Source organism: Kitasatospora sp. NPDC023120 (assembly GCF_055560835.1).
Genome location: NZ_JBVHHY010000002.1, coordinates 337,857 through 392,834, shown reverse-complemented (window position 1 = coordinate 392,834; position 54,978 = coordinate 337,857). Strand labels below are relative to the sequence as shown.

Annotated in this window: 53 protein-coding genes (1 of these 53 cut by a window edge); 23 read left to right on the top strand and 30 right to left on the bottom strand. The window is 73.3% G+C overall.

The window, feature by feature from the left end; all coding sequences use genetic code 11:
* The 3 genes from ACZ3TI_RS04360 to ACZ3TI_RS04350 all read right to left on the bottom strand — a co-directional run.
* On the bottom strand, positions 1 to 756 hold the 5' portion of the coding sequence (locus ACZ3TI_RS04360) for a cytochrome P450 family protein (RefSeq protein WP_465723120.1). Its footprint begins 564 nt before the window's first position; only the first 756 of its 1,320 coding nucleotides appear in the window; its start codon is at positions 754 to 756; its stop codon lies beyond the left edge, outside the window.
* 32 nt (positions 757 to 788) lie between these two features.
* Positions 789 to 2,159 carry an MFS transporter gene (locus ACZ3TI_RS04355; protein ID WP_465723118.1) on the bottom strand — a complete coding sequence of 457 codons (1,371 nt, stop codon included), beginning with the start codon at positions 2,157 to 2,159 and terminating at the stop codon, positions 789 to 791.
* Between the two features lie 243 nt (positions 2,160 to 2,402).
* A complete protein-coding gene (locus ACZ3TI_RS04350; protein WP_465723116.1) occupies positions 2,403 to 2,966 on the bottom strand; it encodes a sigma-70 family RNA polymerase sigma factor in 564 nt (187 codons plus the stop codon).
* A 70-nt stretch (positions 2,967 to 3,036) separates the two neighbouring features.
* Here ACZ3TI_RS04350 and ACZ3TI_RS04345 point away from each other — a divergent pair, with 70 nt between their 5' ends.
* Positions 3,037 to 3,303, top strand: coding sequence for a zf-HC2 domain-containing protein (locus tag ACZ3TI_RS04345; protein ID WP_465723114.1), 267 nt, complete (start codon positions 3,037 to 3,039; stop codon positions 3,301 to 3,303).
* A 278-nt stretch (positions 3,304 to 3,581) separates the two neighbouring features.
* Here ACZ3TI_RS04345 and ACZ3TI_RS04340 read toward each other — a convergent pair whose 3' ends face one another.
* Positions 3,582 to 4,523, bottom strand: coding sequence for a hypothetical protein (locus ACZ3TI_RS04340; protein ID WP_465723112.1), 942 nt, complete (start codon positions 4,521 to 4,523; stop codon positions 3,582 to 3,584).
* A gap of 431 nt (positions 4,524 to 4,954) precedes the next feature.
* On the opposite strand from ACZ3TI_RS04340, the gene ACZ3TI_RS04335 reads away from it, so the two are divergent.
* Positions 4,955 to 6,142: a cytochrome P450 gene (locus ACZ3TI_RS04335; protein WP_465723356.1), complete on the top strand. Its 1,188-nt coding sequence runs from the start codon at positions 4,955 to 4,957 to the stop codon at positions 6,140 to 6,142.
* 91 nt (positions 6,143 to 6,233) lie between these two features.
* Here the strand turns inward: ACZ3TI_RS04335 and ACZ3TI_RS04330 are convergent, their stop codons facing one another.
* Positions 6,234 to 6,920 (bottom strand): N-acyl homoserine lactonase family protein, encoded by a 687-nt coding sequence (locus ACZ3TI_RS04330; protein WP_465723354.1) that lies wholly within the window; start codon positions 6,918 to 6,920, stop codon positions 6,234 to 6,236.
* Between the two features lie 172 nt (positions 6,921 to 7,092).
* Here ACZ3TI_RS04330 and ACZ3TI_RS04325 point away from each other — a divergent pair, with 172 nt between their 5' ends.
* Together ACZ3TI_RS04325 and ACZ3TI_RS04320 are read left to right on the top strand one after the other, a co-directional pair.
* Positions 7,093 to 8,643, top strand: a complete 1,551-nt coding sequence (locus ACZ3TI_RS04325) for a CoA transferase (protein WP_465723110.1) — start codon at positions 7,093 to 7,095, stop codon at positions 8,641 to 8,643.
* A 111-nt stretch (positions 8,644 to 8,754) separates the two neighbouring features.
* On the top strand, positions 8,755 to 9,393 hold the full coding sequence (locus ACZ3TI_RS04320; RefSeq protein WP_465723108.1) for a DUF6461 domain-containing protein: 639 nt from the start codon (positions 8,755 to 8,757) through the stop codon (positions 9,391 to 9,393).
* 101 nt (positions 9,394 to 9,494) lie between these two features.
* On the opposite strand, the gene ACZ3TI_RS04315 is transcribed toward ACZ3TI_RS04320, so the two are convergent.
* From ACZ3TI_RS04315 to ACZ3TI_RS04275, 9 genes are all read right to left on the bottom strand, one after another.
* Positions 9,495 to 10,094, bottom strand: a complete 600-nt coding sequence (locus ACZ3TI_RS04315) for an HdeD family acid-resistance protein (protein WP_465723106.1) — start codon at positions 10,092 to 10,094, stop codon at positions 9,495 to 9,497.
* Between the two features lie 244 nt (positions 10,095 to 10,338).
* Entirely contained in the window at positions 10,339 to 11,124 is a 786-nt protein-coding gene (locus ACZ3TI_RS04310) for an enoyl-CoA hydratase (RefSeq protein ID WP_189913881.1), read from the bottom strand.
* A gap of 172 nt (positions 11,125 to 11,296) precedes the next feature.
* Positions 11,297 to 12,379 (bottom strand): enoyl-CoA hydratase/isomerase family protein, encoded by a 1,083-nt coding sequence (locus ACZ3TI_RS04305; RefSeq protein WP_465723104.1) that lies wholly within the window; start codon positions 12,377 to 12,379, stop codon positions 11,297 to 11,299.
* 121 nt (positions 12,380 to 12,500) lie between these two features.
* A complete protein-coding gene (locus ACZ3TI_RS04300; RefSeq protein WP_465723352.1) occupies positions 12,501 to 12,821 on the bottom strand; it encodes a TetR family transcriptional regulator C-terminal domain-containing protein in 321 nt (106 codons plus the stop codon).
* Between the two features lie 140 nt (positions 12,822 to 12,961).
* Positions 12,962 to 14,182: a fumarylacetoacetase gene (gene fahA / locus ACZ3TI_RS04295; RefSeq protein WP_465723102.1), complete on the bottom strand. Its 1,221-nt coding sequence runs from the start codon at positions 14,180 to 14,182 to the stop codon at positions 12,962 to 12,964.
* Entirely contained in the window at positions 14,179 to 15,102 is a 924-nt protein-coding gene (locus ACZ3TI_RS04290; protein ID WP_465723100.1) for a hypothetical protein, read from the bottom strand. The genes fahA and ACZ3TI_RS04290 overlap by 4 nt, the downstream gene beginning before the upstream one ends.
* On the bottom strand, positions 15,099 to 16,301 hold the full coding sequence (locus tag ACZ3TI_RS04285) for a cupin domain-containing protein (RefSeq protein ID WP_465723098.1): 1,203 nt from the start codon (positions 16,299 to 16,301) through the stop codon (positions 15,099 to 15,101). The genes ACZ3TI_RS04290 and ACZ3TI_RS04285 overlap by 4 nt, the downstream gene beginning before the upstream one ends.
* Positions 16,302 to 16,343: 42 nt before the next feature.
* Positions 16,344 to 17,558, bottom strand: a complete 1,215-nt coding sequence (gene hppD / locus ACZ3TI_RS04280) for a 4-hydroxyphenylpyruvate dioxygenase (protein WP_465723096.1) — start codon at positions 17,556 to 17,558, stop codon at positions 16,344 to 16,346.
* A 241-nt stretch (positions 17,559 to 17,799) separates the two neighbouring features.
* A complete protein-coding gene (locus ACZ3TI_RS04275; RefSeq protein WP_465723094.1) occupies positions 17,800 to 19,191 on the bottom strand; it encodes a phosphoribosyltransferase family protein in 1,392 nt (463 codons plus the stop codon).
* A 332-nt stretch (positions 19,192 to 19,523) separates the two neighbouring features.
* Between ACZ3TI_RS04275 and ACZ3TI_RS04270 the strand changes: the two genes are divergently transcribed.
* Genes ACZ3TI_RS04270 through ACZ3TI_RS04255 form a run of 4 tightly spaced genes read left to right on the top strand, consistent with a single transcriptional unit; the run spans position 19,524 to position 21,304 of the window.
* The gene (locus tag ACZ3TI_RS04270) at positions 19,524 to 19,940 is read left to right on the top strand and encodes a hypothetical protein (protein ID WP_465723092.1); all 417 of its coding nucleotides are present in this window, start codon (positions 19,524 to 19,526) and stop codon (positions 19,938 to 19,940) included.
* Positions 19,937 to 20,347, top strand: coding sequence for a hypothetical protein (locus tag ACZ3TI_RS04265; protein ID WP_465723090.1), 411 nt, complete (start codon positions 19,937 to 19,939; stop codon positions 20,345 to 20,347). The genes ACZ3TI_RS04270 and ACZ3TI_RS04265 overlap by 4 nt, the downstream gene beginning before the upstream one ends.
* 31 nt (positions 20,348 to 20,378) lie before the next feature.
* A complete protein-coding gene (locus ACZ3TI_RS04260) occupies positions 20,379 to 21,044 on the top strand; it encodes a hypothetical protein (protein WP_465723088.1) in 666 nt (221 codons plus the stop codon).
* A gap of 53 nt (positions 21,045 to 21,097) precedes the next feature.
* Entirely contained in the window at positions 21,098 to 21,304 is a 207-nt protein-coding gene (locus tag ACZ3TI_RS04255) for a hypothetical protein (protein WP_465723086.1), read from the top strand.
* Between the two features lie 118 nt (positions 21,305 to 21,422).
* On the opposite strand, the gene ACZ3TI_RS04250 is transcribed toward ACZ3TI_RS04255, so the two are convergent.
* Positions 21,423 to 23,540, bottom strand: a complete 2,118-nt coding sequence (locus ACZ3TI_RS04250) for a sensor histidine kinase (RefSeq protein ID WP_465723084.1) — start codon at positions 23,538 to 23,540, stop codon at positions 21,423 to 21,425.
* A gap of 322 nt (positions 23,541 to 23,862) precedes the next feature.
* Here ACZ3TI_RS04250 and ACZ3TI_RS04245 point away from each other — a divergent pair, with 322 nt between their 5' ends.
* Complete coding sequence (locus ACZ3TI_RS04245) at positions 23,863 to 24,555, top strand: response regulator (protein WP_465723082.1); 693 nt, start codon at positions 23,863 to 23,865, stop codon at positions 24,553 to 24,555.
* Between the two features lie 212 nt (positions 24,556 to 24,767).
* On the opposite strand, the gene ACZ3TI_RS04240 is transcribed toward ACZ3TI_RS04245, so the two are convergent.
* Positions 24,768 to 26,483: an acyl-CoA dehydrogenase family protein gene (locus ACZ3TI_RS04240; RefSeq protein WP_465723080.1), complete on the bottom strand. Its 1,716-nt coding sequence runs from the start codon at positions 26,481 to 26,483 to the stop codon at positions 24,768 to 24,770.
* Between the two features lie 97 nt (positions 26,484 to 26,580).
* Positions 26,581 to 27,135 carry a PadR family transcriptional regulator gene (locus tag ACZ3TI_RS04235; protein ID WP_465723078.1) on the bottom strand — a complete coding sequence of 185 codons (555 nt, stop codon included), beginning with the start codon at positions 27,133 to 27,135 and terminating at the stop codon, positions 26,581 to 26,583.
* A 235-nt stretch (positions 27,136 to 27,370) separates the two neighbouring features.
* On the opposite strand from ACZ3TI_RS04235, the gene ACZ3TI_RS04230 reads away from it, so the two are divergent.
* On the top strand, positions 27,371 to 27,817 hold the full coding sequence (locus tag ACZ3TI_RS04230) for an SPW repeat protein (protein WP_465723076.1): 447 nt from the start codon (positions 27,371 to 27,373) through the stop codon (positions 27,815 to 27,817).
* 141 nt (positions 27,818 to 27,958) lie between these two features.
* On the opposite strand, the gene ACZ3TI_RS04225 is transcribed toward ACZ3TI_RS04230, so the two are convergent.
* Complete coding sequence (locus ACZ3TI_RS04225) at positions 27,959 to 29,365, bottom strand: class II fumarate hydratase (protein WP_465723074.1); 1,407 nt, start codon at positions 29,363 to 29,365, stop codon at positions 27,959 to 27,961.
* A 370-nt stretch (positions 29,366 to 29,735) separates the two neighbouring features.
* Here ACZ3TI_RS04225 and ACZ3TI_RS04220 point away from each other — a divergent pair, with 370 nt between their 5' ends.
* Positions 29,736 to 31,688, top strand: coding sequence for a cholesterol oxidase substrate-binding domain-containing protein (locus ACZ3TI_RS04220; RefSeq protein WP_465723072.1), 1,953 nt, complete (start codon positions 29,736 to 29,738; stop codon positions 31,686 to 31,688).
* Between the two features lie 22 nt (positions 31,689 to 31,710).
* Here the strand turns inward: ACZ3TI_RS04220 and ACZ3TI_RS04215 are convergent, their stop codons facing one another.
* On the bottom strand, positions 31,711 to 32,301 hold the full coding sequence (locus ACZ3TI_RS04215; RefSeq protein WP_465723350.1) for a helix-turn-helix domain-containing protein: 591 nt from the start codon (positions 32,299 to 32,301) through the stop codon (positions 31,711 to 31,713).
* 194 nt (positions 32,302 to 32,495) lie between these two features.
* Here ACZ3TI_RS04215 and ACZ3TI_RS04210 point away from each other — a divergent pair, with 194 nt between their 5' ends.
* Together ACZ3TI_RS04210 and ACZ3TI_RS04205 are read left to right on the top strand one after the other, a co-directional pair.
* Positions 32,496 to 33,227: an AzlC family ABC transporter permease gene (locus ACZ3TI_RS04210; protein WP_465723070.1), complete on the top strand. Its 732-nt coding sequence runs from the start codon at positions 32,496 to 32,498 to the stop codon at positions 33,225 to 33,227.
* On the top strand, positions 33,224 to 33,535 hold the full coding sequence (locus ACZ3TI_RS04205; RefSeq protein WP_465723068.1) for an AzlD domain-containing protein: 312 nt from the start codon (positions 33,224 to 33,226) through the stop codon (positions 33,533 to 33,535). The genes ACZ3TI_RS04210 and ACZ3TI_RS04205 overlap by 4 nt, the downstream gene beginning before the upstream one ends.
* A 118-nt stretch (positions 33,536 to 33,653) precedes the next feature.
* Here the strand turns inward: ACZ3TI_RS04205 and ACZ3TI_RS04200 are convergent, their stop codons facing one another.
* Positions 33,654 to 34,232: a GNAT family N-acetyltransferase gene (locus ACZ3TI_RS04200; protein WP_465723066.1), complete on the bottom strand. Its 579-nt coding sequence runs from the start codon at positions 34,230 to 34,232 to the stop codon at positions 33,654 to 33,656.
* A gap of 95 nt (positions 34,233 to 34,327) precedes the next feature.
* Between ACZ3TI_RS04200 and ACZ3TI_RS04195 the strand changes: the two genes are divergently transcribed.
* The 6 genes from ACZ3TI_RS04195 to ACZ3TI_RS04170 all read left to right on the top strand — a co-directional run bounded on the left by ACZ3TI_RS04195 (position 34,328) and on the right by ACZ3TI_RS04170 (position 39,759).
* Positions 34,328 to 35,515 carry an acyl-CoA dehydrogenase family protein gene (locus ACZ3TI_RS04195; RefSeq protein WP_465723064.1) on the top strand — a complete coding sequence of 396 codons (1,188 nt, stop codon included), beginning with the start codon at positions 34,328 to 34,330 and terminating at the stop codon, positions 35,513 to 35,515.
* A gap of 84 nt (positions 35,516 to 35,599) precedes the next feature.
* Complete coding sequence (locus ACZ3TI_RS04190; RefSeq protein ID WP_465723062.1) at positions 35,600 to 35,980, top strand: hypothetical protein; 381 nt, start codon at positions 35,600 to 35,602, stop codon at positions 35,978 to 35,980.
* Positions 35,977 to 36,285 carry a hypothetical protein gene (locus ACZ3TI_RS04185; RefSeq protein WP_465723060.1) on the top strand — a complete coding sequence of 103 codons (309 nt, stop codon included), beginning with the start codon at positions 35,977 to 35,979 and terminating at the stop codon, positions 36,283 to 36,285. The genes ACZ3TI_RS04190 and ACZ3TI_RS04185 overlap by 4 nt, the downstream gene beginning before the upstream one ends.
* 214 nt (positions 36,286 to 36,499) lie before the next feature.
* Complete coding sequence (locus tag ACZ3TI_RS04180) at positions 36,500 to 37,378, top strand: alkaline phosphatase family protein (protein WP_465723058.1); 879 nt, start codon at positions 36,500 to 36,502, stop codon at positions 37,376 to 37,378.
* A gap of 363 nt (positions 37,379 to 37,741) precedes the next feature.
* Positions 37,742 to 38,224, top strand: a complete 483-nt coding sequence (locus ACZ3TI_RS04175) for a hypothetical protein (RefSeq protein ID WP_465723056.1) — start codon at positions 37,742 to 37,744, stop codon at positions 38,222 to 38,224.
* A 239-nt stretch (positions 38,225 to 38,463) separates the two neighbouring features.
* Complete coding sequence (locus ACZ3TI_RS04170) at positions 38,464 to 39,759, top strand: multidrug effflux MFS transporter (protein ID WP_465723054.1); 1,296 nt, start codon at positions 38,464 to 38,466, stop codon at positions 39,757 to 39,759.
* Between the two features lie 156 nt (positions 39,760 to 39,915).
* On the opposite strand, the gene ACZ3TI_RS04165 is transcribed toward ACZ3TI_RS04170, so the two are convergent.
* The 9 genes from ACZ3TI_RS04165 to ACZ3TI_RS04125 form a co-directional block, all read right to left on the bottom strand.
* Positions 39,916 to 41,658 (bottom strand): glycosyl hydrolase family 18 protein, encoded by a 1,743-nt coding sequence (locus tag ACZ3TI_RS04165; protein ID WP_465723052.1) that lies wholly within the window; start codon positions 41,656 to 41,658, stop codon positions 39,916 to 39,918.
* A gap of 622 nt (positions 41,659 to 42,280) precedes the next feature.
* Complete coding sequence (locus ACZ3TI_RS04160; RefSeq protein WP_465723050.1) at positions 42,281 to 42,856, bottom strand: hypothetical protein; 576 nt, start codon at positions 42,854 to 42,856, stop codon at positions 42,281 to 42,283.
* A gap of 266 nt (positions 42,857 to 43,122) precedes the next feature.
* On the bottom strand, positions 43,123 to 44,076 hold the full coding sequence (locus tag ACZ3TI_RS04155; protein WP_465723048.1) for an ABC transporter substrate-binding protein: 954 nt from the start codon (positions 44,074 to 44,076) through the stop codon (positions 43,123 to 43,125).
* A 49-nt stretch (positions 44,077 to 44,125) separates the two neighbouring features.
* Entirely contained in the window at positions 44,126 to 44,803 is a 678-nt protein-coding gene (locus ACZ3TI_RS04150; RefSeq protein ID WP_465723046.1) for an ABC transporter permease, read from the bottom strand.
* Positions 44,800 to 45,468, bottom strand: coding sequence for an ABC transporter permease (locus tag ACZ3TI_RS04145; RefSeq protein WP_465723044.1), 669 nt, complete (start codon positions 45,466 to 45,468; stop codon positions 44,800 to 44,802). The genes ACZ3TI_RS04150 and ACZ3TI_RS04145 overlap by 4 nt, the downstream gene beginning before the upstream one ends.
* On the bottom strand, positions 45,458 to 46,708 hold the full coding sequence (locus tag ACZ3TI_RS04140) for an ABC transporter ATP-binding protein (RefSeq protein WP_465723042.1): 1,251 nt from the start codon (positions 46,706 to 46,708) through the stop codon (positions 45,458 to 45,460). Before ACZ3TI_RS04140 ends, ACZ3TI_RS04145 begins: the two co-directional genes overlap by 11 nt.
* A 210-nt stretch (positions 46,709 to 46,918) precedes the next feature.
* Positions 46,919 to 47,305, bottom strand: a complete 387-nt coding sequence (locus ACZ3TI_RS04135) for a rhodanese-like domain-containing protein (RefSeq protein WP_465723040.1) — start codon at positions 47,303 to 47,305, stop codon at positions 46,919 to 46,921.
* Positions 47,299 to 47,841 (bottom strand): cysteine dioxygenase, encoded by a 543-nt coding sequence (locus tag ACZ3TI_RS04130; RefSeq protein WP_465723038.1) that lies wholly within the window; start codon positions 47,839 to 47,841, stop codon positions 47,299 to 47,301. Before ACZ3TI_RS04130 ends, ACZ3TI_RS04135 begins: the two co-directional genes overlap by 7 nt.
* Positions 47,842 to 48,038: 197 nt before the next feature.
* Positions 48,039 to 48,116: a putative leader peptide gene (locus ACZ3TI_RS04125; RefSeq protein WP_107086570.1), complete on the bottom strand. Its 78-nt coding sequence runs from the start codon at positions 48,114 to 48,116 to the stop codon at positions 48,039 to 48,041.
* 522 nt (positions 48,117 to 48,638) lie between these two features.
* Here ACZ3TI_RS04125 and ACZ3TI_RS04120 point away from each other — a divergent pair.
* The 4 genes from ACZ3TI_RS04120 to ACZ3TI_RS04105 all read left to right on the top strand — a co-directional run bounded on the left by ACZ3TI_RS04120 (position 48,639) and on the right by ACZ3TI_RS04105 (position 53,609).
* The gene (locus ACZ3TI_RS04120) at positions 48,639 to 49,481 is read left to right on the top strand and encodes a nitrilase-related carbon-nitrogen hydrolase (RefSeq protein ID WP_465723036.1); all 843 of its coding nucleotides are present in this window, start codon (positions 48,639 to 48,641) and stop codon (positions 49,479 to 49,481) included.
* An 11-nt stretch (positions 49,482 to 49,492) separates the two neighbouring features.
* On the top strand, positions 49,493 to 50,923 hold the full coding sequence (hydA, locus tag ACZ3TI_RS04115) for a dihydropyrimidinase (RefSeq protein ID WP_465723034.1): 1,431 nt from the start codon (positions 49,493 to 49,495) through the stop codon (positions 50,921 to 50,923).
* An 85-nt stretch (positions 50,924 to 51,008) separates the two neighbouring features.
* Positions 51,009 to 52,022, top strand: a complete 1,014-nt coding sequence (locus ACZ3TI_RS04110; protein ID WP_465723032.1) for a TIGR03842 family LLM class F420-dependent oxidoreductase — start codon at positions 51,009 to 51,011, stop codon at positions 52,020 to 52,022.
* A 39-nt stretch (positions 52,023 to 52,061) separates the two neighbouring features.
* A complete protein-coding gene (locus ACZ3TI_RS04105; RefSeq protein WP_465723030.1) occupies positions 52,062 to 53,609 on the top strand; it encodes an NCS1 family nucleobase:cation symporter-1 in 1,548 nt (515 codons plus the stop codon).
* Positions 53,610 to 53,695: 86 nt separating this feature from the next.
* Here ACZ3TI_RS04105 and ACZ3TI_RS04100 read toward each other — a convergent pair whose 3' ends face one another.
* Positions 53,696 to 54,946 carry a glycosyltransferase gene (locus ACZ3TI_RS04100; protein WP_465723028.1) on the bottom strand — a complete coding sequence of 417 codons (1,251 nt, stop codon included), beginning with the start codon at positions 54,944 to 54,946 and terminating at the stop codon, positions 53,696 to 53,698.
* Positions 54,947 to 54,978 lie beyond the last annotated feature (32 nt).

Genomic DNA, 54,978 nt, shown 5'->3' with positions numbered 1-54,978 from the left:
GCTCAACTCGCCCGCGTCGTGGGCGGCGACCAGCCGGCCGAGCAGGTCCTCGGACTCCGCCCAGCCGGGGACCCGGCAGTCGGCGCGCTTGCGGGCGACGACCTCGGCGATGTACGTCTGCAGGCCGCGCAGCCGCGCCTCGTACGCCGGGCGGCCCGGGTCCTGCGGTCCGACGGGCTGGACCACCTTGCCCCAGTCGCGGTCGAATCGGTCCGCCAACTCGGCCGGGAGGCCGATGACTTCGGCGAGCACCCGGAAGGGGTAGTGGGCCGCGAAGCCGGCCACCAGGTCGGCGCCACCGGTCTCGGGCAGTTCGTCCACCAGCGCGTCGGCCAGCTCCCGGAGCCGGGGACGCAGCGACTCCACCCGGCGCGGGGCGAAGGCGTCCAGCACGAGGCGGCGCATCGAGGTGTGCTTGGGCGGGTCCTGGTGGAGCAGGTGGACCTGGAGCTGCGAGTGCTGGGGCTCGGGCATGATGGACGCGAGCCGGCGCCAATCGTCGTTCCCCAGCGCGTGGTTCTTGCCCAGGCGCGGGTCGTTGAGGGCCGCGTGGGCGGCCCGGTAGCCGGTGACCAGCCAGGCGTGGATGCCGCTCGGGAACTCCACCCGGTGCACCGGCCCCGCCTCGCGCATCCGCCGGTACAGCGGGTACGGGTCGCTCTTGTACGCCGGACCGTACAGCGGTACGGGGGAGGGGAGCCGGTCGTAGCCGTACGGGCAGCGCGGGGGGGACGGGTCGGGGATGGTGTCGGTCATCTGGGGCGGTCCTTCGGTGTGGTGCGGGGCGGTCAGGGCTTGGGGCGGCGGTGCAGGGCGAGCAGGGCGACGGCGGTGGCCGCGACCAGGGCGGCCAGGGCGATCCCGGTGCGGGTGCCGGTGGTGGCGCGGTCCGCGGTCGACGCGGCGGCGGTGGCGAGGGCAGGTCCGAGGGCGAAGCCGAGGCTGCGGGCGAGTTGGACGGCGGAGCCGGCGGTGGCGAGCTTCCCGGGCGGGGACGCGGTCATCACCAGGGCCTGGGTGGGGCCGCCGTTGAGGCCCATCCCGGCGCCGGCGAGGGCGAGCCGGGCGGCGATGTCGAGGGCGGACCAGCCGGTGTCCAGCGGGGCGAGCAGGGCCAGGCCGAGCGTGGTGACGGCGGCGCCGGTGAGCGCGGTCGGGCGGGCGCCCCAGCGGTCGGCGAGCCGACCGCCGAACCGGCCCGCCAGCACCATGCCGAGCGGGAACGCCAGCATGGTCAGCGCGGTGGCCGTGGCGCTCTCGCCGCGCGGGCCGCGCAGGTGCTGGGCGAGCAGGTAGTGACAGGCGGCGAACCCGGCGGCGAGTGCCAGCACCGAGGCGTTGACCCCGGCCGTCCCGGCGGCCCGCAGCACCTCGGCCACCGGCCGACCGCCGGGCCGGCGCAGCCACAGCAGCACCAGCGGCACGGCGGGCAGCGTCAGCAGCAACCACTGCGGGGCGTCGGGCGCCAGGGTGAGCCCGAGCAGCACGGCGGCCACCGCACCGCCGATCAGGGCGGCGTCGCCGAGCGAACCCCGGTCGGGCGCGCGCAACCCGCCGCGCCGCGGGGCGTGCCGTCGCACGATCAGCACGGCGGCCAGGCAGACCGGCAGCTTGACCAGGAAGATCGCCCGCCAGCTGAGGTGGTCCAGCAGCAGGCCGCCGATGACCGGGCCGGTGACGGCGCCGAGCGGGCCGAGCGTCGCGGGCACGCTCATCGCCCGTCCGCGCAGCTCGGGCCGGACGGAGGTCGCGGCGAGCACCGGCATCAGGACGAACAGGACGGCCCCGAAGGCGCCCTGCAGCAGGCGGGCGGCGATCAGCCAGCCCGCCCACGGGGACGCGGCCGCGAGCATGCTGCAGCCGGCGAAGCAGCCGACCGCGAGCAGCAGCGCGGACCGGGTGCCGACCTGGTCCAGCCACCGCCCGGCGGGCAGGAGCAGGGCGACGAGTGGGAGTTGGTAGCCGAGGACGGCCCACTGGGCGATCCCGGGGGAGACGTGCAGCCCGGCCGAGATGTCGGTGAGCGCGAGGTTGACCACGTTCATGTCGAGCATCGCGACGAAGGAGAGCAGGCCTGCGGCCACGACCAGGCTCCAGCGGTCGGGCGTGTGCTGACGATCCGTCAGTGATGCGGCGGCCGCAGGCTGTTGCACTGCCATCGGAGCCCCTCCGTTCCCGTTCTGCCGTACCGGACACCGCCTCGGCGGCGGGGTCCGGTACAGCAGTCGGGGGCGCGGGGTCTCCGGTTCCGAACACGTGGGGGATTTTTTCGGCGGCGGCGTTCGGCGGGCGGAAGGAATCGGATGACAGCTGACAGCTGACAGATTTCGAAATCTGAAGTCTGAAATCTGTCAGCTGTCATCCGTTGTCCGTTGTCCGTCAGCTGTCGGCGGCCGCCCCGCTCAGCAGGCGGTCGCGAGCTCTCCGGCCTCCGCCGCCCGCAGGCGCGCTATCAGCTCCTCCCGTGCCCGGGCGACCCGGGAGCGGACGGTGCCGACCGGGCAGCCGGCGACCTCGGCCGCCTCGGCGTAGCTCAGCCCGACCATCTGGGTCAGCACGAAGGCCTCCCGCCGCTGGGCGGGCACCCGGTCGAGCAGGTCGTCGAGCGCGATGCCGTCCTCGAACCCGGCCTCCGGTGTGCCGCTCTGCCGCTCCGCCGCCTCCTGCCAGTCCGGCAGCGCCGCGCAGCGCGGCCGGGCGGCGGCCATCCGGTACCGGTCGATGACCGTGCGCCGGGCGATGGACAGCAGCCAGGTGCGCGCCGAGGAGCGCCCGGCGAACGCGGGCAGGGCGCGAAGGGCGCGCAGGAAGGTCTCCTGGGCGAGGTCGTCGGCGGACTGCACGTCGGTCAGATGGGCGACGAAGCGCCAGACGTCCCGCTGGGTCGCGCGGACGAAGGCCTCGACGTCCGCCGCCCGGCCGGAGCGGGCGGTCAGTGCGAGCGCGGTGAGCTGTTCGTCATCCACGGCGGCCTCCGAGCGGGCCGCTCCCGACCCGGGCGGTCCCGCCACGGCGGGCGTGCGGGACGATGGTCACATGAGATGCGCGCAGTTCCGCACCGCTCTGTCCGCCCGGCTCGACGGCGAACCGAGCGGTCTGCCGGACGCCCGGCTGGACAAGCACGTCGCGCGCTGTGCCGGTTGCCGGGACTGGCTGGAGCGGGCGGAGCGGCTGAGCGGCCACGTCCGGGCGGCCGCCGCCGACGGCCCGTCGCCGCAGTGGTCGGCCCGGCTGCTCGCCGGTCTGAAGGCGCAAGCGCCGGGCGGTCGCGCTCCGGAGGGCCCGCAGGCCGCGGAGCGGTAGGACGGTGGCGCCGGCCGGAGCCGGTGCGCCGTCGTAGTCAGGCATGGAAAGGTCCCGAGGGGAAGGCTGGGAACGGCGCCGCTCAGGGCGGCACCGTCGGCGTCCGTGGGCAGCCGCGCGGCACGCCGCACCTCCCGGAGGAGCCGGGACGCGGGGTCGGGCGCGGGCCCGCGCCCTGGGGGCACGGCGGCGCTGGGCACAGCCGTACGGCAGGGCGACCTGCCCGTCGCGGGGGTTCCGGTGGCCGGGGCGGCCGGAGGAAAGCAGCGGCGGGCGCGTCAGCAGGCGGGGGCGAACGCCGGCGGACCGCGCCGGACGACGGCATGCGTGAGCAGCACCGACCGGGGTGGCCGGGCCCGGTCGTCGGCGGGCCGGGGCGGAGCCGGGGCCCGGTACCCGCAGGGGCGCGCGAACAGCGCCAGCAGCGGGAGCAGCAACGCCCCCGCGACCACGGTGGCGAGCGCGCCGAGCAGATCGAAGAGCCGGACCAGCGCCGCGTCACCGCGCCAGAGCAGCAGCGCGCAGGCCAGCGCGGCCAGCACGTGGGCGGCGGCCATCCCCGGCGACATGCCGTGGGACATGCCGTGGGACATGCCGGGCGTCATTCCGCCCGCCACGGCGTCCGACATCCCGTGCGTCACGCCGGGCGTCATGCCGTGCGTCGCTCCGTGGGACATGCCGGGCATCCCCGCCATCCCGGTCAGGCCGGTGTCCACGGCCATCCCGTCGGCGGAGGCGGAAGCGGAGGTGGCAGGAGCGCCTGCTCCGGCTGCCGCGTGGTGCATCCCCGCCATCGGGCGCAGCGCACCGGCGGCCGGCGGGGCATCCGGGTCGATGCCCGCCATCCGCGCCAGCTCGACCGGCGAGAGCCCGCCGGGCGCGTGGTCCGGATTGCAGAGCAGCAGGGCTGCCCAGTCCGTGGTGGCGAGCCGGCCGAGACCGCCGCCCCCGCGGCCGAGCGCCCCGGCCTGTTCGAACAGCTGGTGCAGCGCGGTCTGCGCCACGACCATCCAGGCGCTGATCACGCCGAGTCCGCGCCGTTGCCCGGCGAGCAGCCAGGTCAGCCCCAGGACCGCCGCGAACGCTCCGGCCAGCACCGTCGGCGAGACCCCGGATCCGGCCATGGCGACGTGCGCGGTGGCAGCCATCGCCACGCACAGCGCGGCGAAGACCGCGGCGCGCAGCAGGCGGATCCGGTCGGTCATCACGATGGCACTCATCGTCGCACCTGCCCTGCCCGGCCCGTACCGCACCCTCCGGTCATGGCCGGATCCGCACCGTGAGACCATGCCCGGCCCGCTCGACCGGAGGCGCGATCGACCGCGGACCTCCGGCGCGCCGACCCGAACAACCGCTCGTACGACCATCAGCGCGGTTTGACAAGTGGTCACCGCCTGCTCACTAAATGTGCACGAGCCGGTGCGTTGCGTACGAGCCCGTGCGGGTCCATGCGGATCGGTGCGTGCCGGAACGATGCGTCCAGAAGCAGGGAGGTCCGGCCTTGGAGACCCCGACGGAAGCCACCGAGCCCTTTGCCGAGGTTGCCGAGCCCGCCGTGCCGGTCACACTCACCGAGCCCGCCGGGTCGGTCACACTCGCCGAGCCCGCCGGGTCGGTCACGCCCGACCTCGCCGACCCCGGTTTCTGGCGACTGCCCGCCCCCGCCCGTGCCGCCGCCTTCGCCGAGCTGCGCCGCCGCCCCGGCCCGGTGTTCTTCGGCGACCGCGCCACCGGCAGGGGCTTCCACGCCCTGGTCCGCCACGCCGACGTGGTGGAGGCCAGCCGCAACCCCGCCGTGTTCCTCAGCGGCCCCGGCGTGACCACGCCCGCCCCGGCCCGCTGGGTCCGGCTGCTGTTCGGCGACTCGATGGTCAACCTGGACGACCCCCGCCACGCCCAGCTGCGCCGGATCGTCTCGCGGGCGTTCACCCCGCGCCTGCTGGGCCGGGTCGAGGAGGACGTCCGGCGGATCAGCACCGAACTGGTCGACCGGGTGGAGCGGGAGCGGCCGGAGGACTTCGTGGGCGCGGTCGCCGCCGAACTCCCGTTCCAGGTGATCTGCACCATGATGGGCATCCCCGAGCGGCCGCGCCGCGAGATCCTCGACCTGGTCAACCGCACCTCCGCGGACATCGGCGTGGCCCGCTCCCTGCGCGACCGGCTCCGCTCGCCCGGGCGCGGGCTGCGGGCTCTCGGCCGGATGCAGGGCATCGTGGCCGGGATCGGCCGGGAGCGCCGCCGTCGGCCCGCCGAGGACCTGATCTCCGCGCTGGTCACCGCCGACGTGGACGGGCGCCGGCTCACCGGCCGCGAGCTCGGCGCGTTCTTCACCCTGCTGCTGGTCGCCGGGGTCGAGACCACCCGCAACGCGCTCGCCCACGGCCTGCACCTGCTGACCGCCCACCCCGAGCAGCGCGCCCTGCTCCTCGCCGACCCGGACGGGCGGCTCGGCGGCGCGGTGGACGAGATGGTCCGCCACGCCACGCCGATCATCCAGTTCCACCGGACCGTCGCCGTCGACCACGAGCTCGGCGGACCGGGCGGACCGCTGCTGCGTGCGGGGGAGAAGGTCGCGCTGTTCTACGGCTCGGCCAACCGCGACGAGACGGTCTTCCCCGACCCGGAGGCCTTCGACATCACCCGCACGCCCAACCCTCACCTCGGCTACGGCGGCGGCGGACCGCACTACTGCCTCGGCGCGCACCTGGCCCGGCAGGAGATGACGGCGCTGTTCCGGGAGCTGTTCACCCGGCTGCCCGAGGCGCGCTCGGTCGGCGAGCCGGAGCTCGTCCCGTCCAGCTTCGACCACCGGGTCCGCTCGCTGCGCTTCACCTTCTGAACGCCCTGTTGAACGCCCTGTTGAGCGCCTTGCCGATTTCCCTGGTCATCGTCCTGCTGATCGCCGCGCCCACCGCGGTGCCGCTGCCCCGCTACTCGCCCGGCTCCCACACCGCGTGGTCGTGCGCGAACAGCACCCGGCGCGGCCCGCACTCCGCGACCCGGTCGAGCCAGGAGCGGTAGCCGGGCAGCGGCGCCGCCACGCCCTCGCGCGTCGCCCGCCGGGCGAGCACCGCCTGCCCGTACTCGGACGCGAAGTCGTACGCCTGCCCGGCCAACAGGACGGGTCCGCCGCCCGGGCGCTCGACCAGCAGCGACTGGTGGCCCTCGGTGTGGCCGGGGGTGGGCAGCACCCGGACGCCGGGCCAGACCTCCGCCTCCCCGTCGAGCTCGCGGTAGTCGGCGCCGGGGAAGTCGATCAGCGCGTCGATGGTGTAGCCGCCGCGCCGGGCGGTGGCCAGCTCGCGCGCCTGGACCAGCACGGTCGTGCCGGCCAGCAGCGGGTTCCCGCCGCAGTGGTCGAAGTGCAGGTGGCAGTTGACCACCAGGTCGATGTCGGCGACGCAGACCCCGGCCGCGGCGAGCGCCTCCGGCAGCGGGCGCCGGACCGGGCGGTAGTGCGCCTCGGTCTCCGGCTCACCGCCGCCGATCCCGGTGTCGAACAGCAGCAGCCCCTCCGGGCGCCGGACCAGGTACCCGAGCACCGGCTCCACGCGCGGCTCCGGGCCGCCTACCTCGGAAGCCGGCCGGACGAAGTACCCAAGGTCGAGGCGGCGGATCACGTGCACTTCATCCCCCGGCGTCCCGGTCGGTCTTCTGCCCCCGTACGGGTGGCCCCATCGGTCCCCCGCTTCGCACCCTACCCGCCGACCGGCAGCCCCGGTCGGCCGCTGCCGATGGCCGTGGCGGGCGTCACGGCGATCGTCCGAAAAGCGGAGCACAATACCGGGCATGACTGATCGTCCGCTGCCCGCAGCAGCCAGTGGTCCTGCCGGATCCGTCGGCGGTGAGCCCGCCGACCGTCCCGCCGCCGATCGTCCGACCGCCGATCGTCCGACCGCCGACCGTCCGACCGCCGACCGTCCCGCCACCGGTCGCCCGACCGACGATCGCCCGACCGCGCACGCCTGGGCGGCCCTCGGCGGTGCCCCCGAGCTGCTGGAGCGGGTGCGCTTCCACGGCCCGGACGACGTGCTGCCCTCCGGACTGCCGGTGCGCCGCCTCGCCCGGGCCACCGTGGCCGTCTGCTCGCTCGCCGCCGCCGAGCTCGCCGCCCTGCGCGGCGGCGGTCCGGTCCCCGCCGTCCGGGTGGACCAGGGCGCGGTGGCCACCGCCTTCGTCAGCGAGCGGCACCTGGCGGTCGACGGCCGGACACCCGTCAGCTTCGCCCCGCACTCGGGCTTCTGGCGCACCGCCGACGGCTGGGTCCGCACCCACGCCAACTACCCGCACCACCGCACCCGCCTGCTGGCCGCCCTCGGCCTCGCCGCGGACGCCGGGCCCGAACAGCTCGCCGAGATGCTCGGCAAGCTGCCCGCCGAACAGGTCCAGGAGCGTGCGTACGCGGCGGGAGCGCTCGCGGTGGCCGTCGCGCCGGTGAGTGCGACCATGCACCCCCTCATCGAGCACCCGGAGGTCGGCGCCGCCGGTGCTGGTGGTACCACCGGTACCGCTGGTGCCGCGTCCGCCCGTCCGCTCGGCGATGCCCCGGTGGACCGTCCCGCCGCCGGGGTCCGGGTCCTCGACCTCACCCGGGTGATCGCCGGACCGGTCGCCACCCGGACCCTCGCCCTGCTCGGCGCCGACGTCCTGCGCATCGACTCGCCCAGGCTGCCCGAGGCCGAGGACGCCCACACCGACACCGGCTTCGGCAAGCGCTCCACCCGCCTCGACCTCGCCGAGCCCGCCGACCGCGCCGTCTTCGGGGACCTGCTCGCCACCGCGGACGTCGTCGTCACCGGTTACCGCCCCGGCGCCCTCGACGCCCACGGCCTCGCCCCCGAGGCGCTGTTCGCCCGCCGCCCCGACCTGGTCGTCGCCCAGCTCTGCGCCTGGGGCTGGACCGGCCCGTGGGCCGGGCGGCGCGGCTTCGACAGCCTGGTCCAGGCCGGCGTCGGCATCGCCGCCCACGAGGCCGCCCCCGACGGGCACCCCGGCGTCCTGCCCGCCCAGGCCCTCGACCACGGCACCGGCTACCTCGTCGCCGCCGCCGTCCTGCGCGCCCTCACCGACCAGCGCACCCACCGCCCCGGCGGCCGCCACCTGCGCTTCTCCCTCGCCGGGACGGCCGCCTGGCTGCTGCACGGCATCGAACGGGAGGAACCGTCCGATTCGTCGGCGGTTCCGCCCGAGCCCTACGACCCGACCCGCTGGCTCGTCGAGACCGACTCCGCGTACGGGCGGCTGCGCCACGCCCTGCCACCGATCGGCTACGAGGGCGCGCCCGCCGACTGGTCGCGCCCGCCCGGTCGTTGGGGCACGGACGCGCCGGTCTGGCTCTGAGCCGCCCCGGGTGGGTCCGTGACCTCGGGCCCGGCCGGGTCCGCGACCCCGGCCCGGGCAGGAGCGTGACCCGGCTCCGGTGGTGTCGGTGCGGTCCGGCATCATCGGGGCATGACTGCCGCACACGCCACCGACTACACCTGGTTCGAGCAGCGCTACCCCGTCCTGGGTGAGGCCCACTGCCTCACCCGCGTCCAGGGGATCCCGGCTGACGAACTGCTGCGCCGCTTCGACGCCCTGCCCGGCCGCGAGGTCACCGGGCTGGACGCGGTGGTCGAGGCCTGGGAGGCGTTCGAGGACGGGGAGGACGAGGAGGTCGAGGCCCTGCTCGGGGAGGACGACGACCGGCTGCTCGTCGCCGTCACCGAACTGGACGGCTGGGCCCTCGCGGTCGAGCCGTACGGCTACCTCGGCACCCTCCACCAGGTCGTGCCCCGGCTCGCCGACGGCTGCCGGCTGGTCTCGCACTTCCGGAACGTCAACGCCGCCGACAGCTTCCACTGGTGGGAGCACGGCAGCTGCCGGCTCCACTTCGAGCCGCTCTTCGCCGACCAGCGGCACGGCTCCGACGCCGACGCCCCGGGCATCCCGGAGCTGCTGACGTCCTGCGGCTTCGACCTCGGCGATGAGCGGCACGAGCTGCACACCGAGGCCGCGTTCGCACTGGCCGAGCGGCTGACCGAGGTCCGGCTCGACCCGGAACGGCTGGAGGCCACCGCCTTCCGGCTGGGCTACGCCCCGCGCCCGTAGCGGCGGCGGGCGCCGTCGCCACGGCGCCCGCCCGCTCGGATCCTCCGCCTCGGAGCCCTTGGTTGGATCCTCCGGCTCGGAGCCCTTGCTCGGATCCTCGCTCAGGCCCCCGAGGGGATCTGCTTGGCACGGCTGCGCAGCTGGATCGCCGTCACGATCTCGATCAGGCCCAGGATCACGAGCCAGCAGCCGGCCAGTACGGCCAGCGCGGTGATCGACCCGACCGGCCAGACCATCAGGAGCACGCCGGCGACCGTGTTGGCCACGCCTGCGAAGACCTGCCAGCCGCGGGCCGGCATCTGCGGGTCGGAGATCGCGGCGGCGAGTTGCGTGATGCCGCGGAACAGCCAGCCGATCCCGATCCAGAGCGCGAGCAGCAACAGCGACCGCGCCGCGTCGCGGAAGCAGAGCAGCCCCAGCATCACGCAGATCGCGCCGCTGATGAAGGCCAGTACCCGTAGCGCGGTGGTGGTGTGGGTGCCGAAGGCGGCGACCAGCTGTACGACGCCGATCACCAGCAGGTAGAGGCCGAACAGCACGCCCACCACCAGCAGCGTTTCCTCCGGCCAGGCGAAGACCACGATCCCGAGGGCGAGTGAGACGAGTCCGGCGACCAGCAGGATCTGCCAGGCGGCTTTGGCGAGCATGCCGAGCGGGCCCCGGACCGGGGAACCGTCGGGGGTGATGATCGGAGAGACCACGGTGGCACAACTCCTCGGGCGGGGGGCAGGGAACGAACCCCAGCCTGTGCGCGCCGCCGCCGGAGCGCGCTCCGGATACCGCCGTCCGGGGGATCCGCTGCGGTCGGCTGAACGACATCCCCCGGACACTCGCCGCAGATCGAGCAACTCGACGGCGTCGCGGCGGTCGTGGAGTACTCCGGCATCACCGAGCTGACAGATTTCAGATGATGAAATCTGTCAGCTGTCGTCCGTCATCCGTCGGTCAGCGGTTGCTGAAGGACGGCGGGCGCTTCTCGGCGAAGGCCGCCATGCCCTCCTTCTGGTCCGCCGTGGCGAAGGCCGCGTGGAAGAGACGGCGCTCGAAGCGGACGCCCTCCGCGAGGGTGGTCTCGAAGGAGCGGTTGACGCTCTCCTTGAGCATGATCGCCGCCGGGGTGGACATCGCCGCGACGGTCTCGGCGGTGGCCAGGGCCTCGGCGAGCAGCTGGTCGGCGGGGACGATGCGGGAGACCAGGCCGGCTCGCTCGGCCTCCTCGGCGCCCATCATCCGGCCGGTCAGGCACAGCTCCATCGCCTTGGCCTTGCCGACCGCCCGGGTCAGGCGCTGCGAGCCGCCGATGCCCGGGATGACGCCGAGCTTGATCTCGGGCTGCCCGAACTTCGCGGTGTCCGCCGCCAGCAGGATGTCGCACATCATCGCCAGCTCGCAGCCGCCGCCCAGCGCGAACCCGGCCACCGCCGCCACCACCGGCTTGCGCAGCGCGCCCAGCCGGTCCCACGGACCCAGCCAGTCGTCCAGGTAGACGTCCGGGAAGGCGTTGCCCTGCATCTCCTTGATGTCGGCGCCGGCCGCGAAGGCCTTCTCCGACCCGGTGATCACCAGACAGCCGATCTCCGGGTCCCGGTCGAAGGCGGTGGCAGCCGCGACCACCTCGTTCATCAGCTGGGTGTTCAGCGCGTTGAGCGCCTTGGGGCGGTTGAGCGTGATCAGCCCCACCCGGCCCTTGCGCTCGACCAGGATCGTCTCGTAGGTCTCGGTCTCGGTCATCGCCGTCGACTCCCATTTCCGCTGCTCGGCGCCGCACGGGCGCGCCCTGACCACCCAACGATCTATGACGTGCCCCGCCTCGCGCCAGTCTTGACATGCGAGACGCCGGTCACGAGTCCGGTGGGTGCCGGGGCGGAGCCGCGCGACCCGTGGCGGCGGTGCGCGAGGGTGGTCAGGCCAGGCCCAGCTCGTCGCCCTCGCGCGGGGCGAGGACACGGGCGACGTCCGCCTCCGTCACCCCGGCGAGCGTGGCGGGCATCCACCGGGGGTTGCGGTCCTTGTCGATCACCTGGGCGCGGATGCCCTCGACCAGGTCGGGGCCCTCCAGCGCGGCGCAGGACACGCGGTACTCCTGGTCGAGCGCGGCCTCCAGGGAGGGGAGCGTGCGGGCGCGGCGCAGCGTGGCCAGGGTGGCCTTGACGGCGCTGGGGGAGTTCGCGAGGACCAGCTCGGCGGCCTCCTTCGCCTCCGGGGCACCGGAGTTCAGCAGGCGCTCGACGATCTCCTCGACCGTGTCGGCCGCGTAGCAGGCGTCGATCCAGTCGCGCTGGTCGGCGAGGACGGCGGGTGGCGCGGGCTCGGCGTGCGCGGCGACGACGGCGTCGACGTCAGCGGTCGTGAGCTCAGCGGTCGCGGTGCCGTGGGCGTGGGCGTGGGCGAGGGTGTCGAGCAGCTCCGGAAGCCGGGCCGATGGCACGTAGTGGTCCGCGAACCCGCACAGCAGTGCGTCGCCGGGGCCCATCGAGGCCGAAGTGAGCCCGAGGTGGAGGCCCAACTCGCCCGGGGCGCGGGCGAGCAGGCGACTGCCGCCGACGTCCGGGACGAGCCCGATCCTGGTCTCGGGCATCGCGACGGTCGACCGCTCGGTGACGATCCGGATCGCGCCGTGGGCGGACAGGCCGACGCCACCGCCCATCGTGATGCCGTCCATCACCGCGACGTACGGCTTCGGGTAGCGGGCGATCAGTGCGTTCAGCCGGTACTCGTCGCGGAAGAACGCCCGGGTGCCGGCCCCGCCCGCCGTCACGTCCGCGTGCATCGCGCGGAGGTCGGCGCCCGCGCAGAGGCCGCGCTCGCCCGCGCCGGTGAGGACGACGGTGTGCACCCGGTCGTCCGCGGCCCAGTCGTCCAGCGTCGCGCGCAGGGCGGTGATCATGCCGTGGGTCAGCGAGTTGAGCGCTCGCGGACGGTTCAGCACGATTCGTCCGACCCCGCGGTCCAGGACTGCCTGGACCTCTGCCGCCTCTGCACTCATCGGGCCCGCTTCCGTCCCCTCGGTGATGTGGAGTTCCGCAGTCCACCGTACCGGGGTGGGGCGGCCGTCCCGATCACTGGGAGGGCCCCCGGGGGCGGGGGGCTGCGCCGGGCGCGGTCGGTCACGGCCAGGCGCGCAGGGCGAGTTCGGCGATGCGGGACAGGTCGGCGGCGGTGGCACCGTCCCGGGCCTGCTGCGAGATGCCCTGGATGACAGTGGCGAGGTAGCCCGCCAGTGCCTTCGGGTCGGCCTCGGGCGGCAGTTCGCCCTCCTCCCGGGCCCGGCGCAGCCGCTCCTCGAAGACCAGCGTGTTCCCGTTGCGCAGCTCGCGCAGGTGGGCCTGGATTCCGGCGTCCTGGGCGGAGACGTTGGTGGCGGCGGAGATCACCAGGCAGCCGGCCGGGTGGGACGGGTCGGGGTAGATGGCGGCGGCCTCGCGCAGGATGCGGGCGAAGGCGCCGTACGCGGTGGACGCCCGGAAGAACGGTTGACAGCTGACAGATGATGAAATCTGTCAGCTGTCAACCGCCATCCGTCTTCTGTTCCGTCGTCCGGCGTCTGTCTTCCGTTCGCCGTCCGCCGTTATCCGCGGACCCGCCCGGTCACCTCGCCGAACCCGACCGCGACCCCGTCCGGCCCGGGCGCGGTGGCGGTGATGGCGACCTCGTCGCCGTCCTCCAGGAACGTCCGGGTCGTCCCGTCCGGGAGCTTCAGCGGCTCCTCGCCGTTCCAGGTCAGCTCGATCAGCGCGCCCCGGGTCTCCGGCTCCGGACCGCTGACCGTCCCGGAGGCGAACAGGTCGCCGGTGCGCAGCGAGGCGCCGTTGGCGGTCATATGGGTCAGCTGCTGCTGCGCCGTCCAGTACATGGTGGCGAACGGCGGGCGGGAGACCAGGTGCCCGTTCAGCCGGACCTCCATGGCCAGGTCCAGGCCCCACGGCTCCTCGCCCCGGTCGTCCAGGTAGGCCAGCGGCTCGACGTCGCGCTCCGGCGGCGTGACGCGGGCGTGCTGCAGCGCGTCCAGCGGGACGATCCAGGGCGAGATCGAGGTGGCGAAGGACTTGCCGAGGAACGGGCCGAGCGGCACGTACTCCCAGGCCTGGATGTCGCGCGCCGACCAGTCGTTGAGCAGGCAGACGCCGAACACGTGCTCGCTGAAGTCGTCCAGCGCGACCGGCGTGCCCAGCTCCGACGGCGTGCCGACGACGAAGCCGACCTCGGCCTCGATGTCCAGCCGGCGCGACGGTCCGAAGCTCGGCGCCGGGTCGGCGGGCGCCTTGCGCTGCCCGTGCGGCCGTACCACCGGCGTGCCGGAGACCACGACCGTGCCCGCCCGCCCGTGGTAGCCGATCGGCAGGTGCTTCCAGTTGGGGGTGAGCGGCTCGGAGCCCGGGCGGAAGATCCGGCCCAGGTTGGTGGCGTGGTGCTCGGAGGCGTAGAAGTCGACGTAGTCGGCGACCTCGAACGGCAGGTGCAGCTCGACCTCGTCGGCCGGCACCAGCGCCGGCGACAGCGCCTCGCGGAAGGACTCGTCCGTGAGCCAGGTCGTGAGGTCCGCCCGCACCCGGGTCCAGACCGGGCGCCCGGCCGCCATCAGCGGGTTGAGCGAGTCCGCGTCCAGCAGCGCCGACGGGGAGCCGACCGCGCGGGCGGCCGCCCCGGCGTCCAGCACGAAGTCCCCGACGCGCACGCCGATCCGGCGCCGCCCGGGCTGGTCGGCGGCGGTGAAGACGCCGTACGGCAGGTTGTGCACGCCGAACGGCGAGTCCTGGGCGCTGGCGAGCCAGCTGCGGGGGGTGGTCAACGGTCCTCCTGGTGCTGTGGAGCGGGCGACGACAGCAGGCCGAGCGCGGCCAGGTCGCCCAGGGGTTCGGCGATGCTGCAGGTACCGAACGCGGTGAACGAGTTGCGGATCACGGTAACCTGACGATACGTCAGTGCATGCACCGCCTTGGCCAGGACCTCGCCGTCGCGCTCCGCCAGCACCGCCGTGGCTGCGGCCGGGTCGGTCTCCTGCGCGGCCAGCAGCACGTTCAGGAAGCCGTGGTGCTCGAAGCCGGTCTCCGGGTCGGTGTGCCGGACGGCGTTGTGCAGCCCGGCCGTGCACTTGTACGGCAGTCCGCGCTGTGCGCAGCCGGTGAGGAAGGCGGCCAGCTCCGCCTCGTCCGGGAACGCCTCGGCGACCACCCCGCCGGTGCGGAACTTCGCCCGGTACGGGCTGTCCACCAGGACGTCCAGGACCGCGTCCAGCCCGTCCCCGCGCAGGAGTTCGCGCGGCAGCTCGACGGCGGCCGGGACGTGCGGCGGCAGCAGCCGGTCCAGCTCGGCGACCGCCTCGGCGGCGTCCCGGGTGGCCAGCTCGACGCCGGCGAGCTCGAACGGTGCGGCGGCGGCGAGCGCCGGTGCGAGCTCGGTGCTGCCCCCCGGCAGCACCAGCCCGACCCTGAGCGGGGTGCCGCCCGTCCCCGCCGAAACGTCCGCGCCGCCGGGCGCCACAGCTGCCGAGCCGTCCGCGCCGCCGGCCGCCACCGCGGCCAACTCGCCGAGCCGGCTCGCCCCGCAGAGGAACGGACCGACCGCCTCGGCGTACCAGGCCGCGCGGTGCGCGCGGTGCGCGGGCACCGCCTCGGCGACTGGCAGGTTCCCGGGCGGGAACACCGCCGCGTCGTCGAAGAGCCCGTGGAACAGCTCGGGGATCACACCCCCCGGAGGCAGCTCGCTCATCGCCCGGGCCCCCGACCGGCCCAGGTCCAGGCGTAGTTGTCGTCCTCGCTGGCCCGGCCGCCCTCGCCGAGCTCCAGCGGGCGGAAGGTGTCCACCATGACGGCGAGCTCGTCGAAGAACTCCGCGCCGATGCTGCGCTCGTACGCGCCCGGCTGCGGCCCGTGGGTGTGCCCGCCGGGGTGCAACGAGATCGAGCCCTGGCCGATGCCCGAGCCCTTGCGCGCCGCGTAGTCGCCGCCGCAGTAGAACATGACCTCGTCGCTGTCCACGTTGGCGTGGTAGTAGGGCACCGGGATCGACAGCGGGTGGTAGTCCACCTTGCGCGGGACGAAGTTGCAGATGACGAAGTTGTTGCCCTCGAACACCTGGTGGGCCGGCGGCGGCTGGTGGATCCGGCCGGTGATCGGCTCGAAGTCGCTGATGTTGAAGGCGTACGGGTACAGACAGCCGTCCCAGCCGACCACGTCGAAGGGGTGGTGCGGCACGGTGTAGCGGGTGCCCGAGATCCCGTGCGGGCCGCGGTGCTTGACCAGCACGTCGACGTCCCGGGGGGTGTCGACCACGAGCGGCCCGACCGGGCCGCGGAAGTCCCGCTCGCAGTACGGCGCGTGCTCCAGCAGCTGCCCGTACTTGGACAGGTACCGCTTTACGGGGGTGATGTGGCTGTTCGCCTCGATGCAGTACGCGCGCAGCGGCTCGTCGCCGGCCGGCACCCAGCGGTGGGTGGTGGCGCGCGGGATGATCACGTAGTCGCCCTGGCCGACCTCGATCGAGCCGAAGACCGTCTCGACCGTGCCGGAGCCGGACTCCACGTACACGCACTCGTCGCCGAGCCCGTTGCGGTAGAGCTCGCTGGGGGCCCCGGCGGCGACGTACGAGATCCGCACGTCGCCGTTGCCGAGGACCAGCCGACGGCTGCCGACGACGTCCGCGGACTTCCACTCCTGGCCCGCGAACAGTTCGTGCAGCTTGAGGTGGCGGGGGAGCAGCGGGTGGTTGGGCACCGTGGACTGGTCCGGCAGCTCCCAGGGCACCGCGTTGACCACCGCCGAGGGGATGCCCCGGTGGTAGAGCAGGGAGGAGTCCGAGGAGAACCCCTCCTCGCCCATCAACTCCTCGTAGTACAACCCGCCTTCGGGCGTGCGGTGCTGGGTGTGCCGCTTGGGCGGGATGCTGCCCAGCTGCCGGTAGTACGCCATCTCCGTGGTCCTCCTCGACCGTCCGTCAGAGCTCTCCGACGCTCACAGGTTGCCGCGTCGTTCCTGCTCGCGCTCGATCGACTCGAAGAGCGCCTTGAAGTTGCCCTTGCCGAAGCCCAGCGAACCGTGCCGCTCGATGAACTCGTAGAAGACGGTCGGGCGGTCGCCGATCGGCTTGGTGAAGATCTGCAGCAGGTAGCCGTCCTCGTCGCGGTCGACCAGGATGCCGCGCTTCTTCAGCTCCTCGATCGGCACACGGACCTTGCCGATCCGCTCGCGCAGCTCCGGGTCGTCGTAGTAGGCGTCCGGGGTGTTGAGGAACTCCACGCCGCGGGCGCGCAGGACGTCCACGGTGGTGAGGATGTCGTTGGTGGCGAGCGCCATGTGCTGGCAGCCGGGGCCGGTGTAGAACTCCAGGTACTCATCGATCTGGGACTTCTTCTTGGCGATGGCCGGCTCGTTGAGCGGGAACTTCACGCGGTGGTTGCCGCTGGCGACGACCTTGGACATCAGCGCGGAGTACTCGGTGGCGATGTCGTCGCCGACGAACTCGGCCATGTTCACGAAGCCCATGACGCGGTTGTAGAAGGACACCCACTCGTCCATCCGGCCGAGCTCGACGTTGCCGACGGCGTGGTCGAGGGCCTGGAAGAGGCGCTTGGGGGAGCCCTCCGGGTGCTTGACCTTGCTCTCCGCGACGACGTAGCCCGGCAGGTAGGGGCCGTGGTAGCGGGAGCGGTCGATCAGGGTGTGGCGGGTCTCGCCGTAGGTGGCGATGGCGGCGCGGCGCACGGTGCCGTTCTCGTCCGAGACGTCGTTCGGCTCCTCGAGGACGGTGGCGCCGGACGCGCGGGCGTGCTCGATGCACTTGTCGACGTCCGGGACCTCCAGGGCGAGGTCGACCACGCCGTCGCCGTGGCGGCGGTGGTGGTCCAGCAGCGCGCTGTCCGGCTGGACGCCGCCCTTGATCACGAAGCGGCAGGAGCCGGAGCGCAGCACGTACGCCTTGCGGTCGCGGCGGCCGGTCTCCGGACCGGAGTAGGCGACCAGCTCCATGCCGAAGACGACCTGGTAGAACTGGGCCGTCTGGGTGGCGTTGCCGACCACGAAGACGACGGCGTCCTGGGCCGTGACCGGGAACGGGTCGGTGGCCGGGTCGTGCTCGACGAGGCCGACGAGGCGGCGCAGCTGGTCGGCGTCAAGACCGGCCTCGCGCTCCTCGGGGGTCAACTCAAGGGCGTGGGACTGCGTGGTCATCGGTCGTTCCTCCACTTCGGGCCTCGGCTCTGAGGCTTCCGCTGGATCGCGGCCGCACCGCGGATGGGTGGGCGGTGCGGTTGCGGAGAGCTTGCTCCTGTCGGGGTGGTTGGGCAACAGGTCGGTTTTCCACTGCTCAATGTGTACAAGCTGGTCAGGAATTCCCGGCCGTCACTGCGCAAAATGTGCTGCCGACCGGGGGTGATGCACGAAGTCTGCGCAATCGGCGTCGACGGGTCGTTCACGGGTCCACGGCCGCGGACCCGGGCTCGGGGAGGTGGCGCAGGAACCAGTCCCGGGCCAGCTCAGCGGCCTGATCGAGGGTTCCGGGCTCCTCGAAGAGGTGGGTCGCGCGCGGCACGACGGCCAGCTCGTTCTCGCAGCGCAGTCGGCTCCCGGCCCGCCGGTTGAGGTCCAGCACGGTGGTGTCCAGGGAGCCGACGACGAGCAGTGTGGGGGCGTCCACCCGGGCCAGCACGTCCGCCCCGGCGAGGTCCGGGCGGCCGCCCCGGGAGACCACGGCGCGCACGGCCGGGCCCAGCTCGGCGGCGGTGTGCAGCGCGGCGGCGGCACCGGTGCTGGCGCCGAACAGGCCGAGCGGCAGGCCGCGGGTCTCGGGCACGGTGCCGTTCCCGCCGCCCGCGCCGAGCCGCTCGGCGACGGCGGTCAGCCGGGAGCCCAGCAGTCCCACGTCGAACACGTTGCGCCGGTCCGCCTCCTCGGCCTCGGTGAGCAGGTCGAACAGCAGCGTGGCCAGCCCGGCCCGGTTCAGGTACTCGGCGACGTACCGGTTGCGCGGGCTGTGTCGGCTGCTGCCGCTGCCGTGCGCGAAGACGACGACGCCGCGCGCGTCGGCCGGTACGGTCAGCCGGCCCGCGAGGCGGACCCCGGCGGCGGGCAGGACCAGCTCGCGGTCGACCGCGACGGAGGCCGGTGACGGGTCGCCGTTCCGGCCGTGCTCCCGGTCCCTCTCCCGCTCCCGGGCTTCGGCGAGCAGCCGCAGCACCTCCTCGTCCTCGGTCTGGGAGAAGTCGGCGTAGAACTCGCCGATCGCGAAGAACGGGGACGGGGTGTCGACGCAGACCAGCTCGTCGGCGACCTCCTCGAGGCGGTCGGTCCAGTCCCGGGGCGCCACCGGTACGGCCAGCACCACCCGGGCCGCGCCCCGCTCCCGGACGATCCGGCAGGCCGCCTTGGCGGTGGACCCGGTGGCGATGCCGTCGTCCACCACGACCACCGTGCGACCGCGCACGTCCGCGGGCGGGCGGTCGCCCCGGTAGCGGCGGGCCCGGCGCTCCAGCTCCGTGCGCTCGCGCCGCTCCACCTCGGCGAGCTGGGCGTCGGTGACCGAGGCGAGCCGGATGACCTGCTCGTTCAGCACCCGGACGCCGTCCTCGCCGATCGCGCCCATGCCCAGCTCGGGCTGGTAGGGCACCCCCAGCTTGCGGATCACGCAGATGTCCAGCGGCGCGCCGAGCGCCGTCGCCACCTCGGCGGCCACCGGCACCCCGCCCCTCGGCAGCGCCACCACGACGGTGTCGGGACCGCCCAGGCGGCCGAGGCGTGCGGCGAGCCGCCGGCCCGCGTCGGTGCGGTCGGCGAAGTGGGTGAAGTGGGTTCCGGTGACGTGCATGACACGGCCTCCGGTTCCACCGTACGTCGTTCCGGGCGGAGCCGTTCCGCGGCCCCGGGTGGCGCGGCGGACGCCCGGCCTGCCGGGCCGGGGAGGGCCGGGACGGAACCCGGGGACGAGGCGGCGGGCGGCGGGTCGGGACGGGGCCCGGAGGGTCCCCGGACCGGGTCGGGATCGGACCGGGCGGGGCCCGGGATCGGACCGGGCGGGCACGGGATCACCCCGGGAACGGGACGGGACGCAACCCCCGTGTGGCCGGGACAGCGGGCGGCGCACGGTGGATCGCAGCGGCGGACCGCAGGGCCCGCCGACGACCGGAAGGAGCGCCCGACATGCCGGGCACCGTCATCACCGATCTGCGGCGACGAGGCGCTGTCGACCCCGGTCGTCTGCTCGCCGGCCCGCTGCGCGGCGTCGGCCTCCAGCGGCTCGAACCCGGTCAGAGCGCCGAGGTGGCCGCCGACGGCGTCGAGCACGCGCTCTACGTTACCGCCGGCTCGGGCCTCGCCGAACCGCCGGAGCACACGGTCCGGCCGGACACCTCGCCGGACGCCTCACGGGACCCCGAGTCGCAGGACGCCGAGCCGCGCGACGCCGGCATCCCCCTCGTCGAGGGCACCGCCGTCGTCCTGCCGCTCGGCACCCGGACCGTCCTCACCGCCGGCACCGCCGGGATGGAGTACTTCCACGCCGTCCTGACCGTCCCCGCCGGCCGCCCGACCTCCTCGAGCGGAGATGAACCCGCATGATCGTCACCACCGACACCGGCGCCGCGATGGTTGTCCTCGGCCCGAACGGCGAACGCGTCCGGATCCGCTCCCTGGCCCGTCGCACGATGCTCACCAGCGCCTGCGAGGCCCTCGACCACCTGCGGCTGAGCCCGGGAGCCCACCACGTGCTGACCGGCCGGCCCGATGCCGAGACCGTCCTGCACGTGCTGCGCGGCGCTGCCGTCGTCGGCCGACTCTCCGACGAGCCCGACCACTTGGCCTCCGAGGGCGATCTGCTGCTGGCCCGCCGCGGCCGCACGCTGCACCTCGAAGCCGGGCCGCTCGGCGCCGAGCTGCTCTGCCTCACCCTCGCGGTCCCCCGGCACAGCGCCGGCACCCGGGCCGCCCTGGCCCGGCGCCGCGCCGCCCGCCGCGACCGGCCCTGAACTCCCGCCCGTCCGTCTCAGGAGACCACTCGTGATCGTCGTACCCGCCGCCGTCCCCCGCACCGCGCCCGTCTTCCGGCGGCTGATCGACCCGGAGCAGCGGCCGTCCGTCCGCGCCGGACTGACCGTCGAGAGCCTGCAGCCCGGTGTCCGGGTCGACCAACTCCCGTACGAGTCGGCCGAGTCGGTGACCGTGGTGCTCTCCGGCCGACTGTCCGCGGCCGGCCGGATCCTCTCCCCGGGCGAGGCGCTGCACCACCGCCCCGGCACCGGCTACCGGCTCACCGCCGTCCGGGGCGCGCCGACCACCGTGCTCACCGTCCGTCCCACCCCGCCCTGCGGTGACATCCCGGCCCAGCGTTCGGGCCCGGAGTCCCCCCGCGCCTGGCGGCAGGTCGACGTGGGCACCGTGGACCTCGACCCCGGCGGACTCTGCGGACCGTACGCGGACCGGGAGGCGGACGCCTTCCTGCTGGTCCTCTCCGGGGTCGGCGCCTTCGTCGGCGAGCTCGGTGAAGTGCCGGTGTTCCCCGGTGACTTGGTCTACGTCCGGGCCAAGGAGCGGTACGGCCTCCGGGCCGGAACGCGCGGACCGGTCACCGCCGTGCTGGGCCGGGTCGGCGCGCCGGGCGCCGGACCGGGACCGGAATGGGACATCAAGCCCATGCGCTCGGGGCGTGTCCGTCCGCAGAGTTGAGACGTGCCGATCGGCCAAGATCGGTCACTTGGAAGAACCAGGAGTACCACCTCATGTCGACGAATACCAAGGCCACGGCGATCTGCGCGGCCGGCGTACTGGCGGGCGTGATCGCGGCAGCCCTGGCACTGCGCAGCGCCTGTTCCAACTCCGCCGCGGTGTCCCCTGAGCGTCCCAAGTCGAGGCCGGCCGGGGGCCCGAGGCCCGGCGGGGGCAACCAGGTGGAGGACTGCCACTTCAACTGCCCGCCCGGCAGCTAGCAAGAACAGATGACAGCCGACAGATTCTGAAATCTGTCGGCTGTCATCTGTCGCCCGGTATCCGTCAGCCGTCAGCCGTCAGCCGTCGCGCAACCCGCAACCCCTCTCCCGCAACCCCTCACCCGCCACCCACCGCCCGCCGCACGTCGGCCCCCGCCGAGCGCGGCAGAACCGCCAGCACCTGCGTGCCCCCACCTTGGGAGAGCGACTCGATGGTGCACCTGCCACCGATCTCCGCCGCCCGGTCCGCCATCGACCGCAGCCCCACCCCGCTGCCTTCCTGCTCGTGCTCGTCGGCGCCCTCCCGGTACCCCACCCCGTCGTCCTGCACGGTCAGCGTCAGCGCCGCGTCGTCCGCCCGGAGCGTGACCCGCGCCGTCCGGGCCCGGGCGTGCCGCAGCACGTTGTTGAGCGCCTCCGCCGTGATGCGGTACGCCGCGACCTCCACCGCCGCGGGCAGCTCCGGCAGCGGATCCGGCGAAAGCTCGGCCGTCACGGTCAACCCCGTCCCGCTGAAGGTGTCCGCCAGCTGCCGGACCGCCCGGGTGAGCCCGAACTCGCCGAGCGGTGCCGGGCCGAGCCGGTCGGTGATCCGGCGGACCTCCTTGATGGTCATCCCCAGGCCGTCCGAGACCCCGCGCAGCGTGTCCGCGAGCCCGTGGTCCGCCGAGGAGGCCGCGTTGTCCACCCGCAGCCGCAATCCGGCCAGCGCCGGCCCGAGCCCGTCGTGGATGTCCCGCCGCAGCCACCGCCGCTCCTCCTCCCGGGCGGAGACGATCTGTTCCCGGCTGGCCAGCAGGTCCTCGTGGAGCTGAAGGGACGCGACGGCCGGCGAGGCCTGGTCGGCGAGCGAGCGCAGGATGTCGATGTCACTGCTGTCCAGCCACTCCTCGCCCGCCCGCAGTCCGACGGTCAACTCGCCGATCGACAGCCCGTTGTGGACCAGCGCGAAGTCCTGGCTGTGCCCGTTCAACCGTCCGGCGGTGGCCAGGGTGCGCCGCCCGGCCCGGGTGGTGACGGCCAGGGCGACCCCGGGAAGCCGCAGTTCGTCGGCGACCGTCGCGCACAGCGTCTCCGGCAGCTGCGCCGGGTCCACCACCTGCCGCACCCGCCCCGCGAGCGTCCGCAGCACCTGGTACGGCTGGGCGCGCTCGCCGTAGTACAGCCGGTCCACGAGGGTGACGCACCGTCGCGCCGCCCGCGGCAGGGTCGCGCCGAGCGCGTACACCAGGGCGATCAGCACCAGGGCGGCCCCGCCGCGCCCCGGCAGCAGCCAGGCGGAGAGCACGGCGGCGGCCACCACGAACAGCCCGGTGACCCCGGTGCCCAGCAGCAGCCCGATCAGTGCGCTGCGGGCCGCCCGGTGGAGCCGCCAGCCGTGGTCCCGGACGACCAGGACGGCCACCGCGACCGCCCACACCAGCCCCGCCGAGGCGAACAGCGCGTAGCTGAGCCAGTAGTGCTCGGTGTAGGTCCGCTCGAAGAAGTCCTGCATCCCCACCCAGAGCAGGTACGCCCCGAGCATCCCCGCCACCCGCATCCGGTGTCGGCGGGTCTCGGCCCGGTCGCGCTCGGAGCCGGTCGGACGCAGCAGGCGCGTCAGCAGGACCAGCGCGAGGAACCCGATCACGCATTCGCTGATCAGCAGGTCGTGGCCGCCCAGGGCGTCGACGAAGTTGACGGAGAGGCGCCCGGGCAGCGCGCCGGCCAGCGGATTGGGCCGCCCGTAGGTCGTCGGATCGTCGAGTGCCTGCGCCACCTCCGGGGTCACCCACAGGGCGACGGCCGCGATGTACCACCACCAGCGCCGGGTCGTGAGCCGTCCGTACGGCAGCCAGAGCGGCAGCGAGTAGACGATGACGGCGTTGATCGATCCCGACACCACTTCGAGGATCAGCGTGGCGCCGACGATGCCCGGATTGGTGATCTCGACCCGGACCGGCGCGGCCGCCGCGGCGGGCAGGATGCCGGTGAGCGCGTAGACGAGCATCACCCAGCCGAGCGGGCTGCCCGGGCGGTGGGCGTGCAGCAGCATGCCCGCGCCGGCGGTCGGCAGGGCGTAGACCAGGATGGCGAGTTCGTCGCGCGGCACCGACACGCCGGGATCGCCGAGATGGACGAGCACGTAGCAGATCCACAGCGTCGCGGTGACGATGCAGACCGCCGTGGCGATCGCGGCGGCGGTCAGCTGCCGTTCGGCCGGCGTACGGCGCCGGACGGAGGTAACCGTGGTCATGGCACCACCTCGCAGACGGGCTGGGCCGGTGGGGGCGGACTCCGGTCGTGCGAACCCCCCGGCGGTACGGACTCGCGGCCGGCGGGAGGGCCGGCGGCGTGGACCAAGCCAGGTCCCAGTCTCGACGGCCCGGTGTCCCGGGCGCCTGAGGCAGCGGTCTCGGATGCTGTCCCCGGCCGGTCCCGGTCCCGGTCCCGGTCCCGGTTCCGGTCCCGGTCCCGGACCGGTCACCGGCCTGGTGTCCTGCCCCCGCCCGCCAAGCGGACGACTTCCCGAGCATGTCACGGAAAGTAGCCAGTTCGGCGCTGATAGTGTCGGCCGGGTGGATGAAGAACAGCCGCAGGCTCCGTCGGACCCGGTCGACACCAGGCCCGTCCGTGTACTGATCGTCGACGATCACCCGCTCTTCCGGGAGGGCCTCAAGGCGGCGCTCGAGAGCGCCGAGGGCGTCCTCGTGGTCGCCGAGGCCGAGCGGGTCGCCGATGTGCCGGAGGCGGTCGCCCGGCACCGCCCGGGCGTGGTGATCATGGACCTCTCGCTGTCCGACGGCTCCGGTCTGGAGGCCGTCCGTCAGCTCGCCACCCAGGAGGCGCCGCCGCCGGTGCTGATGCTGACCATGTCGGACGACGACGGGAACCTGCTCGCCGCGCTCCAGGCGGGCGCGCGCGGCTACCTGGTCAAGGGCGCCGGGCGCGAGGAGGTGCTGCACGCGGTGCGGACGGTCGCTGCGGGCGGCGCGGTGTTCGGCGGCGAGGTGGCCGGGCGGATCACCGCCCTGCTGGCCGGGGCCCGGATGCGCGAGGCGGGGCAGCTGTTCCCGGACCTCACCGCCCGCGAGGCGGAGGTGCTAGGCCTGGTCGCGCGCGGGCTGGACAACCGGCGGATCGCCCGGGAGCTGGTGGTCGCGGAGAAGACCGTCCGCAACCACATCACGCACATCTTCGAGAAGCTGCACGTCGCCACCCGCGCGGAGGCGGTGGCCCGGGCCCGTGACATGGGCCTCGGCGACGGCTGAGGCGCGCAGTGGGCGTGGCCCGGGTGCGGCCCGGGCGCGCAGGGGGTGTCGACCGGGCGTCCCGGTCACGGCCCGGGCGTGAACCAGGCGCGGCCCCGGGCGTGAACCGGGCGTGAACCGGGGGTGCCGGCCCGCCGACCGGCACCCCCGGGATCCTTCCGATTGCCACGTTCCGATCGCGAGCGCGGCCGCAGCAGCTGCCGCCGCGCTCGCTACGGCCGCATCTCGTACGCGCCGGAGAGCGCCTCGACCCGCTCCCACACCCGCGCGGCCCGCGCCGCGTCCGACACCGGGCGGCGCACGTTGGCCAGCGCCCAGGCGGCCTGCTCCTCGGTGGTGGAGGCCTTGCCGTGCAGCTCGGTGGCGTGCGCGGAGAAGTCGCGGACCAGGGCGTCGAAGAGCTGGTCCAGGACGTCGCCGCCCTCGTCGGACGCGGTCAGACCGGTCAACTCGGCCTGCTCCAGCACCAGCTGGCCGTAGACGATCAGCGCGAACAGCTGACCGATCTCCAGCAGGAAGTCCAGGTCCGCCTGCTGCTCCTTGCTCGGCGCGTTGCTGAGCAGCAACTCGCAGAAGCCGTCGGCCTGTTCGCGGAAGCGGGCGACGTTGGGCAGCTGCGTGTGGCGGTCGTAGGCGGTGCGCCAGTCGTGGAAGCGGATCGCGCCGAGGCCGCGGGCCGGGCCCTGGCGGAACAGGAAGGCGTCGTCGGCGGCGTCCAGGCGGGTCGGCACCGGGGCGTAATCGGCCGGGGCGAACAGGTAGTTGCCCATGAACTTGAGGATCAGCGCCAGGTTGACGTGGACGGTGCCCTCCAGCTTCGGCAGGCCGCGGATGTCCTTCGCCGCCTTGTCGAAGTAGGTGTCCGCCTCGAAGCCCTTGGCCGCGATGACGTCCCACATGAGGTCGATGACCTTCTCGCCCTCGGTGGTGACCTTCATCTTGGTCATCGGGTTGAACAGCAGGTAGCGGCGGTCCTCGGGGGAGGCGGTGCGGAAGTAGTCCACGGCCCGCGCGCTGAACAGCTTCATCGCCACCAGGCGGACGTACGCGTCGGTCAACTCCCGCTTGACGTGCGGGAAGTCGGTGACCTTCCGGCCGTACAGCACCCGGTTGTGGGCGTGCGTGAGGGCCTCGTACATCGCGTGCTCGCAGATGCCGACGGAGGCGGTGCAGAGGTTGAACTTGCCGACGTTGACGGTGTTCAGTGCGGCGTCGAAGGCGGCCTGGCCGGTGTGCAGCACGTCCTCGGCGCGCACCGGGTAGTCCTCCAGGCGGAACTCGCTGACGTACATCTGCGCGTTCACCACGTTCTTGACCAGGTGGTACGCGTCGTGGCGGCTGTCGGCGGCGAAGAAGACGTAGCCCTCGGGGCCCTCGACGTCCGAGCGGCGGCCGAACACCGAGACCAGGCCGGCCACGTTGCCGTTGCCGATGTAGTACTTGGAGCCGGTCGCGGTGAAGCCGCCCTCGCCGTCCGGGGTGAGGATCATGTCGGTGGAGTAGATGTCGGCGCCGTGGGTGCGCTCGGAGAGGCCGAACGCCATCACGTGGCCCTCCGCCAGGAGCTGGGCGGCGCGGGCCCGGACGGCCTCGTTCTCGCTCTGCCAGACCGGGCCGAGGCCCAGGATGGTGACCTGCCAGGTGTACCAGTAGCCGAGGCCGTAGAAGCCGAGGATCTCGTTCAGCTCGGCGATCCGCGCGGTGTCCCAGCGCTTGTCGGGGTCGGCGGCGGACGGGGTCAGGAACTCCGCGAACAGGCCCTCCTTCGCGGCGAATTCGAGGAAGTCGGCGTACCAGCTGCGGTCGATGTAGGTGTCGATCAGCGCCTTCTTGCCGCGGGACTCGAACCAGTCCACGGTCGCGCGCAGCAGCCGGCGGGTCGGCTCGTCGAACTGTGCGGGGTCGTAGGTGCGCGGGTTGAAGAGCATCGAGGGCTCCCGAAGGTCGAGGGTGTGGGCAGCGGGTGGAAGGAATCGGGCGGAAGGAAGCGTGGAAGGAAGCGTGGAAGGCCCGACCGCCGGCGCGTCAGGACCGCCGGTCGGCGGCGAGTCTGCGCAGGGTGGCGAGCACGTCGTCGAGCCAGGCGATGGTCATCCGCTCGAACTCGATGCCGCCGCGCAGCACCACGTGCTGCAGCTCCTGGCGGGTGTCGAGCGCGGCGACGTCGGGGAAGTCCCGCTCCTGGCCGTGGAGATAGCGGGCGAGCAGGGCGGCGTGGCCCTCGCGGTGGCGTTCGACCTCGGAGATCAGTGCGGCCGGGTCGTCGAAGGCGGCGGCGCGGATCTTGACCGCGAGCTCGTGCCGGACGGTCTCCGGTTCGACCGGTTCCCGCAGCCAGCCCGCCAGCGCGGTCCGTCCGGCCTCGGCGGCCGAGTAGACCTTCTTGTCCGGACGCCCGTCCTGGGCGACCTCCTCCGCGGCGACCCAGCCGTCCGCCTCCATGCGCCGCAGCACCCGGTAGATCTGCTGGTGGGTGGCGGTCCAGAAGCGTCCTATCGAGCGGTCGAAGCGCCGGGCCAGCTCGTAGCCGGAGCCGGGCTGCTCCAACAGCGAGACGAGGATCGCGTGCTCCAGTGCCATGCCCGCATCCTGCTATGCAACGAGTTGCATAGGCAATGGCGCCTCGCGCTGTTGAGACGCAGGTCACCGGCGTGATCGGATGGTTATCGATCATTCCGGACTATCGGGTGCAAAACGTTAGAGAAGGGACAGAATGGGTACGGGGAGTGAGCCTTCCGGGTAACGGAGGACAATGCGCTCCCCAGGTTCCGGACCACAGGAGGTGGTATCGGTGGCAACCCATATCCCGACGGGCATGGAGCACCATCCGGACATCGTCGAACTGAGAGAACACTACGAGCGGGTCACCTCGACCCCCCGCGCCCAGGGCATCGAAGCCCTGGCCGTACTGGCCGGCCTCTTCCTGGCAGCATCGCCGTGGATCGTCGGCTTCACCGCGTTCAGCACCCTGACCGTGACCTGCCTGATCGTCGGTCTGGCCTACACGGTGCTGATGGCCGGCTACGGCACGGCCTACGAACGCACCCACGCGAGGGCCTGGGCGGCCACCGCGCTCGGTGCGTGGACGATCATCTGCCCCTGGGTCGTCTCCGGATCGGTCGACCGGGGCAAGAACATCGTCACCTGCATCATCGTCGGAGCCGTGATGTTCCTGCTCGGACTCGCGGCAATCTCGATGGCCACGATCACGGCCAACGGAGCGGCAATGCGGCGCGGCCGGGCAGGCCGGGCCCGGGGCTGATCTTCCCGTAGCCGGTGCCCGGGGCGCGGAGGGCACAACCGCCCACCGCGCCCCGGTGCGCGTCCCGCACGTTCCCGGGGCTTCCGGACGACTTCCGGGCCGCCCGGTCTCCGGGCGGTCCCCGGCCTCCCGGGAGGGCGGCTACGGGTGGGTCATCCGCAGCACGTCCAGCGCCTCGTCCAGCTGCTCCTCGGTGAGCTTGCCCTGCTCGACGTAGCCCCGCTCCAGCACCACCTGACGGATGGTCTTGCGCTCGGCCAGTGACTGCTTGGCGACCTTCGCGGCCTCCTCGTAGCCGATGTACCGGTTCAGCGGGGTCACCACCGACGGCGAGGACTCCGCGTACTCCCGGGCCCGTTCGACGTTGGCGGTGATGCCGTCCACCGTGCGGTCCGCCAGCAGCCGGGCACTGTTCGCGAGCAGCCGGACCGACTCCAGCACGTTGCGGGCGATCACCGGGAGCATCACGTTCAGCTCGAAGTTGCCGCTCGCGCCGGCCAGCGTCACCGTCGCGTCGTTGCCGACCACCTGGGCGGCGACCATCAGCACCACCTCGGGAAGCACCGGGTTCACCTTGCCCGGCATGATCGACGAACCGGGCTGCAGGTCCGGCAGGTTGATCTCGCCGAGTCCGGTGCGCGGACCGGATCCCATCCACCGCAGGTCGTTCGCGATCTTCGTGAACCCGACCGCCACCGTGCGCAGTTGCCCGCTCAGCTCGACCAGGGCATCCCGCGCGCCCTGCGCCTCGAAGTGGTCCCGCGCCTCGGTCAGCGGCAGGTCTGTGACGCGGGCGACCTCCGCGATGACCGCCGCCGGGAAGCCGGGCGGGGTGTTGATGCCGGTGCCCACCGCCGTCCCGCCGAGCGGGAGTTCGGCGACCCGGGGCAGCGTCGCCAGCAGCCGCTCCCGCCCGTGCCGCACCTGCGCCGCGTAGCCGCCGAACTCCTGGCCGAGCGTGACCGGCGTGGCGTCCATCAGGTGCGTACGACCCGACTTGACCACCTTCGCGAACTCCGCGGCCTTGCGCTCCAGCGCCTCCGCCAGGTGCTCCAGCGCCGGGATCAGGTCGTGCGTCACGGCGGCGGTGGCGGCGATGTGGATCGAGGACGGGAAGACGTCGTTGGACGACTGGCTCGCGTTGACGTGGTCGTTCGGGTGGACCGGACGGCCCAGCCGCTCCCCGGCCAGGGTGGCGATCACCTCGTTGGTGTTCATGTTGGACGAGGTGCCCGAGCCGGTCTGGAACACGTCCACCGGGAACTGGTCGTCCCAGTGCCCTTGCGCGACCTCCTCGGCCGCCGCCACGATCGCCTCCGCCGTGTCCTCGTCCAGGACACCGAGCCGGGCGTTCACCCGGGCCGCGGCGGCCTTGATCCGGGCCAGCGCGGCGATGTGCGCGCGCTCCAGCCGCTGGCCGGACACCGGGAAGTTCTCCACCGCCCGCTGCGTCTGCGCCTGCCACTTCGCGGCGGCCGGCACCCGGACCTCGCCCATCGAGTCGTGCTCGACCCGGTACTCCTGCGGCTTCGCCTGCTCGTCACCCATCGTGCGCTCCACCTCCTGTACGGGCCGGTCCGGCCCGGAACGGATCTCCGATCACGACAGCCGCGCGCGGGGCCCGGGTATTTCCGGCGGGGGTACCGGGTTCGCTCCGGGCGGACGGGTTCGGGTGGTCGAGATCGACCCGTGCGCCCGCCGCGAAGCCGGGCAACGGCCCGGCCGCCCGGCTGCCCCAGGCCGTGGACTCCCGCGAGCCGATCGGGCCGCACTCACTCGAAGGAGTGACTCATCGGGTGGCCCGCTTCAAACCGCCGTACGGCGCTTCGTACGCTCCTCCCCGGGCCGGACGGACACCGGCCCGGCCCGGACAGCCGCAGCTCGGCCCGGGGGCCAGAACAAGGGGCGGGACGGACGGATGACCAGGGGACGATACGGCAGGACGGGCGCGACGGGCGCGACGGGCGGCGCCGGGGGCGCGCAGCGCCAGGGGAGCGCCCCCGGGAGCGGCCTCACCCGGCGGCAGCTGCTCGGCGCGTCGGCCGCGCTCGGCGGCGCGGCCTGGGTCCTGCGCGGCACCGTCGGACCGGACAGCGCCCGGGCCGACGCGCCCGTACCGCCAGGACTGCCCGATGGCACCGAGCTCTACCAGCGGGTCTTCCAGAACTGGTCCGGCGAGATCCGCACCGACCAGCTGTGGACCTGCGCGCCCCGCACCCCCGAGGAGGTCCCGGCTCTCGCGAACTGGGCGCACGCCAACGGCTGGCGGCTGCGCGCCACCGGCTACCGGCACACCTGGGCACCGCTGACCGTCGCCGACCGGACCCCGGAGAGCGCCCGCGTCCTGCTCGTCGACACCAGCCGCCACCTCACCGCCATCACCGCCGACTCGCCCACAACCGTGCGGGTGCAGACCGGCGCCACCATGGAGGCCCTGCTCGCCCACCTGGCCGACCGCGGACTCGGTCTGACCGCCTGCCCGGCCCCCGGCGAGATCACCGTCGGCGGCGTGCTCGCCATCGGCGGCCACGGCACCGCCGTCCCCGCCGCGGGGGAGCTGCGGCCGGACGGGCACGGCTACGGCTCCGTGAGCAACCAGGTGGTCCGGCTCACCGCGGTGGTCCTCGACCCGGTCGCCGGCCGCTACACGCTGCGCACCTTCGACCGCGCCGAGGCCGACAGCGCCGCCTTCCTGGTGCACCTGGGCCGCGCCTTCCTCACCGAGGTCGTCCTCCGGGCCGGCGCCGACCGGCCGCTGCGCTGCGTCAGCCGGCTCGACATCCCGGCGAGCGAGCTGTTCGCCCGCCCGGGCAGCGGTGGCGCCGGCGCCGGTGGCGGCGGGCTGTTCGGCGGAGTCCTGGGCGGCCTCCTGGGCGGCGGCAGGGGCGGCGACGGCCCGCGGACCTTCGCCGAGTTCGTGGAACGGGACGGCCGGGCCGAGGCGATCTGGTTCGCCTACACCGACTACCCCTGGCTCAAGACCTGGAGCGTTGCCCCGACCAAGCCGACCGCCTCCCTCGCCGTCGACCATCCCTACAACTACCCCTTCTCGGACAGCGTTCCGGAGCCGGTGGCCCGGCTCGCCGGCCAAATCGTCGCCGGCGCCTGGGGATCGGCCCCGCTGTTCGGCCAACTCCAGTACCTGGTCGCGAAGGTGGGGCTCACCGGTGACGTCACGGACGTCCTCCTCTCCGGGGATCTGTTGCGCGGACTGCTCACCGGGGACGTCCTCACCCACCTGCTCGCGGGCGGCCTGCGCTCGGACCTCTGGGGCCCCTCGCGCACCCTGCTGCAGTACGTCCGACCCACCACTCTGCGGGTCACCGCGAACGGCTACGCGATCCTCGCCCGGCGCGCCGACCTGCAGTGGGTGGTCAGTGAATTCTCCTCCTACTACCTGGAGTTGCTCGCCGCCTACCAGGCCCGGGGCGAGTACCCGGTGAACGGCGCGGTGGAGATCCGGGTCACCGGCACGGACGACCCGGCGTACTGCGGCGTCCCCGGCGCCCGACCCCCGCTGCTGTCCGCGCTGCGCCCGCGCGCCGACCGCCCGGAATGGGACACGGCGGTCTGGCTCGACGTCCTCGCCTTCCCCGGCACCCCCGGGCTGGAACGCTTCGCCCGGGACCTGGAGGAGTGGCTGCTGCGCACCTTCGACGGCACCCGGGCGGGCCTGCGGGTCGAGTGGTCCAAAGGCTGGGCCTACACCGCCGACGCCGCCTGGTCCGACCCGGACCTGCTCGACCGGGCGGTTCCCGACAGCCTGCGGGCCGGCGGCGGGCCAGGCTGGGACGAGGCGGTCGCCGTCCTGGATCGGTACGACCCGCACCGGGTGTTCGGAAACCCCTTCCTGGACCGCCTGTTGAAGTGATGTCGGGCGATCCGACCAGCCGTCAGATGTGCTCCATCACGATCACCGCCAGGGTGTCCGGGGCCAGGGCGCGGAACACGTGCGGGGCGTCGCCCGGGAAGCTCACGTAGTCGCCCGGGCCCAGCTCCACCGGCGCCTCCGTCGGCCCGACCAGCGCGCGCCCGGCGCCGATCATCACGTGCTCGACGGTGCCGGGCATGTGCGGGTCGGACGCCCTGGTCTCGCCCGGCTGCGCCTCGATCCGGTAGATGTCGCGGCGGGCGTTGGGCGGGCAGGAGGAGAGCACGGTGGCGGCGTAGTCGGCGCGCTCCGAGTGGGTCACCGGTCCCTCGCCGGCCCGGATCACCTTGACCGCGGGGCGCGGCGGGTCGACAAGTCGGCTGAACGGCACGTTCAGCGCGACCCCGAGTGCCCAGAGCGTCTCCACGCTGGGGTTTCCCGCACCCGACTCCAGCTGGGAGAGCGTCGACTTGGCGATGCCCGCGCGCCGGGCCAGCTCCGCCATCGACAGTCCGCTGCGCTCGCGCTCGCGCCGGATGGAGGCGGCGATCTGGCCGATCAGCTCGGTTCCGGAGCCGCCGGCGACCGCGGCCGGGGTGGTCTGGTCACTCATGCTCGCCACTCACGCTTTCCTCTGGCTCCTTGGCTGCCCGCCGCTTCCCGGCGTCCGGTGCCGTTCATGCTGCCATGGGCGCCGGCGCCTGCGGGGCGCCCGGGCCTGCGGGAGCGCGGGGCGATGGGTGTTCGGTCTGCCGACCCTTTCGTTCGACTTGACGAACTCGGCTGGCCGGGTTCACTCTAATGGACATGCGTTCGCTACTCCGAACACTGGAGCGTGCCACTCTTCGTGACATCGCCCTGGTCTGCCTCGCCGACGCCCTCGTCGGTGCCTCCTTCGGCGCGATCAGCGTCTCCGGCGGTCTGCCCCTCTGGGTGCCGATCGCGCTCTCCGTCCTCGTCTTCGCGGGCGGCTCCCAGTTCGCGGCGATCGGCGTGGTGCTGTCCGGCGGCGGCGCGCTCGCAGCCGTCGCCACCGGACTGGTCCTCAACGCCCGGCTGCTGCCCTTCGGCTTCACCGTGGCCGACGTCCTCGACGGACCGTGGTGGCGGCGACTGTTCGGCGCGCAGCTGATCACCGACGAGACCGCCGCCTTCGCCCTGCAGCAGAGCGAGCCGCGACGACGCCGGGCCGCGTTCTGGCTCTGCGGGATCGCCCTGTACGTGGTGTGGAACGCCTCGGTGCTGCTCGGTGCCGTCGCGGGCGGGCTGATCGGCGACACAGACGCGCTGGGTCTGGACGCCGCCTTCCCCGCGGTGCTGCTCGCGCTCGTCCTGCCCTCGCTCGCGGACCGGCGCACCCGGACGGCGGCGGTGGTCGGCGCGGCGGTGGCGGTCGCGGCGACGCCGTACGTGCCGGCCGGGCTGCCGGTGCTGCTCGCCCTCGTCGGGCTGCTGTTCGCGGGACGGCCGGGGGCGTCGTCTGCAGGGGTGGATCCGGCGAGTTCGGCGCGCGCCGAGGAGAAGGAGGCGGTCCGATGATGCCGTTGTGCGCCGTGCTGTTGCTGGCGGTCGGGACGTACGCCTTCCGGCTCGCCGGGCCGCTGCTCGGTGGTCGGCTCGCCCTCTCGGAGCGGCTGCGGCACCTGCTCGCGGTCGCGGCCACGGTGCTGCTGGTCGCGCTGGTGGCGACCGGGGCGCTGACCCAGGGGCACGGGTTCGCGGGGTGGGCCCGCCCGGCGGGCGTGCTGGTCGCCGGGGTGCTCGCGTTGCGTAGGGTGCCGTTCCCGGTGGTGATCGTCGCGGGCGCGGCGACGACGGCGGTGCTCCGGTGGTGCGGGGTGGGGTAAGCGGAGGAGCGCCGACAGGCGACAGCATTCAGCGAACAGATGACAGGTGACAGGTAACAGATGACAGCCGACAGATTTCGAAATCTGAAATCTGTCGGCTGTCATCCGTCCGTCGCCCTCAGCCGCCCAGCGCCTTGAAGAAGATCGTCGTCGGGTGCGGGACGCCTTGCGGGTCCGTCGCGTAGTCCGGCACCGAGCCGACCCGGGTCCAGCCCGCCGCCTCGTACATCCGCTCCGCCGGACTGTCCGTCTCGGTGTCCAGGACCAGCAGCCGCAGCCCCAGTTCGCGTGCCCGCTCCTCCAGCGCCGCCAGCAGCCGAGCGGCCAGCCGGTGCCCGCGGTCCGCCGGATGCACCATCAGCTTGGCCACCTCGCCCCGGTGGCGGCCGTTCGCGGTCGCCGCCGGGCGCAGCTGAACCGTCCCGGCCAGCCGTCCGTCCGTCCCCGCCCGGACCGTCCACAGCAGCAGCCGCCCGTCCGCGACGTCCGGGCCGAGCGCCCGCCACCACGCGGTGGCCGCACCGTGGTCCAGCGGCGCGAGGAAGCCCAGCGAGGCGCCGCCGTGGACGGTGTCCACCAGCAGCGCCGCCAGTTCCTCCGCGACACCGTGCAGCTCCTGCGCCGTCACCCGGCCGACGGCGTACCCGTCCCCGTGCCCGGTCCCGTCGCCCGGCCCGTGACCGTCGCCGCCCACCATGTCGCTTTCCTCACTCGCTCGTGCCCACCCACCGCCCGGCCGGGTGCGGAATACTCGCCGGTACTCCTGCTCCGCCGAGACTACAAGGAGCTTCAATGACGAAGCCGCCCCGGATCGATCCGTCCGACCTGCTCGCCGTCGGCGACCTCCTCACCGACGAGGAGCGGCTGGTCCGCGACACCGTCCGCCGGTTCACCGAGGAGCGGATCCGCCCGCACATCGGCGACTGGTTCGAGCGCGGGGTCTTCCCGGCCCGCGAACTCGCCCCCGAACTCGGCGCCCTCGGCGTGCTCGGCATGCACCTCGACGGCTACGGCTGCGCGGGCGCCGACGCGGTGGCGTACGGCGTGGCCTGCATGGAGCTGGAGGCGGCGGACTCCGGGCTGCGCAGCTTCGTCTCCGTCCAGGGCTCGCTCGCCATGCGCTCCATCCACGCCTTCGGCTCCGAGGAGCAGAAGCAGCGCTGGCTGCCCGGCATGGCGGCCGGCGAGCTGATCGGCTGCTTCGGCCTCACCGAGCCGGACTTCGGCTCGGACCCGGCGAACATGCGCACCCGGGCGGTCCGCAAGGGCGGCGAGGGCGGCGACTGGGTGCTGTCCGGCAGCAAGATGTGGATCACCAACGGCAGCATCGCCGACGTCGCGGTCGTCTGGGCGCAGACCGAGGAGGGCGTGCGCGGCTTCCTGGTCGAGCGCGGCACCCGCGGCCTGACCGCCACCGACGTGCACGGCAAACTCTCCCTGCGCGCCTCCGTCACCAGCGAGCTCGCCTTCGACGAGGTGGTCCTGCCCGCCGACGCCGTGCTCCCCGGGGTGGTCGGCCTGCGCGGGCCGCTCTCCTCCCTCAACGAGGCCCGCTACGGCATCCTCTGGGGCACCGTCGGCGCCGCCCGCGACTGCTACACCGCCGCCCTGGACTACGCCAAGAGCCGGATCCAGTTCGACCGCCCGATCGCGGGCTTCCAGCTGACCCAGCAGAAGCTGGTCGAGATGATGCTGGAGGTCGAGAAGGCCTACCTGGTGGCGCTGCGCATCGGCCGGCTCAAGGAGGAGGGTGCGGCCCGCCCGCCGCACGTCAGCTTCGGCAAGCTCAACAACGTCCGCACCGCGCTGGAGATCGCCCGCAGCGCCCGGACCGTCCTCGGCGCCAACGGCATCACCACCGAGTACCCGGTGCTGCGGCACGCCAACAACCTGGAGTCGGTGCTCACCTACGAGGGCACCAGCGAGATCCACACGCTCGTCCTCGGCGAGGCCATCACCGGCGAGTCCGCCTACCGCTGACGGGCCGTCCGTCCCACGGGCGGCCCCGTGTGAGCAGGAGAAATCCGGTGGCCGGGCCCGGGGCGGCCCGGCTACCTTCCTGCCATGACCAGCCGCCCCGTCCAGTCGTCCCCGACCCCGACCACCACTCTCTGGCGCCCCACCGGCCCGGAGGAGCTGGCGCTGGTCGAGGCCGCCGACCGGCGCGCCTGGCCGCCCCGCCTGCCCGAGCAGCCGATCTTCTACCCCGTCCTCAACGAGGACTACGCCATCCGGATCGCCCGGGACTGGAACGTGCCCGCCTCCGGCGTCGGCTACGTCACCCGCTTCGAGGTCGAGACCGGTTTCCTCGCCCGCTACCCCGTACAGCAGGTCGGCGGCCGGACGATCCTCGAGCTCTGGGTGCCCGCCGAGGAGCTGGAGGAGTTCAACCGGCACATCGTCGGCCGGATCGAGGTCGTCCACGAGTTCCGCCCGCAGCCGTGACGCCTCCGACCAGCCGCGTCCTGCTCACCTCGGCGCAGCGAACCGGCACCACCGTCCTGCTCGCCGAGGCCCCTGCCGCCCGACGCGGCCTCACCACCGCCGTCCTCGACGCCCCGGACGCCGGCCCGATCGCCGACCCGTACGACCCGGCCGAGCACTGGGCCGTGGTCGAGGCCGACCTGCCGTGGTTCGCGCACTGCTACGCCACCGACCCGGAGCGCGTCCTGGACGTCGTGCCGCGCGCCGCCGGACCGGCCGCCGAGCCGGCGGAGGCCGACCGTCGGTTCGTCCGCGCGGCTCCCTGAGCGCCGGAGCGCGCCTGACGGGCCCGAGCACGCCTCACCACTCGCCCGCCCGGCGATCGCCAACCGGCGCCCGGCGATCGCCCGACACCTCGCGGACACCCGCCGTTCGACGGCGCGACGCCGACCGGTACGGCGGCCGGTGAAGCATGGCGCGGTCGGCGGCGCCCTCGGCGGGTGCGGCCGGTCGCGCGCACGACCGAAAGGAACCCCCGCCATGTCCGCTGTCCAGTGGCCCCGCCCCCGGGTGCTCGTCGTCGGGATCGACGGCGTCCGCCACGACTACCTGGCCCAGGTGCCGATGCCGCGCCTCCAGGAGGTCGCCGAGGCCGGGTTCCTGGTGCCGGTCACCGTGGCGGACACGACTCCGACCATGTCCGGGCCGTGCTGGACCACCATCGTCACCGGGGTCGAGCCCGCCAAGCACGGCGTCTGGGGCAACCACCTGGGCGGCAACCGGCTCGACGTGTTCCCCGACTTCGCCACCCGCCTCAACCGCGGCGACCGCCGCCGCACCTTCGTCGCGGCCGGCTGGGACCCGCTGATGATCAACGAGTCCGGCGGCCCGCTGTTCCGCGCCCCCGGCCGGCTCTCCTACATCGCCCCGGCCGAGGACACCCCCGAGGCCTGGGAGGTCGTGGACGAGGAGGTCACCAGGGAGGCCGTCCACATCCTCGGCACCGCCGACCCGGAGGCCTCCTTCGTCTACCTCGGCGCCGTCGACGAGACCGCCCACTTCCTCGGCTGCGGCGACGAGTACCGCGCCGCCATGCGCACCGCTGACGAGCGCCTCGGGCGCCTCCTGGACGCCGTCCGGGGCCGGGCCACCCACGCCGAGGAGCAGTGGACCGTCATCGTGGTCACCGACCACGGCCACGTCGACGCCGGCGGCCACGGCGGCCGTACGGTCGAGGAGCGGACGGCCTGGGTCGCCTGCGCCGGGCACGACATCCCGGCCGGACCGCCCACCGGCGAGATCCGCCACCCGGACGTCGCCGCCCAGGTGTACGCCTCCCTGCTGCGCCCGATCGACCCGCACTGGACCCTCGACGGCCGCCCCTTCCCGGTCGCCCGCCCGGTACCCGCGACGGCCTGACCCGGTACCCGGGCCGCGGGAGCCCGCCGTCCGCGGGCGGTCTCCGACGGTGCCCCGGGTGCAGCAGGCCCGGCTGCGGCGGTGCGGGGCTTGAGCGAGGCTCGATCGAGGCTTGTCGGGGCCTCAGGGCCTCAGGGCCTCACGGCCTCAGGCCTCAGGGCCTCAGGTCTCAGGGCCTCTACCGAAAGACGTACGCCTGAAGGTGGAGACCGTACCCCGTGGGTTGGAGACAAGAGCGCGACTTGGTGGTGACGCTCCGCCGGGGCGGCACGGGCCACGATGGTTACACCGGACGGCGCAGCGGTCAGCGGCACCGACCAACGGACACCGACACGGACACGGACACGGAGAGGACAGTCGGGCATGAAGGGCATCGTCAGCAAGGTCGCGCTGGGAGTCGCGGGCACTGGCATGGCCGTGGCCGTGGTGGCCGTGGCAATCGGCCCGCGAGTGTCCGACTGGTACGACGGGCGCCATCAGGAGCAGGCTTCGTACGAGACCGGCACCCAGGCCAAGGCCGACCGCCGCTCGGTGCCGGCCTGGCTGCCCGACAACGCCTCCGGCGTGAAGTACCTGATGTCCACCACGGGCGACGACCGCCTGCTGCGTGCCACCCTCCCCGAGGGGCGGCTGCCCGTCGGCTGCACGGCCGGGCTGCCGGGCAAGGCCGCGCACCCCGTGCCGATGACGCTCAAGGCCGGCTGGTTCCCGGAGGGCGTCGCGGCCAAGGCCAGCGGCCACTGCGGGCACTACAACGTGGCGCTGACCGGCAACCAGCTCTACGCGTGGCAGGACGGCGCCGCGGTCCAGGCGGCCCTGCGCGCCGAGCACGTCACCAAGCACTGACCGTGCCGATCCCCGGTCGGGGATCGCTTTCCGGGCGTCGAACGGGCGAACGGACGGACGACCGAGCGGCCCGCCGGGCACCGAGAGGTGCGGGCGGGCCGCCGTCGTGCGTGTACGGGCCGTCGGCGGGGGCGGGCGACGGCGGCATTCCAGGTGCACCCCTGCTGTCGGAACCCGACCGGGCTGCGATAGGACGGGACGCGAACGACCTCCTCGTCACCCCGTCCGTTAGGAGCGCCATGCCCGGCCCGACCGTCGGCCCCACCGACGACACGTCGACCGCTGCCACCACCACACCCGGCACCACCACACCCGCCCCAGGCCAGGCCGGCACCGACCACGCCGGCACCGGCCGGGCCACGATCGCCGTCCTCGGCGGCCTCATCGCGCTCGGACCGCTCACCACCGACCTCTACCTCCCGGGCCTGCCCGCGATCGCCGACGACCTCGCCGCCGAACCGGCCGCGGTCCAACTCACCCTCACTTTCTCGATGTTCGGGGTCGCGGCAGGCCAGCTGCTCTTCGGACCGCTCAGCGACCGCTTCGGACGCCGACCGCCGCTGCTCGCCGGGCTCGTGGTCTACACCCTGTCCAGCGTGGTGTGCGTGCTCGCGCCGAACCTGCCGGTGCTGACCACCGCCCGCTTCGTCCAGGGCGCGGCCGGGTCCGCCGGGCTGGTGATCGGGCGCGCCGTCGCCCGGGACCGCTTCCAGGGCGTCGCGCTGCTGCGCTTCCTCGCCTCGATCGCCCTGATATCCGGCCTGGCGCCGATCCTCGCCCCGATCATCGGCGCGCAGTTGATGCGGTTCACCTCCTGGCGCGGTACCTTCGGTGCGCTCACCGCGCTCGGACTGCTGCTCTCGCTGGCCGCGTTCGGTGCGCTGCGCGAGACGCTGCCCGCGGAGGCCCGGGACGGCGGCGGGGTGGGGGCGACGCTGCGGACGATGGGGCGGCTGCTGCGCAACCTGCCGTTCCTCGGGCTGGCGCTGACCAGTTCGCTCGCCTTCGGGGCGCTGTTCGGCTACATCAGCGGCTCGTCGACGGTGCTCCAGCACGTGTACCAGGTCTCGCCGCAGACCTACAGCCTGCTGTTCGGGCTCAACTCGGTGGCGATCGTGGTGATGACGCAGCTGAACGGGCGGGTGCTGGCGCCGCGCTTCACGCCGCGGGCGCTGATGCTGGGCGGGCTGGCGGCGACGGTCGCCGCCGGGGTGGCGCTGGTGCTGCTGACGACGGTGTGGGACTTCGGGTTGGTCGGGTTCTGCCCGCCGCTGTTCGTGATGATGGGCAGCCTGGGGGTCGTCCTGCCGAACACCGCCGCGCAGGCGCTCGGCCTGGTCGAGCCCCAGGTCGCGGGGACGGCATCGGCGCTGCTCGGCACGGGCAACTTCCTGGTCGGCGCGGTGGTCGCCCCGTTGAGCAGCCTCGGCGGACGGCCGTCCGCGGTGCTGCTGGCCGCGGTGGTCCTGGTCTGCGGGGTGCTCGCGACGGCGGCGTACCTGGCACTGTGCCGACGACCCACCGCCGACAGCTGACAGCTGACAGCTGACAGGTAACAGCCGACAGACGACAGGCGACAGCAAACGGGAAACAGAGAACAGCGAACAGCGAACAGATGACGGCTGACAGATGTTGAAACCTGTCAGCCGTCATCTGTTATCCGTCGTCCGTCACTCGTCTTCCGTCACCCGTTACGTGATCGAGAAGTCGTCCCCGAACACGTTGCCCTGCCCGTACCAGCCGTGCAGGTACACGGTCACGGTGCCCGAGGCGCCCGTGGTGAAGGGGACGGACACCTTCGTCCAGCTGTCGGCATTGGCCCAGGAGCTGGCGGTGGCGCCGCCGTTGACGCCGACGTAGGCGTAGTTGCCCTGTACCCAACCGGTCAGCGTGTAGCCGGTGTTGGGCTTCAGTGTGACGGTCTGCGAGCACTCGCCGGTCTGGCTCGCGGTGGCCGCGGCCTGCAGTGCGTGGGTGCCGGAGTGGGCCGGGGTGGAGACGACGGCGCCGCCGCTCTGGCAGGTCCACGGGGCCAGGCTGCCGGTCTCCAGGTCGCCGTTGACCAGGCCGGTCGTCGGGGTGGTCCCGGTGACGGTCAGCGCGTAGGTCGCGGTGTGGGTGCCGGAGGGCGCGGAGGCGGTCACGGTCAGCGGGTAGGTGCCCGCCGCCACGGCAGAGCTGGTGGTGATGTTGAGCGTGGCGCTGTTGCCCGCGGTGACGCTGCCGGGGGTGACGGTCGCGGTGACGCCGGCCGGGGCACCGCTGACCGTGAGGCTGACGCTCTGCGCCGATCCTGCCGTCACCGCCGTCGCGATGGTCGCCGATGTGGACAAACCGGGCTTGACCGAACCGGAGTTGGGGCTGGCGGCGACGGAGAAGTCGTTGCTCGTCGTCGAGCCGCCGGTGAACGGCGCGAAGATGTGGGTGAAGTCCCAGGTGTTCTGGGCGATCCCGGAGCAGTTGTCGTTGCCCTTGGTGCCCGGGCAGCCGCCGTTGTCGCGCTGGAGCGCCCAGAAGGACAGCGTGTTGATGCCCTTGGAGACCGCCCAGTTGTACACGGTGGTGGCGTTGGCCAGGGTGAAGGTCTCGGCCGGACCGAAGTCGTCGACCCCGATCATCTCGGTGATCCCGATCGAACCCCACAGCTGGGCCGGGGTCCTGGACGGGTAGAGCCCGGCGAGCTGGTTGTAGAGGCCCTGCGCGGAGGTCTGGGTGTCCGCCGCCATGTCGTGGGTGGCGTTGTCGTAGTAGTCGAAGGTCATCATGTTGACGACGTCGATCCGCGCGTTGTTGCTGACCGCGTTCCGCAGCACCGCGAGGCCGCTGTCGGCCAGTCCGCCGGTGGTGGTCGGCAGCGTGTAGGAGAACTGGATGCCCCGCCCCTTGGTGGCGGCCCAGTCCTGCACGAGCTTGATCGCCTTGTTGCGGCGGTCGATCCCGGCGGTGTTGGTCAGCGAGTTGTCCTCGATGTCGAGGTCGATCCGGCTGATGTCGTACGTCGTGATGACGTTCTCGAAAGCGGCCGCGATCTGGTTGACATCGGTGCAGCTGTCGGCCAGCTCGGTGCCCGTGTTGTCGGCGGTGTAGCCGCCGAAGGACGGGATCACGTCCCCGCCGTTGGCGCGGATGGTCGCGATGTCGGCCCCGAAGGTCGAGGAGGAGACGGGCATGGAGGAGTCGCCGTTCCAGTACGGCGTGCACGAGCCCTTGGTGGCGGTCTGCAGGAACGCCATGGTCAGGTGCTTGGCGCCGGACTGCGCGGCCAGCTGGGCCGGGCTCTGGCCGGTCCAGGCCTCGAAGTAGGGGGCGAACACCCGGCTGGGGAGCGGGGTGGCGGCCTGGGCGGAGCTCGTGCCGGCGGCGACCAGTCCGGCCGAGGCGGCCAGCGTGGCGCAGGCCGTCAGCGCGGCCTGGATCGTTCTGCGAAGACGCATGGATTCTCCAACAGGCGTGGTGGGGCAGGATGTTGGGGAGGTTCGACGGGCCGGGTCGAGGCGGCCGTGTGGGGTCGACCGCGCTGCGGCCCCCGGTCCGGGGGTCGGGAACGCGGGTCGAGGCGGCCGTGTGGGGTCGACCGCGCTGCGGCCCCCGGTCCGGGGGTCGGGAACGGGCGAAACGGGGTGGAAGCGGGGGCGTGCGGAAGCCCGCCGACTCGCGTGGGCGCGTGCGGCGCTGCGATTGCACGCGGCCGTACGGAGCGGGGGTGGAGCGGAACAGGGCAGGGCAGTGCCTCAGCCGCCGGTGGTCACACCCCCACAGTGCATCCCGGTCGGATCGACATGCTTATGTTTGGACTAGACCAGTTCTCTGTCAAGGGGTCTGACGATTCGTCATCGCACCGTCCGGGGCCCGAAGGGGCCGGGCGGAGGGCGCTGGGAGGCGGGCTCCGGAAGGTGGGGCGCCGGAAGGCGGGGCGCCGGAAAGGTGGGGTGCCGGGCGCCGGGCAAAAAGAAGACCGTGGCCGCGCACCCGGTGGGTGGGGCGCGGCCACGGCGGCCCGGCGCTCAGGACACCGGGCGGTTCGGGGGATCGCGGCGCGCGGTGCCGCGAGCAGGGTCAGCGAGGGGAGGGGCAGAGGGTGGCGCGCAGCGCGTCGTTGATCTTGCCGGCGGTGTCCGGTCCGAAGCCCTGTGGGTGGTCGGGCGAGGTGAAGCGCTGGTTGGCCAGTTCGACCAGCTTCCCCTTGTCCTTGGGGAACTGGTACATCGACTGGCACTGGTTGCGCGCCCGGTCCACGGCCTGGTCGGGCTTGCCGCCGACGATCGCCGGGTCGATCGCGTCGAGCGCGGCGACCAGCTTGATGGTCAGGTCGGCGCCCGGCTTGGCGGGCATCCCGGCGTCGGTCGGCGGGGCGGGCTTGGCCGGTGCGGGCGCTCCCGAGGCGCCGGCGTCGGGCGCGGACGTGCCGGCGGCACCGTCGGCCGTGGGGGCGGCCGTACCGGGCGCGGGGACCGCGGGCGTCGAGGCGGCGTCGGAGGGTGCGGCGGTCGAGGGGGCGCCCGAGGCGGCGGTGGCGGTGGGGGAGCCGGCCGCGGAGGTGGCCTTGCCCGAGCTCGATCCCGAGCTGGAACAGGCAGCGAGGCTCACCGCGGCGAGTGCCGTGAGGGTGGCGGCGAGGAGACGAGTGCGCATGGCGCCCAGACTGTCATGTTCGCGGCGCAGAAGGGAAGGTCCCTCGAAGAGGTCTCCGGAGACCGCCCGGGACCCTCCCGGGACCCTCCCGAGGCCCTCCGGAGACCTCCCGACGGGACGGTTCCGGAACGACTGCCGGCGGCCCGGGGAAGGCGTTCCCCGGGCCGCCGCCGGCCGCGCGTGTCCGATCCGCACAGTCCGATCCGCACAGTCCGATCCGTGAAGTGCGGTCCGTCCCTGCAGTCCGATCCGTGCAGCTCCAGCCGTCAGCCGAGACCGTTGGACTTCAGCCAGTCCTTGGCCACCGCCGACGGGTCCTCCTTGTCCACCGCGACGCGCTTCATCAGCGCCGTCAGCCCAGCCGTGTCGAGCTTGGCGGACACCGCGTTGAGCGCCGCCGCCGCCGTGGCGTCCACACCCGCCTTGTTGACCAGCGGGGTGACGTTCTGCGCGCCGAAGGCGTTCTTCGGATCGGCCAGCGGCACGAGCTTGTACTGGACGATCTTCGGGTCGGTGGTGAACACGTTGCCGACCTGGATCCCGCCGTCCTTGAGCGCGTTGGCGGTGGTGTCGGCGCTGGGCTTCCACTCCTTGAAGGTCAGCCCGTAGACGTCCTTGAACTGCTGCTCGCGGCGGGACTTGAACTCCGGCGGTCCGCCGATGGTGAACTCGCCGGCCTTCGCGGCCAGGTCGGAGATGCTCTTGAGGCCGTACTTGTCGGCGGTCTCCTGGGTGACGCTGAGCGAGTCCTTGTCCTCGGCGGGGGAGGAGTCGAGGATCCCCAGCGCGGCGGGCAGCGTCTTGGCGAGCGCCGCGTTCACGTCCTGGGTGCTGACGGCGGTGGACTTGGCGTCCAGGTAGGCGAGCAGCGCGCCGTTGTACTCGGGCAGGACGGTCAGGTTGCCGCTCTGCAGCTGCCCGTAGAGCACCTCGCGGCTGCCGATGTTGAACTTCTCCTCGACCTTGACGCCCTTGGCCTTGAGGGCCTGCGAGTAGATCGAGCCCAGCAGGACGTTCTCCGGGAAGTTCGCCGAGCCGACGACCACGGTCGACCCGGAGCCGCCCGCGCCGGCCGCACCGCCGGAGCTGCCCGCGCCGGTGGCCGCCGAGGTGCTCGAGCCCCCGCCGAGCGGGTCGCCGCCGGAGGAGCCGCAGGCGGTGGCGCCGAGGGCGAGTGCGGCGAGCGTGCCGAGGACGAGGGCACGCCGGCTTCGCTTCATTGTCGACATGGTGACAGGTGTCCTTCCGGAGATGATGGGGAGAGGAGGTTCAGCGGGCCCGGTGCTGGGCGCGCACCCCGGGCGGGAGCGCGAACCGGGCGAGCAGGGCGAAGAACAGCTGGGCCGCGACCGCGAGCAGCACCACCAGCAGTGCCCCGCCCACCGTCACGGCGTACTTGCGGGTCGCCAGCCCGTCAATGACGTAGCGGCCGAGCCCGCCCAGCCCGACGTACGCGGCCACCGTGGCGGTCGCGATCACCTGGACGGTCGCGGTGCGGAAGCCCGCGAGCAGGGTCGGCGCGGCCGAGGGCAGGCAGACCTGCCGCAGCACCTGGGGGTGGGTCAGGCCGATGCCCCGCGCGGCGTCCCGGACGTCCGGGTCGGTGCCGCGCACCCCCTCGACGGCGGCCACCAGCAGCGGCGGCGCCGCGAGCGCGACCAGCGGGACCAGGACGGCCGTGTCGCCGACCCCGGCGAGCAGCACCGCCAGCGTCACCAGGCCGAGGGTGGGCAGGGCGCGGGCGGCGCCGGCCAGCGCGGTCACCACGGTGACGCCGCGCCCGGTGTAGCCGATCAGCAGCCCGAGCGGGACGGCGAGCAGCGCCGCGTACAGCAGGGCCTCGCCGGAGAGCAGCAGGTGCTCGGAGATCCGGTGCAGGATCGAGTCCGGACCGCTGCGGTGGTCCGGAGCGGTGAAGAAGTCGCCCAGCCAGTTCAGCCAGTTCACGAGCCCGCCCCCTGCTCCCGGACGGCCCAGGGTGCGAGCATCCGCCGGGCGCCCACCAGCAGCAGGTCGACGGCGAGCGCGAGGACGGCGATCAGCGCGATGCCCGCCACGATCGGGGTCGGGAAGGTGCGCTGGAAGCCGTCGATGAACAGGTAGCCCAGGCCGCCGCGTCCGACCAGCGCCCCGACGCTGGCCAGCGAGATGCTGGACACCGCCGCGACCCGGAGCCCGGCGATCAGGTACGGGACGGCGGCGGGCAGTTCGACCGAGGTCAGCCGGTGCCAGGGCCCGTACCCCATCGCGGTCGCGGCCTGCCGGACGGCGTCCGGGACGGCGCGCAGCCCGTCCACCGTGGTCGGCAGCAGGACGGCGAGGGCGTAGAAGGTGAGCGGAACCATCACGGTCGCCTGGGTGGCGAGCCCGGTGTACGGGATCAGCACCACGAACACGGCCAGCGAGGGCAGCGCGTAGACGATGTTGAAGACGGCCGCCAGCGGCTGGTAGAGCCGGGGGAAGCGGGCACAGGCCAGACCGAGCGGCACGGCCAACAGCAGGCCGATGAGCACGGGGACGAGGGCGATCACGGCGTGGTCGGCGAGCAGGTGGCCGAGGTAGCCGAGGTGGTCGCCGATCCAGTACCAGCGGACGATCGGTTCATCGTCCACCGTGGGCTCCGTCCGAGGCGTCGCCGGCGGATGTGCCGTCGGTGGATGTGCCGACTGCGGGTGCGCCGTCGGTGGGGGCACCGACTGCGGGTGCGCCGTCGGTGGAGGCGCCGACTGCGGGTGCGCCGACTGCGGCTGCGCCGTCGGTGGAGGTGATGCCGTCGGGTCGGAGCGCGGCGAGGACGGCCTCGCGGCTCGCGGTGCCGGTGGCCCGGCCCTCGGCGTCCAGCGCCACCGCGACCCCGGCGGGGGAGAGGACGGCGGCGTCCAGCGCGGTGCGCAGGGTGTCGGTGTCCGGCCGGAAGGAGGCGACCGGGTGCAGCTCGGTGGTGACGGCGTCGCGGTCGATCCAGCCGATCGGGCGGCGCTCGTCGTCCAGCGCCAACTCCCAGGCCCCGTACGCCAGTCCGTCCTTGAGCCGGTCCTGGACACCGCTCTTGAGCCCATCCGGGGACCCCTTGCCCACCGGCCGCAGCGCGACGGCGCGCGCGGGGCGCAGGCCGAGGCCGCGCAGGCCGCGGTCGCGGCCGAGGAAGGCGGCGACGCCGTCGTCGGCGGGGGTGGTGAGCAGGGTGTGCGGGTCGGCCAGCTGGGCGATCCGGCCGTGCTCTCGCAGCACCACCACCTGGTCGCCGAGCCGGACGGCCTCCTCGATGTCGTGGGTGACGAACAGCACCGTCTTGTGCAGCTCGGACTGCAGCCGCAGCAGCTCCTCCTGGAGCCCGGCGCGCACTACCGGGTCCACGGCGCTGAAGGGTTCGTCCATCAGCAGCACCGGCGGATCGGCTGCCAGGGCGCGGGCCACGCCGACCCGCTGCTGCTGGCCGCCGGACAGCTGGAACGGGTACCGCTTGGCGGTCTCGGGCGCGAGCCCGACCAGTTCGAGCAGTTCGGCGGCCCGGGCGCGGGCCTTCTTGCGGTCCCATCCGAGCAGGTAGGGGACGGTGGCGATGTTGTCGATCACCTTGCGGTGCGGGAAGAGCCCGGCCTGCTGGATCACGTACCCGATGCCGCGCCGCAGCTTGGCGGGCTCCAGCTTCGCGACGTCGGCGCCGTCCAGCAGCACCCGGCCCGAGGTGGGTTCGACCATCCGGTTGACCATGCGCAGCAGGGTGGTCTTGCCGCAGCCGGACGGTCCCACCAGGACGGTTATCCGACCGGTCGGAACCTCAAGGTCCAAGCCCTCGACGGCGATGGTGCCGTCGGGGTGGCGCTTTCCGGCGCCCTCGAATCTGATCACAGGGTGTTTCCTCGTCAGGGCGCCCCGGGGAGGCGGCGCCTGTGTCGGTCGGTCGTTCGGGTCGTTCGGTGACGGCGGTTTCAAGCGCCCGGGCGTACTTCCGCCCGCGTGGCTGCCCAGCTTTGGACCGGCGGAAACTCTGATCAGAGTATGACCTGCATCATCTCCTGTCCCTGATTTACCGTCCGGGCACGCGGCAGGGCTCCGCGCTCAGCCGCCCTGACGGGTCGGCAGGCCGGCCGCCGCCCAGCCGACGAACCCGCCGTCCAGGTCGGTCGCCCGGTGCAGCCCCAGTTCGCGGAGCGAGGCGGCGGCCAGACTGGAGGCGTAGCCCTCCGAGCAGACCACGATCACCTCGATGTCGTAGCCCGAGGCTTCGGGGATCCGGTGGCTCCCCGTCGGGTCGAGCCGCCACTCCAGCACGTTGCGCTCGATGATCAGCGAGCCCGGGATCTCCCCCTCGGCCGCCCGCTGCGCCGCCGGGCGGATGTCCACCAGCAGCGCGCCGTCCAGCTGGGCCTGGTACGCATCCCTGGCGCGCGGGCGGTGGACGCCCTCGCGGGCCCGCTCCACCAGGTCGTCGATCGTGGTCACCATTGTTCGGGTCCTTCCTCGGAGGTGCGGACGAGCCCGCCGGCCCGCAGGTCGTAGTGCGCCATCGAGCTCAGCGGGGGCGAGTAGGCGTGCAGGGTGACGGCGGGCCCGGACGCGGTGTTGCGCACATCGTGCACGTACTCGGGGCCGAAGGCGCGGGCGGTGCCGGCCGGGACACGGCGGATCAGCAGGCCCTGCTCCGGTCCGCCGAGGGAGAGCTCCTCCAACTCGCCGAGGGCGACGGCGAACGCGCCGCGGGAGCCGCCGTGGTCGTGGAAGCCGGTGGACTGTCCGGGCAGCCAACTGATCAGCCACACCTCGTGGTCGTCCTCGGCGACCAGGCGCCGGTACCAGCGCTCCTCGGTGGACAGGCGGACGTGGTGGATCCACCGGTCGGGCTGCTCGGCCAGCTCGCGGACGATGGTCCGCAGCGAACTGGGGGTGAGCGGGGCCCGGGCTTCCACCGTCGTGGGAGCCGCCGTGGGCGGAGCGGCCGTCGGGTTCTCGGAGACGGGGGCCGGGCTGGGGTGCGGGCTCATCGGGGCGTCCTCGGGTGCGCGGGAACGTCGGCAGGGTGCGCCCGGGTCCGGCGGCGGTGGACGGGCTCGGGCCGACGGGGCGGCTCGGCACGCACGGGGTGCGCCGGGGGAGGGCGGGAGGTCAGGACTGCGAGTACGGGTGCGCGGCGCGGGCCCTGGCAGGCGTCACAGGGCGGGACCGGCGGGGGAGAGCAAGGTCAACAGGCACAGATGGAACTCGCCTGGCGTCGCAGATCGACGTGCAGGCGGCAGACCAGAGTGGCGCCGGAGTCCATGCGCCGGATCCTTCCCGAGCGAAGCGGAGGAAGTCAAGCCGGGCCCTCGGTCCGGCCGCGCCGGTCGGTCCCGGTCCCGGCCGCGCCGGTCGGTCCCGGTCCCGGCCGCGCCGGTCCCGGTCCCGGCCGCGCGGGTCGTTCCCGGTCCTGCCCGCCCCGCACCCCGGCTGCCCGGTGCCGGTCGGTTGAGCGGCCGCATGAGTGGTCGGATGAGCGGTCGGATGAGCGGTCGGACGAGCGGCCGCGCGAGTGGCCGCATGAGTAAGGAGGCCACTCTCGGGGTAGATGACCGTTTCATCCCACCCAGGACCGTCCGCGTGTCCGCGTAACAAGACCGCCCCAGACGCGTTACCGCCAACGTATTGTCAGGCCACCAAGGCCCGGCCTACCGTCTACAGATCGCTTTCTACGCACGTAGACCCCTGCGGATCCCCGAGCGGATCCGCGGGTGAGACCCGCCCCGTCAACCATCGGACCGCGGGCCCGACCGTACGGCCGGACCGCGGAGTTGCGGAGGTACCCATGTCGCAGATCGTCCGTGCCGCGCTCGTCCAGACCCGCTGGACCGGCGACCAGGAGAGCATGATCGCCCTCCACGAGCGGTACGCCCGCGAGGCCGCCGCCCAGGGAGCGAAGATCATCGGCTTCCAGGAGGTCTTCAACTCCCCGTACTTCTGTCAGGTCCAGGAGCCCGAGCACTACCGCTGGGCCGAGGCCGTCCCGGACGGCCCGACCGTGCGCCGGATGCAGGACCTCGCCCGCGAACTCGGGCTGGTCATCGTCGTCCCGGTGTACGAGGAGGAGCAGACCGGCGTCTACTACAACACCGCCGCGGTGATCGACGCCGACGGCAGCTACCTCGGCAAGTACCGCAAGCACCACATCCCGCAGGTCAAGGGGTTCTGGGAGAAGTACTACTTCAAGCCCGGCAACCTCGGCTGGCCGGTGTTCGACACCGCCGTCGGCAAGGTCGGCGTCTACATCTGCTACGACCGCCACTTCCCCGAGGGATGGCGCGCCCTGGGCCTGGCCGGCGCGCAGATCGTCTACAACCCCTCCGCCACCAGCCGCGGCCTGTCCGCCTACCTCTGGCAGCTCGAACAGCCCGCCGCGGCCGTCGCCAACGAGTACTTCGTCGCCGCCATCAACCGCGTCGGCACCGAGGAGTACGGCGACAACGACTTCTACGGCACCTCCTACTTCGTGGACCCGCGCGGCCAGTTCGTCGGCGACGTCGCCTCGGACAAGGAGGAGGAGCTCGTCGTGCGCGACCTCGACCTCGGCCTGATCGAACAGGTCCGCCAGCAGTGGGCGTTCTACCGCGACCGCCGCCCCGACGCCTACGGACCGCTCGCCGAGGCCTGAGGAGCAGCCCGATGACCACCCGCGACCCGCAGCAGCGCACCGTCATCCGCGGCGGCCTCGTCATCACGGCCACCGAGGAACTCCACGCCGACGTCCTGGTCGAGGGCGAGCGCGTCGCCGCCCTCGCCGCCACCGGCAGCTCCGCCGCCGAGGCCTGGACCGCCGACACCGTCATCGACGCCACCGGCCACTACGTCATCCCGGGCGGCGTCGACGCCCACACCCACATGGAGCTGCCGTTCGGCGGCACCGCGGCATCCGACACCTTCGAGACCGGCACCCGGGCCGCCGCCTGGGGCGGCACCACCACCATCGTCGACTTCGCCGTCCAGCCGGTCGGCGGCTCGCTGCGCGAGGGCCTGGACGCCTGGCACGCCAAGGCCGACGGCAACTGCGCCGTCGACTACGCCTTCCACACCATCGTCTCCGACGTCAACGAGGGTGTGCTGAAGGAGATGGACGCCCTCGTCGACTCCGGTGAGTCCACCTCCTTCAAGCTCTTCATGGCCTACCCCGGCGTCTTCTACAGCGACGACGGCCGCATCCTGCGCGCGATGCAGCGGGGTGCCGCCAACGGCGGGCTGATCATGATGCACGCCGAGAACGGCATCGCGATCGACGTCCTGGTCGAACAGGCGCTTGCCGCCGGGAAGACCGCCCCGCGCTACCACGGCGAGGTCCGCCGCGAACTGCTGGAGGCCGAGGCCACCCACCGGGCGATCAAGCTCGCGCAGGTGGCCGGCAGCCCGCTCTACGTGGTGCACGTCTCCGCCGCGGCCGCCCTCGCCGAACTCGCCCGGGCCCGCGACGCCGGGCTCAACGTCTTCGGCGAGACCTGCCCGCAGTACCTGTTCCTCTCCACCGACAACCTCGCCGAGGAGGGCGCCGACGGCTTCGAGGGCGCCAAGTACGTCTGCAGCACGCCGCTGCGGCCGCGCGAGCACCAGGAGGCGCTCTGGCGCGGGCTGCGCACCAACGACCTCCAGGTGGTCTCCACCGACCACTGCCCGTTCTGCTTCGTCGGGCAGAAGGAGCTCGGGCGCGGCGACTTCTCGAAGATCCCCAACGGCCTTCCGGGCGTGGAGAACCGGATGGACCTGCTCCACCAGGCCGTCGTGGACGGGCACATCAGCCGGCGCCGCTGGGTCGAGATCGCCTGCACCACACCCGCCCGGATGTTCGGGCTGCACCCGCGCAAGGGCACCATCGCGCCGGGCGCCGACGCCGACCTCGTCGTCTACGACCCCACCGCGGTGCAGACCGTGTCCGCCGCGACCCACCACATGAACGTGGACTACTCCGCGTACGAGGGGCGCCGGCTCACCGGGCGGGTGCGGACGGTGCTCTCGCGGGGCACCGTCGTGCTGGACGACGGCAGTTGGCTCGGCCGGGCCGGGCACGGCACCTTCCTGCGCCGCGACACCTGCCAGTACCTGGTCTGAACCCGTACGTCCCTTGTCGACCCGCCGCCGCCCGGGCCGCACCGGCGGTCGGGCGGCGGTCCCACCCTTGCCATTGGAGCCAGTTATGGACATCGGCCTCGTCCTGCAGACCGACCCGCCCGCCCGCCTGCTCATCGACCGGATGATCCGCGCCGAGCAGGCCGGGTTCAGCCACGGCTGGACCTTCGACTCCTGCGTCCTGTGGCAGGAGCCCTTCGTCATCTACAGCCGGATCCTCGCCGAGACCGAGCGGCTGACCGTCGGCCCGATGGTCACCAACCCCTCCACCCGCACCTGGGAGGTCACCGCCTCCCTCTTCGCCACGCTCAACGACATGTACGGCAACCGCACGGTCTGCGGGATCGGCCGCGGTGACTCCGCCATGCGGGTCGCCGGACGCCACCCCGCCACCCTCGCCCGGCTCTCTCAAGCCATGCACGCCATCAAGGAGCTGGCCGAGGGGCGCACCGTCGAGGTGGACGGCACCGAGATGCACCTGCCGTGGGTCGGCCCCGGTGCGTCGCTGCCGATCTGGATGGGTGCGTACGGGCCGAAGGCGCTCGCGCTGACGGGGCATCAAGCTGACGGATTCATCCTGCAGTTGGCCGATCCGTACCTCACGGAGTTCATGGTCAAGCGGGTGCGGGCCGCCGCCGTCGAGGCCGGCCGGGACCCTGACTCGGTCACCATCTGTGTCGCCGCCCCCGCCTACGTCACCGTCGACGACTCTCCCGCTGCGCTCGCCCACGCCCGGGAGCAGTGCCGCTGGTTCGGCGGGATGGTCGGCAACCACGTGGCCGACCTGGTCACCCATTACGGAGAGCACTCCGACCTGGTGCCGGAGGCGCTCACCGACTACATCAAGAACCGCCAGGGCTACGACTACAGCCACCACGGCCGGGCCGGGAACCCGGACACGGCCTTCGTCCCGGACGAGATCGTGGACCGCTTCTGCCTGATCGGCCCGGCGGAGGCGCAGCGCGCCCGACTGGCGGAACTCCGCTCGCTCGGCGTCGACCAGTTCGCCGTCTACGCCATGCATGACGCGATCGAGACCACCATCGACGCCTACGGGACGGACGTCATCCCCCACCTCTGATTCTTTCGTGAACCCAGTTGCAGCAGACGGGAGTTGCCCATGGCCGACACCGTGACCGGCGGCGGCAGACAGCGGCAGCACCCCGACGGCCGGGTCGAACTCGACCCGGCCACCGGGGAGTTGCCTTCCAACGGCTTCACCAGCGACGACCTGCGGCCGGTCCCGGTGGCGCGGCGCACCTGGACCACCTACAACTTCCTCGCGCTCTGGGTCGGCATGGCCCACAACATCCCCTCCTGGACGCTGGCTTCGGGCCTGGTCGCGATCGGGATGGACTGGAAACAGGCGGTGCTGACCATCGCACTCGCCAACCTGATCGTGCTCATACCGATGCTGCTCACCGGGCACGCCGGCACCAAGTACGGCATCCCGTTCCCGGTGTTCGCCAGGGCGTCGTTCGGGCTGCGCGGCGCCAACCTGCCCGCGCTCGTCCGGGCGGCGGTGGCCTGTGCCTGGTTCGGCATCCAGACCTGGATCGGCGGGGAGGGAATCTTCCTGCTGGCGGGCAAGCTGTTCGGCGAATCCTGGCGCACCGCGGAGGAGTTCGTCGGATACCCGTGGACCCAGTGGCTCTCCTTCCTGGTGTTCTGGCTGATCGAGATGGCCGTCATCGCCAGGGGGATGGAGGCGCTGCGGCGCTTCGAGAACTGGGCGGCGCCGTTCGTCATCGTCGGCGCGCTCGCGCTGCTGGTGTGGATCACCGTCAAGGCGGGCGGGTTCGGGCCGCTGCTCGACCAGCCGTCCAAGCTGGGGTGGGGCAGCGAGTTCTGGAAGGTCTTCTTCCCGACGCTGATGGGCATGATCGGGTTCTGGTCCACGCTGTCGCTCAACATCCCGGACTTCACCCGCTTCGGCGGCAGCCAGCGCGCCCAGATCCGTGGCCAGGCGCTCGGGCTGCCGACCACGATGACGCTCTTCGCGCTGTTGTCCGTGCTGGTCACCTCGGGCTCCCAGGCGGTCTACGGCGAAGCGGTGTGGGACCCGATCCAGCTCGCCGCGAAGATGGAGAACCCGGTCGGCATCCTGTTCGCGCTGCTGACCGTCCTGGTCGCGACCCTGTCGGTGAACATCGCGGCCAACGTGGTCTCCCCGGCGTACGACCTCGCCAACCTGCTGCCCCGGTTCGTCAACTTCCGTACCGGGGCGCTGATCACGGGCGTGGTCGGGATCGCGATCTTCCCGTGGCGGCTGATCTCCGACCCGCACGTCTACATCTTCACCTGGCTGGGCGTGGTCGGCGGGCTGCTCGGCACGGTCGCCGGGGTGCTGATCGCGGACTACTGGCTGCTGCGCGGCACCCGCCTCGACCTCGCCGAGCTGTACCGGCCGGGCGGGGCGTACTGGTACAGGGGCGGGTGGAACTGGCGGGCCGTGACGGCGCTGCTGGTCGGCGGCCTGCTGGCGGTGGGCGGCTCGTACTCCACCGTCGACGCGCACGGCGCCAAGCAGGGCCCGTTCCCGGTCGACGGGCTCATTCCGGTCCTCAAGCCGCTCGCCGACTACGGCTGGGCCGTCGGGCTCGCGGCGGCGGCGGGGCTCTACGTGCTCCTCAACCTCCGGCGACGGGTGGTGACGGGGGACAGATGACAGATGTGGAAATCTGTCATCTGTCATCTGTCATCTGTCGTCTGTTCGTTGTGATCTGTGATGTGTCCGCTGTCCGCTGTCCGCTGTCAGCCGCCCCCGGTTGCCCTGACCCGTTCGACGGCGGCAAGGACCTTCGCCGCGCCGTCCTCGGTGGCGAGGGTGGCGGCGACGGCTCGGGCGCGGGTGCGGTAGCGGGGGGTGTCCAGGGTGCGGCGGAGGGCGGTGGCGAGGCGGGCGGGGGTGAGGGCCCGGAGGGGGACGGCGCCGGGGGAGACGCCGAGGGCGGCGAGTCGGGCGGACCAGAACGGGGCGTCCAATTGGGCGGGGACGGGGATGGTCGGGGTGCCGGAGCGGAGGGCGGCAGCCGTGGTGCCGGCGCCCGCGTGGTGGACCACGGCGGCTGTGCGGGGGAACAGCCAGTCGTGCGGGGTGTCGCCGATGGTCAGTACGGTGTCCGAGTCCTCGGCGGCCAGGCCGCTCCAGCCCGTCTGCAGGAGGAGGCGCACCCGGGCGGTACGGGCGGCGGCGAGGACGGTGGCGGTGAGTCGTTCCGGGTCCGGGACGACCAGGCTGCCGAAGCCGACGAACACCGGCGGTGGACCGGCGGCGAGGAAGTCGACCAGCCGGTCCGGGGGTTGCCAGTCCGGCTGCGTGGCCGGCCACCAGTAGCCCGCCACGTCCAGCCGGGGGTGCCAGTCGGCCGGGCGCGGGACGACCGTCGGCGAGAACCCGTGCAGGACCGGGTGGTTCCGTCGGGCCCTGCCGATGCCGAGCGGCGGCAGGTCGAGCCGGCGGCGCAGCCCGCGGACGGCCGGGACGAACAACTGGTCGGTCGCGGCCTGGACGGCGTGTCCGGCGAGCAGGTTGCCGGGCCCGGAGAGCGACCGGGTGCCGGTGACGGCGGGAGCGAACTCCCGGGTGGGGGCGATGGGCTGGAGGAACAGCCCGATGGTGGGCAGGCCGGCGGCTTCGGCGGCGACCTGGCCGAGCGCGCTGGTGGTGCTGGTGGTCAGCAGGAGGTCGGTGCCGAGCGCGACCGCCTCGACGATGCCGTCGCCGAGTGAGGGCATGAACTTCCGGCCAAGACGGAGGAGTTGGAGGACGACCGCCGGTCCGCTGCCGGCCTTCAGCAGTCGTCGGCCCTGTTCGGAGGCGAGTTCCGCGCGCGGGTCGAGCGGCAGCGCGCGGAACTCCAGCCCGGCCGACCGTACGGACTGGGCGAAGGTCGTGTGGGTGGCGACGGCCACCTGGTGGCCGGCCGCCCGCAGGCGGACCCCGAGCCCGGTGAAGGGGGCCACGTCGCCACGGGACCCGGCGGTGGCGATCAGGATGCGCATGGCCGCAGTATTCCGGCGCGGACGGTCCGCCG

Coding starts and splice junctions, on each gene's coding strand:
- ACZ3TI_RS04220 (WP_465723072.1), top strand. CDS start 29,736: ATGACCAGGGGACGATACGGCAGGACGGGCGCGACGGGCGCGACGGGC.
- ACZ3TI_RS04235 (WP_465723078.1), bottom strand. CDS start 27,135: ATGGCACTGGAGCACGCGATCCTCGTCTCGCTGTTGGAGCAGCCCGGC.
- ACZ3TI_RS04180 (WP_465723058.1), top strand. CDS start 36,500: ATGTCCGCTGTCCAGTGGCCCCGCCCCCGGGTGCTCGTCGTCGGGATC.
- ACZ3TI_RS04100 (WP_465723028.1), bottom strand. CDS start 54,946: ATGCGCATCCTGATCGCCACCGCCGGGTCCCGTGGCGACGTGGCCCCC.
- ACZ3TI_RS04160 (WP_465723050.1), bottom strand. CDS start 42,856: ATGCGCACTCGTCTCCTCGCCGCCACCCTCACGGCACTCGCCGCGGTG.
- ACZ3TI_RS04155 (WP_465723048.1), bottom strand. CDS start 44,076: ATGAAGCGAAGCCGGCGTGCCCTCGTCCTCGGCACGCTCGCCGCACTC.
- ACZ3TI_RS04345 (WP_465723114.1), top strand. CDS start 3,037: ATGAGATGCGCGCAGTTCCGCACCGCTCTGTCCGCCCGGCTCGACGGC.
- ACZ3TI_RS04190 (WP_465723062.1), top strand. CDS start 35,600: ATGACCAGCCGCCCCGTCCAGTCGTCCCCGACCCCGACCACCACTCTC.
- ACZ3TI_RS04195 (WP_465723064.1), top strand. CDS start 34,328: ATGACGAAGCCGCCCCGGATCGATCCGTCCGACCTGCTCGCCGTCGGC.
- ACZ3TI_RS04325 (WP_465723110.1), top strand. CDS start 7,093: ATGACTGATCGTCCGCTGCCCGCAGCAGCCAGTGGTCCTGCCGGATCC.
- ACZ3TI_RS04205 (WP_465723068.1), top strand. CDS start 33,224: ATGATGCCGTTGTGCGCCGTGCTGTTGCTGGCGGTCGGGACGTACGCC.
- ACZ3TI_RS04225 (WP_465723074.1), bottom strand. CDS start 29,365: ATGGGTGACGAGCAGGCGAAGCCGCAGGAGTACCGGGTCGAGCACGAC.
- ACZ3TI_RS04270 (WP_465723092.1), top strand. CDS start 19,524: ATGCCGGGCACCGTCATCACCGATCTGCGGCGACGAGGCGCTGTCGAC.
- ACZ3TI_RS04215 (WP_465723350.1), bottom strand. CDS start 32,301: ATGAGTGACCAGACCACCCCGGCCGCGGTCGCCGGCGGCTCCGGAACC.
- ACZ3TI_RS04110 (WP_465723032.1), top strand. CDS start 51,009: ATGGACATCGGCCTCGTCCTGCAGACCGACCCGCCCGCCCGCCTGCTC.
- ACZ3TI_RS04240 (WP_465723080.1), bottom strand. CDS start 26,483: ATGCTCTTCAACCCGCGCACCTACGACCCCGCACAGTTCGACGAGCCG.
- ACZ3TI_RS04130 (WP_465723038.1), bottom strand. CDS start 47,841: ATGAGCCCGCACCCCAGCCCGGCCCCCGTCTCCGAGAACCCGACGGCC.
- ACZ3TI_RS04290 (WP_465723100.1), bottom strand. CDS start 15,102: ATGAGCGAGCTGCCTCCGGGGGGTGTGATCCCCGAGCTGTTCCACGGG.
- ACZ3TI_RS04355 (WP_465723118.1), bottom strand. CDS start 2,159: ATGGCAGTGCAACAGCCTGCGGCCGCCGCATCACTGACGGATCGTCAG.
- ACZ3TI_RS04210 (WP_465723070.1), top strand. CDS start 32,496: ATGCGTTCGCTACTCCGAACACTGGAGCGTGCCACTCTTCGTGACATC.
- ACZ3TI_RS04250 (WP_465723084.1), bottom strand. CDS start 23,540: ATGACCACGGTTACCTCCGTCCGGCGCCGTACGCCGGCCGAACGGCAG.
- hydA (WP_465723034.1), top strand. CDS start 49,493: ATGACCACCCGCGACCCGCAGCAGCGCACCGTCATCCGCGGCGGCCTC.
- ACZ3TI_RS04175 (WP_465723056.1), top strand. CDS start 37,742: ATGAAGGGCATCGTCAGCAAGGTCGCGCTGGGAGTCGCGGGCACTGGC.
- ACZ3TI_RS04170 (WP_465723054.1), top strand. CDS start 38,464: ATGCCCGGCCCGACCGTCGGCCCCACCGACGACACGTCGACCGCTGCC.
- ACZ3TI_RS04285 (WP_465723098.1), bottom strand. CDS start 16,301: ATGGCGTACTACCGGCAGCTGGGCAGCATCCCGCCCAAGCGGCACACC.
- ACZ3TI_RS04200 (WP_465723066.1), bottom strand. CDS start 34,232: ATGGTGGGCGGCGACGGTCACGGGCCGGGCGACGGGACCGGGCACGGG.
- ACZ3TI_RS04135 (WP_465723040.1), bottom strand. CDS start 47,305: ATGGTGACCACGATCGACGACCTGGTGGAGCGGGCCCGCGAGGGCGTC.
- ACZ3TI_RS04105 (WP_465723030.1), top strand. CDS start 52,062: ATGGCCGACACCGTGACCGGCGGCGGCAGACAGCGGCAGCACCCCGAC.
- ACZ3TI_RS04275 (WP_465723094.1), bottom strand. CDS start 19,191: ATGCACGTCACCGGAACCCACTTCACCCACTTCGCCGACCGCACCGAC.
- ACZ3TI_RS04305 (WP_465723104.1), bottom strand. CDS start 12,379: ATGAGTGCAGAGGCGGCAGAGGTCCAGGCAGTCCTGGACCGCGGGGTC.
- ACZ3TI_RS04310 (WP_189913881.1), bottom strand. CDS start 11,124: ATGACCGAGACCGAGACCTACGAGACGATCCTGGTCGAGCGCAAGGGC.
- ACZ3TI_RS04230 (WP_465723076.1), top strand. CDS start 27,371: ATGGAGCACCATCCGGACATCGTCGAACTGAGAGAACACTACGAGCGG.
- ACZ3TI_RS04125 (WP_107086570.1), bottom strand. CDS start 48,116: ATGGACTCCGGCGCCACTCTGGTCTGCCGCCTGCACGTCGATCTGCGA.
- ACZ3TI_RS04255 (WP_465723086.1), top strand. CDS start 21,098: ATGTCGACGAATACCAAGGCCACGGCGATCTGCGCGGCCGGCGTACTG.
- hppD (WP_465723096.1), bottom strand. CDS start 17,558: ATGACCACGCAGTCCCACGCCCTTGAGTTGACCCCCGAGGAGCGCGAG.
- ACZ3TI_RS04120 (WP_465723036.1), top strand. CDS start 48,639: ATGTCGCAGATCGTCCGTGCCGCGCTCGTCCAGACCCGCTGGACCGGC.
- ACZ3TI_RS04340 (WP_465723112.1), bottom strand. CDS start 4,523: ATGAGTGCCATCGTGATGACCGACCGGATCCGCCTGCTGCGCGCCGCG.
- ACZ3TI_RS04165 (WP_465723052.1), bottom strand. CDS start 41,658: ATGCGTCTTCGCAGAACGATCCAGGCCGCGCTGACGGCCTGCGCCACG.
- ACZ3TI_RS04320 (WP_465723108.1), top strand. CDS start 8,755: ATGACTGCCGCACACGCCACCGACTACACCTGGTTCGAGCAGCGCTAC.
- ACZ3TI_RS04265 (WP_465723090.1), top strand. CDS start 19,937: ATGATCGTCACCACCGACACCGGCGCCGCGATGGTTGTCCTCGGCCCG.